General features: G+C 33.3%; 57 protein-coding genes, 1 pseudogene and 1 riboswitch (1 of these 59 running past the window's edge). Of the genes and pseudogenes, 48 read left to right on the top strand and 10 right to left on the bottom strand.

Features of this window, described 5'->3' with window-relative positions; genetic code table 11:
• The 5 genes from HZR23_RS01665 to HZR23_RS01645 form a co-directional block, all read left to right on the top strand.
• Positions 1–124, top strand: the 3' portion of a protein-coding gene (locus HZR23_RS01665; protein ID WP_132848350.1) for a L,D-transpeptidase family protein. Its footprint begins 719 nt before the window's first position; only the last 124 of its 843 coding nucleotides appear in the window; its start codon lies beyond the left edge, outside the window; it ends in the stop codon at positions 122–124.
• Positions 125–191: 67 nt separating this feature from the next.
• Positions 192–300: riboswitch (SAM riboswitch) on the top strand.
• Positions 301–407: 107 nt separating this feature from the next.
• On the top strand, positions 408–1,100 hold the full coding sequence (locus HZR23_RS01660) for a hypothetical protein (protein WP_132848349.1): 693 nt from the start codon (positions 408–410) through the stop codon (positions 1,098–1,100).
• 12 nt (positions 1,101–1,112) lie between these two features.
• Complete coding sequence (locus HZR23_RS01655) at positions 1,113–3,509, top strand: homocysteine S-methyltransferase family protein (protein WP_132848348.1); 2,397 nt, start codon at positions 1,113–1,115, stop codon at positions 3,507–3,509.
• 21 nt (positions 3,510–3,530) lie between these two features.
• On the top strand, positions 3,531–4,400 hold the full coding sequence (locus tag HZR23_RS01650; RefSeq protein WP_132848347.1) for a methylenetetrahydrofolate reductase: 870 nt from the start codon (positions 3,531–3,533) through the stop codon (positions 4,398–4,400).
• Positions 4,401–4,606: 206 nt separating this feature from the next.
• Positions 4,607–5,674, top strand: a complete 1,068-nt coding sequence (locus tag HZR23_RS01645; RefSeq protein ID WP_165913674.1) for a 4Fe-4S dicluster domain-containing protein — start codon at positions 4,607–4,609, stop codon at positions 5,672–5,674.
• 142 nt (positions 5,675–5,816) lie between these two features.
• Here the strand turns inward: HZR23_RS01645 and HZR23_RS01640 are convergent, their stop codons facing one another.
• Entirely contained in the window at positions 5,817–7,451 is a 1,635-nt protein-coding gene (locus HZR23_RS01640) for an MBL fold metallo-hydrolase RNA specificity domain-containing protein (protein ID WP_132848346.1), read from the bottom strand.
• A gap of 197 nt (positions 7,452–7,648) precedes the next feature.
• On the opposite strand from HZR23_RS01640, the gene HZR23_RS01635 reads away from it, so the two are divergent.
• From HZR23_RS01635 to carB, 11 genes are all read left to right on the top strand, one after another.
• Complete coding sequence (locus tag HZR23_RS01635; protein ID WP_207667869.1) at positions 7,649–8,359, top strand: MgtC/SapB family protein; 711 nt, start codon at positions 7,649–7,651, stop codon at positions 8,357–8,359.
• A gap of 344 nt (positions 8,360–8,703) precedes the next feature.
• On the top strand, positions 8,704–9,813 hold the full coding sequence (locus HZR23_RS01630; RefSeq protein WP_249536730.1) for a SpoIIE family protein phosphatase: 1,110 nt from the start codon (positions 8,704–8,706) through the stop codon (positions 9,811–9,813).
• Between the two features lie 464 nt (positions 9,814–10,277).
• A complete protein-coding gene (locus HZR23_RS01625) occupies positions 10,278–12,236 on the top strand; it encodes a type I glutamate--ammonia ligase (RefSeq protein ID WP_132848345.1) in 1,959 nt (652 codons plus the stop codon).
• 141 nt (positions 12,237–12,377) lie between these two features.
• Positions 12,378–12,770, top strand: a complete 393-nt coding sequence (locus HZR23_RS01620; protein WP_207667868.1) for a YtxH domain-containing protein — start codon at positions 12,378–12,380, stop codon at positions 12,768–12,770.
• Positions 12,771–12,798: 28 nt separating this feature from the next.
• Positions 12,799–13,200 carry a hypothetical protein gene (locus HZR23_RS01615; protein WP_132848344.1) on the top strand — a complete coding sequence of 134 codons (402 nt, stop codon included), beginning with the start codon at positions 12,799–12,801 and terminating at the stop codon, positions 13,198–13,200.
• Positions 13,201–13,363: 163 nt separating this feature from the next.
• On the top strand, positions 13,364–14,404 hold the full coding sequence (gene argC, locus HZR23_RS01610; protein WP_132848343.1) for an N-acetyl-gamma-glutamyl-phosphate reductase: 1,041 nt from the start codon (positions 13,364–13,366) through the stop codon (positions 14,402–14,404).
• A gap of 20 nt (positions 14,405–14,424) precedes the next feature.
• Positions 14,425–15,645 (top strand): bifunctional glutamate N-acetyltransferase/amino-acid acetyltransferase ArgJ, encoded by a 1,221-nt coding sequence (gene argJ, locus HZR23_RS01605; RefSeq protein ID WP_132848342.1) that lies wholly within the window; start codon positions 14,425–14,427, stop codon positions 15,643–15,645.
• 12 nt (positions 15,646–15,657) lie between these two features.
• Positions 15,658–16,512 carry an acetylglutamate kinase gene (gene argB, locus HZR23_RS01600; protein WP_132848341.1) on the top strand — a complete coding sequence of 285 codons (855 nt, stop codon included), beginning with the start codon at positions 15,658–15,660 and terminating at the stop codon, positions 16,510–16,512.
• A gap of 15 nt (positions 16,513–16,527) precedes the next feature.
• Positions 16,528–17,727 carry an aspartate aminotransferase family protein gene (locus HZR23_RS01595; RefSeq protein WP_132848340.1) on the top strand — a complete coding sequence of 400 codons (1,200 nt, stop codon included), beginning with the start codon at positions 16,528–16,530 and terminating at the stop codon, positions 17,725–17,727.
• Positions 17,727–18,809, top strand: coding sequence for a glutamine-hydrolyzing carbamoyl-phosphate synthase small subunit (carA, locus tag HZR23_RS01590; RefSeq protein ID WP_132848339.1), 1,083 nt, complete (start codon positions 17,727–17,729; stop codon positions 18,807–18,809). The genes HZR23_RS01595 and carA overlap by 1 nt, the downstream gene beginning before the upstream one ends.
• A 14-nt stretch (positions 18,810–18,823) precedes the next feature.
• Complete coding sequence (carB, locus tag HZR23_RS01585; protein ID WP_132848338.1) at positions 18,824–21,988, top strand: carbamoyl-phosphate synthase (glutamine-hydrolyzing) large subunit; 3,165 nt, start codon at positions 18,824–18,826, stop codon at positions 21,986–21,988.
• A 72-nt stretch (positions 21,989–22,060) separates the two neighbouring features.
• Here carB and HZR23_RS01580 read toward each other — a convergent pair whose 3' ends face one another.
• The gene (locus tag HZR23_RS01580) at positions 22,061–22,885 is read right to left on the bottom strand and encodes an ABC transporter permease (protein ID WP_132848337.1); all 825 of its coding nucleotides are present in this window, start codon (positions 22,883–22,885) and stop codon (positions 22,061–22,063) included.
• Positions 22,875–23,633: an ABC transporter ATP-binding protein gene (locus tag HZR23_RS01575; protein WP_132848336.1), complete on the bottom strand. Its 759-nt coding sequence runs from the start codon at positions 23,631–23,633 to the stop codon at positions 22,875–22,877. The genes HZR23_RS01580 and HZR23_RS01575 overlap by 11 nt, the downstream gene beginning before the upstream one ends.
• A gap of 214 nt (positions 23,634–23,847) precedes the next feature.
• Between HZR23_RS01575 and HZR23_RS01570 the strand changes: the two genes are divergently transcribed.
• Positions 23,848–24,597: an undecaprenyl phosphate translocase family protein gene (locus tag HZR23_RS01570; protein WP_132848335.1), complete on the top strand. Its 750-nt coding sequence runs from the start codon at positions 23,848–23,850 to the stop codon at positions 24,595–24,597.
• A gap of 25 nt (positions 24,598–24,622) precedes the next feature.
• Here the strand turns inward: HZR23_RS01570 and HZR23_RS01565 are convergent, their stop codons facing one another.
• Together HZR23_RS01565 and HZR23_RS01560 are read right to left on the bottom strand one after the other, a co-directional pair.
• Positions 24,623–25,231 (bottom strand): nitroreductase family protein, encoded by a 609-nt coding sequence (locus HZR23_RS01565; RefSeq protein WP_132848334.1) that lies wholly within the window; start codon positions 25,229–25,231, stop codon positions 24,623–24,625.
• Positions 25,232–25,357: 126 nt separating this feature from the next.
• The gene (locus HZR23_RS01560; protein ID WP_132848333.1) at positions 25,358–25,870 is read right to left on the bottom strand and encodes a hypothetical protein; all 513 of its coding nucleotides are present in this window, start codon (positions 25,868–25,870) and stop codon (positions 25,358–25,360) included.
• Positions 25,871–26,086: 216 nt separating this feature from the next.
• Between HZR23_RS01560 and HZR23_RS01555 the strand changes: the two genes are divergently transcribed.
• The 5 genes and pseudogenes from HZR23_RS01555 (at position 26,087) to HZR23_RS01540 (ending at position 33,221) form a co-directional block, all read left to right on the top strand.
• Positions 26,087–28,105, top strand: coding sequence for a methyl-accepting chemotaxis protein (locus tag HZR23_RS01555; protein ID WP_132848332.1), 2,019 nt, complete (start codon positions 26,087–26,089; stop codon positions 28,103–28,105).
• A 263-nt stretch (positions 28,106–28,368) separates the two neighbouring features.
• Positions 28,369–28,755, top strand: a complete 387-nt coding sequence (locus tag HZR23_RS01550) for a hypothetical protein (RefSeq protein WP_132848331.1) — start codon at positions 28,369–28,371, stop codon at positions 28,753–28,755.
• Positions 28,756–28,770: 15 nt separating this feature from the next.
• A pseudogene (locus tag HZR23_RS17960) lies at positions 28,771–29,181 on the top strand (cache domain-containing protein); the annotation flags it as partial.
• A 30-nt stretch (positions 29,182–29,211) separates the two neighbouring features.
• Positions 29,212–30,390, top strand: a complete 1,179-nt coding sequence (locus HZR23_RS17675; protein ID WP_408641302.1) for a methyl-accepting chemotaxis protein — start codon at positions 29,212–29,214, stop codon at positions 30,388–30,390.
• 809 nt (positions 30,391–31,199) lie between these two features.
• A complete protein-coding gene (locus HZR23_RS01540; RefSeq protein ID WP_132848328.1) occupies positions 31,200–33,221 on the top strand; it encodes a methyl-accepting chemotaxis protein in 2,022 nt (673 codons plus the stop codon).
• On the opposite strand, the gene HZR23_RS01535 is transcribed toward HZR23_RS01540, so the two are convergent.
• Positions 33,189–33,530 (bottom strand): L,D-transpeptidase, encoded by a 342-nt coding sequence (locus HZR23_RS01535; protein WP_330571411.1) that lies wholly within the window; start codon positions 33,528–33,530, stop codon positions 33,189–33,191. The genes HZR23_RS01540 and HZR23_RS01535 overlap by 33 nt on opposite strands.
• A 374-nt stretch (positions 33,531–33,904) precedes the next feature.
• Here HZR23_RS01535 and HZR23_RS01530 point away from each other — a divergent pair, with 374 nt between their 5' ends.
• Positions 33,905–34,819 (top strand): sulfurtransferase, encoded by a 915-nt coding sequence (locus HZR23_RS01530; RefSeq protein ID WP_132848326.1) that lies wholly within the window; start codon positions 33,905–33,907, stop codon positions 34,817–34,819.
• Between the two features lie 42 nt (positions 34,820–34,861).
• Here HZR23_RS01530 and HZR23_RS01525 read toward each other — a convergent pair whose 3' ends face one another.
• On the bottom strand, positions 34,862–35,731 hold the full coding sequence (locus tag HZR23_RS01525) for a nucleoside hydrolase (RefSeq protein ID WP_132848325.1): 870 nt from the start codon (positions 35,729–35,731) through the stop codon (positions 34,862–34,864).
• Between the two features lie 247 nt (positions 35,732–35,978).
• On the opposite strand from HZR23_RS01525, the gene HZR23_RS01520 reads away from it, so the two are divergent.
• From HZR23_RS01520 to HZR23_RS01470, 11 genes are all read left to right on the top strand, one after another.
• Positions 35,979–36,671, top strand: coding sequence for a YeeE/YedE thiosulfate transporter family protein (locus HZR23_RS01520; protein ID WP_207667867.1), 693 nt, complete (start codon positions 35,979–35,981; stop codon positions 36,669–36,671).
• Positions 36,672–36,691: 20 nt separating this feature from the next.
• Positions 36,692–36,919 (top strand): sulfurtransferase TusA family protein, encoded by a 228-nt coding sequence (locus HZR23_RS01515; protein ID WP_132848324.1) that lies wholly within the window; start codon positions 36,692–36,694, stop codon positions 36,917–36,919.
• A gap of 10 nt (positions 36,920–36,929) precedes the next feature.
• Positions 36,930–37,448, top strand: a complete 519-nt coding sequence (locus HZR23_RS01510; RefSeq protein ID WP_132848323.1) for a YeeE/YedE thiosulfate transporter family protein — start codon at positions 36,930–36,932, stop codon at positions 37,446–37,448.
• A 130-nt stretch (positions 37,449–37,578) separates the two neighbouring features.
• Positions 37,579–38,817 carry an ABC transporter substrate-binding protein gene (locus HZR23_RS01505; protein ID WP_330615937.1) on the top strand — a complete coding sequence of 413 codons (1,239 nt, stop codon included), beginning with the start codon at positions 37,579–37,581 and terminating at the stop codon, positions 38,815–38,817.
• Positions 38,817–38,978: an ADP-ribosylglycohydrolase family protein gene (locus HZR23_RS17955; protein WP_132848322.1), complete on the top strand. Its 162-nt coding sequence runs from the start codon at positions 38,817–38,819 to the stop codon at positions 38,976–38,978. The genes HZR23_RS01505 and HZR23_RS17955 overlap by 1 nt, the downstream gene beginning before the upstream one ends.
• Positions 38,975–39,850, top strand: coding sequence for an ABC transporter permease (locus HZR23_RS01495; RefSeq protein ID WP_330615936.1), 876 nt, complete (start codon positions 38,975–38,977; stop codon positions 39,848–39,850). The genes HZR23_RS17955 and HZR23_RS01495 overlap by 4 nt, the downstream gene beginning before the upstream one ends.
• Before the next feature lie 130 nt (positions 39,851–39,980).
• The gene (locus HZR23_RS01490) at positions 39,981–40,646 is read left to right on the top strand and encodes an ABC transporter permease (RefSeq protein ID WP_243098213.1); all 666 of its coding nucleotides are present in this window, start codon (positions 39,981–39,983) and stop codon (positions 40,644–40,646) included.
• Positions 40,647–40,659: 13 nt separating this feature from the next.
• Positions 40,660–41,676: an ABC transporter ATP-binding protein gene (locus HZR23_RS01485; protein WP_132848320.1), complete on the top strand. Its 1,017-nt coding sequence runs from the start codon at positions 40,660–40,662 to the stop codon at positions 41,674–41,676.
• A 174-nt stretch (positions 41,677–41,850) separates the two neighbouring features.
• Complete coding sequence (locus tag HZR23_RS01480) at positions 41,851–42,525, top strand: TIGR04283 family arsenosugar biosynthesis glycosyltransferase (RefSeq protein ID WP_132848319.1); 675 nt, start codon at positions 41,851–41,853, stop codon at positions 42,523–42,525.
• Positions 42,525–43,232 carry a TIGR04282 family arsenosugar biosynthesis glycosyltransferase gene (locus HZR23_RS01475; protein WP_132848318.1) on the top strand — a complete coding sequence of 236 codons (708 nt, stop codon included), beginning with the start codon at positions 42,525–42,527 and terminating at the stop codon, positions 43,230–43,232. Before HZR23_RS01480 ends, HZR23_RS01475 begins: the two co-directional genes overlap by 1 nt.
• Positions 43,207–44,220 (top strand): aminoglycoside phosphotransferase family protein, encoded by a 1,014-nt coding sequence (locus HZR23_RS01470; protein WP_132848317.1) that lies wholly within the window; start codon positions 43,207–43,209, stop codon positions 44,218–44,220. Before HZR23_RS01475 ends, HZR23_RS01470 begins: the two co-directional genes overlap by 26 nt.
• 77 nt (positions 44,221–44,297) lie before the next feature.
• Here the strand turns inward: HZR23_RS01470 and HZR23_RS01465 are convergent, their stop codons facing one another.
• The 3 genes from HZR23_RS01465 to HZR23_RS01455 form a co-directional block, all read right to left on the bottom strand.
• Complete coding sequence (locus HZR23_RS01465; RefSeq protein WP_249536763.1) at positions 44,298–45,197, bottom strand: IS3 family transposase; 900 nt, start codon at positions 45,195–45,197, stop codon at positions 44,298–44,300.
• A gap of 14 nt (positions 45,198–45,211) precedes the next feature.
• Entirely contained in the window at positions 45,212–45,499 is a 288-nt protein-coding gene (locus tag HZR23_RS01460; protein ID WP_213050260.1) for a transposase, read from the bottom strand.
• Between the two features lie 178 nt (positions 45,500–45,677).
• Positions 45,678–46,568, bottom strand: coding sequence for a LysR family transcriptional regulator (locus HZR23_RS01455; RefSeq protein ID WP_132849918.1), 891 nt, complete (start codon positions 46,566–46,568; stop codon positions 45,678–45,680).
• 253 nt (positions 46,569–46,821) lie between these two features.
• On the opposite strand from HZR23_RS01455, the gene HZR23_RS16780 reads away from it, so the two are divergent.
• The 14 genes from HZR23_RS16780 (at position 46,822) to HZR23_RS16745 (ending at position 56,893) form a co-directional block, all read left to right on the top strand.
• Complete coding sequence (locus tag HZR23_RS16780) at positions 46,822–47,550, top strand: hypothetical protein (protein WP_249536729.1); 729 nt, start codon at positions 46,822–46,824, stop codon at positions 47,548–47,550.
• The gene (locus tag HZR23_RS16775) at positions 47,510–48,205 is read left to right on the top strand and encodes a transposase (RefSeq protein ID WP_249536728.1); all 696 of its coding nucleotides are present in this window, start codon (positions 47,510–47,512) and stop codon (positions 48,203–48,205) included. The genes HZR23_RS16780 and HZR23_RS16775 overlap by 41 nt, the downstream gene beginning before the upstream one ends.
• On the top strand, positions 48,163–48,354 hold the full coding sequence (locus HZR23_RS16770; RefSeq protein ID WP_249536727.1) for a hypothetical protein: 192 nt from the start codon (positions 48,163–48,165) through the stop codon (positions 48,352–48,354). Before HZR23_RS16775 ends, HZR23_RS16770 begins: the two co-directional genes overlap by 43 nt.
• A gap of 294 nt (positions 48,355–48,648) precedes the next feature.
• Positions 48,649–50,475 (top strand): FAD-dependent oxidoreductase, encoded by a 1,827-nt coding sequence (locus HZR23_RS01445; RefSeq protein ID WP_207667952.1) that lies wholly within the window; start codon positions 48,649–48,651, stop codon positions 50,473–50,475.
• Positions 50,476–50,489: 14 nt separating this feature from the next.
• Complete coding sequence (locus HZR23_RS01440; RefSeq protein WP_132849852.1) at positions 50,490–51,257, top strand: (Fe-S)-binding protein; 768 nt, start codon at positions 50,490–50,492, stop codon at positions 51,255–51,257.
• A gap of 505 nt (positions 51,258–51,762) precedes the next feature.
• Positions 51,763–52,470, top strand: coding sequence for a TVP38/TMEM64 family protein (locus HZR23_RS01435; protein WP_132849853.1), 708 nt, complete (start codon positions 51,763–51,765; stop codon positions 52,468–52,470).
• A 411-nt stretch (positions 52,471–52,881) separates the two neighbouring features.
• Positions 52,882–53,379, top strand: coding sequence for a TVP38/TMEM64 family protein (locus tag HZR23_RS01430; protein ID WP_165913801.1), 498 nt, complete (start codon positions 52,882–52,884; stop codon positions 53,377–53,379).
• A gap of 865 nt (positions 53,380–54,244) precedes the next feature.
• Positions 54,245–54,760 (top strand): DUF6431 domain-containing protein, encoded by a 516-nt coding sequence (locus tag HZR23_RS17950; protein ID WP_408641295.1) that lies wholly within the window; start codon positions 54,245–54,247, stop codon positions 54,758–54,760.
• Between the two features lie 80 nt (positions 54,761–54,840).
• Complete coding sequence (locus HZR23_RS16765; RefSeq protein ID WP_249536726.1) at positions 54,841–55,167, top strand: hypothetical protein; 327 nt, start codon at positions 54,841–54,843, stop codon at positions 55,165–55,167.
• Between the two features lie 115 nt (positions 55,168–55,282).
• Positions 55,283–55,669, top strand: coding sequence for a DDE-type integrase/transposase/recombinase (locus HZR23_RS16760; protein ID WP_249536725.1), 387 nt, complete (start codon positions 55,283–55,285; stop codon positions 55,667–55,669).
• Positions 55,670–55,675: 6 nt separating this feature from the next.
• Complete coding sequence (locus tag HZR23_RS16755; protein ID WP_249536724.1) at positions 55,676–55,960, top strand: hypothetical protein; 285 nt, start codon at positions 55,676–55,678, stop codon at positions 55,958–55,960.
• Positions 55,961–56,085: 125 nt separating this feature from the next.
• Complete coding sequence (locus HZR23_RS01420) at positions 56,086–56,340, top strand: DEAD/DEAH box helicase family protein (protein WP_213050303.1); 255 nt, start codon at positions 56,086–56,088, stop codon at positions 56,338–56,340.
• On the top strand, positions 56,337–56,690 hold the full coding sequence (locus HZR23_RS16750) for an ATP-binding protein (protein WP_249536723.1): 354 nt from the start codon (positions 56,337–56,339) through the stop codon (positions 56,688–56,690). The genes HZR23_RS01420 and HZR23_RS16750 overlap by 4 nt, the downstream gene beginning before the upstream one ends.
• A 29-nt stretch (positions 56,691–56,719) precedes the next feature.
• Positions 56,720–56,893: a hypothetical protein gene (locus HZR23_RS16745; protein WP_249536722.1), complete on the top strand. Its 174-nt coding sequence runs from the start codon at positions 56,720–56,722 to the stop codon at positions 56,891–56,893.
• Positions 56,894–57,671: the final 778 nt, after the last annotated feature.

The following is a 57,671-nucleotide window of genomic DNA, read 5'->3' as shown; positions in this document are numbered from 1 at the left end:
TCAAGAGGCAGTTAGGAATTTCCAGAGAGATTTTAATTTAGTGGCTGATGGAATTACAGGAGTGGATACTTATGATGCCCTAATACTAGCCAGAGATCAATATTTTGATGTTAGAGAGCCTTAAAAAAAGATTTGACTAATATACGTTAATATATTAGAATATTATAAATAATCAAACAATTAGAATTTAATTCTTATCCAGAGAGGTGGAGGGACTGGCCCGACGAAACCCGGCAACCTACATTGATTTCAATGAAAGGTGCTAATTCCAGCAGAACTATAAGTTCTGGAAGATGAGGGAGGATATAAGCTCGAGCTACTTTTCCCTGGGAAAGGTAGCTTTATTATTTATATTAACAAGAGAAAAAATCAATAATACTTAATAGAACAAGTGTGGTGAATAAAAAGTGTCGCATAAATTTAATATTCAGCTTAATAAGGATGAGATATTAAGATATTTAGGTTACAAAAACGGAATGGACATTCCTATACATTTAGATGAGTTAATAGATAAATCTATCAGTAATTCATATGAGCTAATTGAGCCAGTCGGAGAATATAGGACGAGTAGGATTAAAGGGATTAAGGGAAGTAATATTTTGTTTGATGAATTTGATTTTAAAATACATTCGGAGGATATAGCTACACTTCTAAAGGGTTGTGACTATGCTTCAATTTTGGCAGTAACAATAGGTAATGATATACAAAACCATATTGATTTATGTTTCAGCCATGGTGAGTATACAGAGGCATTGATATTTGACGCTATTGGCTCTGATGCTGCGGAACAGGCTACTGAATATGTAAACCAACTCATTATATTAGAAGCTTCGGAACAAGAATATATACTGACAGATAGATTTAGCCCTGGTTATGGGGATTTTACTTTAGATTTTCAAAAACAGTTATTATTAAACCTTAAGGCAGATAACTTTGGGATACATGTAACAGAAACAAATATTATGATTCCAAGGAAGTCTGTTACAGCTATAGTTGGTTGGACAAAAGGTAATAAGATTATTAAAACTAATAATAAATGTAATACTTGTAATAAAAATGACTGTATATATAGGTATGAAAATAGCTGTCTTAAAAGATAAGAAGGATGTGAAATGGTGAAAAGACAAAAGTTGTACGATTTACTTAATGAAAAGATTTTAGTTTTCGACGGAGCGATGGGAACGATGCTTCAGAAGAACGGCTTAACAACAGGTTGCCCTGAAGAATTCAATTTAGATAAAAGGAAAGTTATTAAAAGAATACATAAGGAATATGTAAATGCTGGATGTAACATTATTCAAACAAATACCTTCGGAGCAAACAGAATTAAATTAGCAGAATATAATTTACAGTCCAAAGTAGAGGAAATTAACAGAGCAGCAGTTAAATTAGTCAAGGAAATGGCAGGAGAGGAAGTTTTAGTAGCCGGTGATATAGGGCCTACGGGTAAACTTATGTATCCAGTAGGCGATCTAAGTTTCGACGAGGCGTACGAAGTTTTTTATGAGCAGGCCAAAGTATTAATAGAATCTGGAGTTAATATAATTAATATAGAAACAATTTCAGATATACAGGAAGCTAGAGCAGCAATAATAGCAGTTAAGGATGCTGGGGATGTACCTATTATTTGTACTTTAACATTCAATACTGAGATGAGGACTTTAACTGGTTCTGATCCTGAAACTGTAGCAACAGTTTTAGAAGCGTTGGGAGTAGATATACTAGGTGTGAACTGTGGTTTTGGGCCGGATATGATGATAGACATAGTAAGAAGGATGAGTAGTGTAACGGATAAATATATTATTGCTCAACCTAATGCAGGATTACCTAAATATATAGATGGTATAACTTACTATGATTTGACTCCAGAAAAAATGGCTAGCTACGTTGAAGACTTAATTAATGCCGGCGCCAATATAATTGGTGGCTGTTGTGGTACCACTCCGGAACATATGAAGATAATAAAGGATAAAGTTAAAAATCTTAGACCTATAGTTAAAGAAGAAAAACAATTTACAAAGCTAGCAAGTGTAACGAAAACCTTAATTATTACAGAGGAACTTCCGACTAGAGTAATCGGTGAATGTATTAACCCCACTGCTAAAAAATATTTAGCACAGGCGATTAAAGATAATAACCTTAGCTTGCTATGTGAAGAGGCTATTAAACAGGTAGAGTCTAATGCAAATATAATTGATGTGAATGTAGGGGTAAATCTAACAGAGGAAAGTAGCGTAATGAGAAACGCAGTATATGAAATACAAAGAGTCATTGATGCACCCCTCTCAATAGATACTGTAAATTTCGAAGCGATGGAAGAAGGTCTAAAGGCATGTGCCGGTAAGCCATTGATAAACTCTACTAATGGAGAAGAAAGGCATTTAGATAAAGTGCTAAGACTAGCGAAGCGATATGGTGCAGCAATTTTAGGTCTAACTTTGGATGAAAAGGGTATTCCAAAAAAGGCAGAGGAAAGGTTTGTGATTGCAGAGCGTATAGTTAATAGGGCATTAGAGTATGGATTAAAAAGACAAGATATTTTTATTGATACTTTGGTATTAACAGCAGGGGCTCAACAACAGTACGCATTAGAGACAATAAAAGCTATACAATTAGTTAAGAAAGAGCTAGGGGTAAAAACGGTTTTAGGTATAAGTAATATATCCCATGGGTTGCCTAATAGAGCTATTTTAAATAGCACATTTTTAGGAATGGCATTAAATGCGGGACTTGATATGCCTATTATGAATCCATATATAGATAAAATGTGGGAAGTTATAAAAAGTGCTGATGTTTTAACTGGTAAGGACCTTAATGCAAAAATATTTGTTGAATCATTTAATGATGAAAAGGTTGTAGAAAAAACTATTGAAGTTAATGAAGTAAAGATCATTGATAAGTTAACAAAGGCAATTGTTTCTGGGGATAAAAATAGTGTTCCTTTATTTATAGATGAACTAAAGGCTAATGGATTTAGGGCTTTAGATTTAGTAAATAATTGTATAATTCCTGCTCTTGAAGATGTAGGAAATAAATATGAGAAACAGATATATTTTTTACCGCAGCTTTTACTTTCAGCTGAGGCAGCCCAAAAGGCTTTTAATGAACTTAAAGAGGAGTTAAATAGAAGTACAGTAAGCAATGTTGGAACAATAGTTCTAGCTACGGTAAAGGGCGACATTCATGATATAGGTAAAAATATTGTTTCAATAATGCTACAAAATCATGGGTTTAAGGTTATAGATTTAGGTAAAGATGTGGATTCAGACAGGATAATAGAATGTGCTTTAAAAGAAGAGGCTGATATTATAGGTCTAAGCGCACTTATGACAACCACTATGAATGAAATGAAAATAGTTACGGAAAGCTTAAAAAGTAAAGGACTATCTATTCCCGTTTTAATTGGAGGAGCAGTAGTAACAGAAGAATATGCTAATACAATTGGCGCCTTTTATTCTTCAGATGCAATAGGAGCTGTAAAACAAGCTAAATTAATTATTAACAAGTAAAAGAAAAATGGGGGAGTTTTAATGAATAGATTCAAAGAAAAATTATTATCAAAGCAGTTCTTAGTAACTGTAGAGCTAGAACCACCAAAGGGAATAAATACTGAAAAGCTAATTGAGTCAGTAAATCAATTAAAAGGTATTGTTGATGCAGTAAATATAACAGATGGACCAATGGCAAATATGAGAACAAGTGCAATTGCACTTAGCTATAAGATAAAAAAAGAAACAGATATAGACGCAATTTTTCATTTAACGTGTAGGGATAGAAATGTTATTGCTCTTCAATCAGAACTTTTAGGAGCAGGGGTTCTTGGTATTAACAATTTATTAATATTGACCGGGGACGAACCTAAAAGAGGTGATCATCCTAAGGCAACACCGGTATTTGAAGTGGATTCTGTAGGTTTAGTTGGAATAGTGAATACCCTTAATAAAGGTTATGATATGGCAGGAACTAGTTTGAATGAAAAAACAAATTTTGCTGTTGGGGTTGCAGCCAATCCTACTGCATTAAACTTAAACCTTGAAATTGAACGGCTTCATGAGAAAATAGAAAAGGGAGTAGACTTTATTCAAACCCAACCTGTTTATAATCCTGAAGATTTAGCGATTTTTATGGACAAAATTAAATACTTTAAAGTACCTGTACTAGCAGGAATTCTACCACTTAAAAGCTACAAAATGACTCAACATGTATCAAATAACATCCCAGGAATTAATATACCTGAGTGGACACAAAAAAGAATGGAGTCCGGTGGAAGAGCAGAAGGAGTTAAGATCGCTGCTGAATTGGTTAAAGATTTAAAAAATATATCCAAGGGTATTCACATAATGCCATTAGGGGATACAAATATGGTTATAGAAATAATTGAACAAAGCAAATTAAAATAAAATGGGGCTATTTCAAAACTATTTAATTAGTCGTTGGAAAAGGGTGCCCCCTTTTTATTTGCAAAAAACTGTCAGAATACTACGTAATTGTTACTATGGTAAATAGATAGTTGTTATTGGAATTAGTTTGGTTGTATAGTAAAATTTATGAGCTAGTAATAATTTACAAGATTGCATTTAGCTGTTAAATATAGGGGGTATATTGGATGAAAAGGATAGATGAGAGGGATGTAATTTTTTCTAGGATGAATTATGAAAAAGGCGCGCCAGAATATATTGACTACTACAATCGCAATCCGCATATGAAAGAAATCGATGATACTCTCCGATCTATGCCTCAGATGGGAAGTGAAGGAACAGCAACGTATAGCCCTATAAGTTCGCCTATTGTAGATGCTTGTTTTCGTTTTCTAGGTGATATAAAGAAGTATTCTGAAGGAGAAAAACAACAATGTAATAATACCCCTATTAATATTGAGGATATTACAGAACAAATTAAAGGGATTGGAAAGTTATATAATGCTAAACTTGTGGGAGTTACAGAAATGAAGGAATATCATTATTATTCTCATAGGGGTAGACATAAAGAAAACTATGGTGAAGTAATCGATAAAACCCATAAGTATGGAATTGTATTCGCAGTGGAAATGGATAAGGAAATGATCTATAGAGCCCCTCAACTTTCTGAAGCCATAGCAACGACAAAGGGTTATATTGACACAGCAATCATAGGTATGGTTTTATCTTATTACATTAGGGAGCTTGGATATGATGCAAGAAATCATATGGATGGTAATTATCTAGTAGTTGCACCACTAATTGCAAAGGATGCAGGCCTAGGTGAAATCGGAAGAAATGGATTGTTAATTACTAAAAAATATGGTCCTAGGGTAAGATTAGGAGTAGTTACAACAAATCTTCCCCTAGTTACAGATAGCCCAATAAATTTTGGTATCAGTCAGTTCTGCGTTGAATGTGAGAAGTGTGTAAAAACTTGTCCAGGTAAAGCTATACCTGCAGGTCTACAGGAAGATATTGAAGGAGAGAAGCGTTGGAAAATTAATTCTGAAGAATGCTATAGAAGATGGAGGATGCTAGGAACAGATTGTGGTATCTGTTTGGCTAGCTGTCCCTTGAGTGAAAATATACCAGAAGAAAATATTAATAAAATATTAGATTGTAAAAGTACAAGAGATGAAATATTGGAGACTCATGAGAAGAAACATGGGATTAGACCTTATATTAAAGAGAAGCCTAGTTGGTTAAAGTATTAGACTATCTGATTATACGGCTATGAAAAATTTATCTAGATAATTTGTAGTCAAAAGGGCTACTCAGCCTAGATTAATTTATCTATTTTGAGACGCCCATTGTAATTTTTAAAACATAGGGATAGCTTATACTTGTTAGAGTGAGTTATTCCCCTAAGTGTATATTTAGGTCTAATAACTCTTTTTGAAGCTGAAGCAACTTATTTTTTATACTATCATATTCTTTATTTAATATCTTTTCATCAATAATGCGATCGGTTTTATCTACTAAGCTTTCAAACTGGTCGTATACTTGCTGAAGTTCTTTTTTTATGTTTTCTTTTCTTTCTACAGGCTCTAAAAGTTCCCCAGAGTAAGATTTTAAGACCTCATCTTCTATTTGGAAGGTATAGCCCATATTTGGAATAATAGTCTTAGTTTTATATTTTTCTTCGATAAGCTTTGACAAAGTGGTTGTTGATTCTTCTTCACCATGAACTAAAAAAACTCTTGAAGGCATTTTCTTAAAACCACTTAGCCAATCTAAAAGCTCTTGTTGATCTGCGTGACCAGAGAAGCCCTCAATACTATAAATATTAGCTAGAACAGCTATTTCCTCGCCTAATAGTTTTACTTTTTTAGCACCATCCTTTAATATACGACCTAAAGTTCCATTTGCCTGATAACCAACGAATACTACACTATTATTCGCCTTCCATAGATTATGTTTAAGGTGGTGTCTAATTCTACCAGCAGTACACATACCACTAGCTGAAATTACAACCTTTGGAAAATTAACTTCATTTAAACGCATAGATTCTTCATGACTTCGTACATAATGAAGGTTTTCAAAAACTAGGGGATTGTCACCGCTTAGAATTAAGTTTTTAGTTTCTTCATTAAAGCAATAAGAATTGTTTTTAAATACTTCGGTGGCAGCGATTGCCATAGGGCTATCAATATAAATTGGAACTCTTAAAAACATTTCAATGTCCTGGTTATATTCATAATATTTATTTAGTTCATATATTAATTCCTGTGTCCTGCCTACGGCAAAGGATGGTATAATTACTGAGCCGCCCTTTAAAACGGTTTCGTTAATAATACTAATTAGTTTCTCTACTCTTTGTTCCTTGCTTTCATGTAATCTATTTCCGTATGTTGACTCCATTATAAGGTAATCCGCATCTTCAATATACTCAAAGTTTTTAATAATTGGCTTATCCTTACTGCCCAAATCCCCTGAGAATACTATTTTAACTGTTTGATTTTTGTTTTCTGTAATCCATATTTCAATGATTGATGATCCTAAAATATGTCCAGCATCTCTAAAGCGGATTGAAATGCTTGGATTAATGTATAACTTTTGATTATATAAGGCTGATTCAAAGTATCTTAAGCTATTTCTAGCATCTTCTACAGTATAAAGAGGCTCTAGGGGAGGCTTTCCGGATCTTTTTCGTTTACGGTTTTCCCATGTAACGTCAGATTCTTGTATATGGCCACTATCAACAAGCATTATTTCTGCAAGTTCCTTAGTAGCTTTTGTACAGTAGATTTTACCTTTAAACCCTTCTTTGACAAGTTTGGGAATACGTCCACTATGGTCTATATGGGCATGAGATAAAAATAAATAGTCTATTTCCTTTGGATCAAACTCAAAAGGCTCGTTGTTTAATTGTTCTAATTCCTCACTACCTTGAAACATACCACAATCAATCAGTATTTTATTATTTCCAGTAGTAATTAGTATGTTTGACCCTGTTACAATTTTAGAAGCACCTAGAAACTGAATTTTCATAATGTCACCCTCCATCTTTAACTGATTTATGTATATTAAAATTATATCACTTTATTCACAATTTAAATCAATAAAAATATAACTTATATTTAGTTATGTTATACTGCTAAAGTTTTAAAAAAAATATATAAAAAAAGCGTAATATGATATACTTTTTAATAAGAGAAAGTTTAAATTATTAATTAGGCGGGGATATTTTGATTTCGACAGGAGATTTATTATTAAGATTGTTAATGTCTACACTATTAGGTGGTTTAATTGGTTTTGAGAGGGAAGTAAATAATCGTCCAGCAGGATTTCGTACCCATATATTGGTTACATTAGGTGCATGTCTTATTATGATTTTATCTATATATGGATTTAGTGGTTTTGGCCCAGCGGGTAAGGGGAGTGATCCAGCAAGATTAGCAGCACAGGTTGTAAGCGGAATTGGTTTTCTTGGGGCAGGGACTATTATGAGAGAGGGAACTAATGTAAGAGGGCTTACTACGGCTGCTAGTATATGGATTTGTGGAGGAATTGGCTTAGCAATAGGAATGGGTTTTTATGAAGCGGCAGTAATGACAACATTACTTTCTATAGGTTCTCTTATGAGTGTTCAAATTATGGAGAAACGTTTTTCTAGGATGAGGCGTTATTCTGAAATTAAGATAAATGGTATTGGTCGTCCTGGTTTTGTTGGTGAGATAGGTACTGTTTTTGGTAAACACTATATTAGCATTAAAAATGTTCAAATCGATAACTATAACGATGATGATGATGTCTATGTTGGGGAAATTCAGCTCACTTTTTATATAAAGACTCCAGTAAAGTTAGATAGGTTTGCACTATACAATGACTTAAATAATGTTAGAGGAATTAGTACAGTCAAGTGGGATGATGTTGAAATAATTAATAATAAAAGTTAAATTAATAGTCTATAGGCATTTTTGCTTATAGACATTTTACTACCTATTTTAATAAAATAGTGTTATTATTTGAGAAAAGTTGTTTGTCTAAATAATATTAAAAATTAGTTAAGAATTAGGAATTTAAAGTAAAACTGTCGACTCATGAAGAAATATAGAATATATTGTAAAATTGTAATTGAAAATATTTACTTTAAAAGTTAAAATATTATTAAAGAGAAGAACGAAAGAAGGTGACGGTCATAATATCTAATAGAATTTTAATTCTGGAGCATGAAAAAAAGTCCTCTCGATTAATAATAGACATATTAAGAAAATGCGGCTTAGAGGTAAAAAAAGAGGTTGTGACCGATTGCTCTATTGATAAAATTACTGCTTTAATGCCTCATGTAATTATAGTCAATAGTTTTGATGATGAAAATATATCATTAAAAGTAGTTAAAGAATTAAAAAGTGATATACGACTGTCTACAGTCCCAATAATGGTACTACTATACGGACTCAATAATAATTATAAAAGTCAGTTTATAGATTTGGACATAGATGATTATTTAAGATTTCCATTCGAATCCAATGCTTTTGTACATAAGATTAATAAGCTTCTAAAGGTTGGAGAATTACAAAAACAGCTAAATCTTTCGATTCAGGCCCTAGAAGAAAGTCTACTCATCGTAAATAGTCAAAAAAAGGAGTTAGATGATAACTTAACTTTAGCCGCAAAAATACAAGAGGCTTTAATTCCTAAAACTATTGGAAATATACCTAATTGTTCATTTGAATGGAAATTTAAGCCTTCAGGCAAAGTAGGCGGAGATATATTTGATGTATTTATGCTAGATGAAGAATACATGGGTTTATATATGATAGACGTAATGGGACACGGAGTTGCTTCATCGATGCTTGCAGTCGCCTTATCAGAGTTTTTAATCACGGATGTAGATAGAGGTTCTCCACTAAAAAGAAAAACTAATACTCCCCCGTATTATGAGATTCTAACTCCAATTCAGGTGGTAGAATACTTAAATAAAAGATTCCCTTTCACAAAATATAATCATTATTTTACAATCTTCTATATGGTAATGAATGTAAAGACTGGTGTAATAAAATACGTGAGGGCTGCACATCCTGCACCAATATTATTTAGAATTAACGGGGAAATTTCTGAATTAGATGCCTATGGTACCCCAGTAGGGTTTGCCTTTAAGGAAGGATATGAAGAGGGAACAATAAATCTTGATTCTGGAGATAATCTTGTAATTTATACAGACGGATTATTAGAAATTGAAGACGAAAATGGAAAAATGATAAGCTTAAATGAAATTATAAAGTATTTAGAAACTGAGATGCAGCACAATAGCCACTTATTAACTTCTAATTTAATCAAGTGGATAAGTAACAAAAAAGTAAGAGATGATTTGACAGTACTCGAAATGAAGTGGGTAAAGTTTATTTAATATACTTTCTGGTGCTATAGTATTTTTAATATTATTGCACCATTTTTGTATGTATAAGCTAATAATATATAATTATACTAAAATTTTGTTATTAGCGTATAATTTAAGAATGGGGAGGTACAATAGTTCGGAAATGCTTGTAATAAAAATAAATATATTAAACTATTTATATTTAAGTATGTTTTGTTGATTTTTTTGATAACCTAAATAAAAGATACTTTTTATTTTAACTTAATTGCTATATAAGAACTAAGGTGTTAGAATATGTTATGTGCGAAAATACGTAGGTAGTTTTTAGAATTTTCTAACAAATTCGATAATATTTAATATTTTGTTATTTACATCAAATTATAATTCGTGTATAATCATTATAATATTAAAATATTCCACTATATAATTCGTGCTTGTACGAACTTTGCTAAAGAGAATATGGAAAAATACAGTTTATAAAAGGAGGATGTATTATGAAAAAGAGTCTTGAACAATTATTATCTGAACCAATGATTTACACTTTACCTGCATGGACACATGACAAAGAAACTTTAACTAAAATTTTAGAAGCTCATCCATGTATACAGTTTGTTTCTTTTGGAGCATTAGACTTAAGAGGAAACAATACTGATGAGAAAATTCCTATATCTTTATTTATAGAAGATATGGATAGTTTTTTAACTGCCGGAGTACAAACTGATGGTTCTAGCGTTATGTTACATGAGATTGCTACTTTAAACAATGCAAAAGTAGATTTAAGACCAGATTTAAGCGTAAATTGGTTTGTAGATTACAACTACGAACATTTACATGAAGATACTGGTTTACCAATAGGAACGTTAAGAATTCCTGCTTTCCTAGAGCATAATAGTAAAATGGTTGACTCTAGATCGGTTCTTAAAAGAACAGTAGAACATTTTGAAGCTGAAATTTTAGCGTTGTTCAAGAAACATCCTGAACTTTTAAATGAGTTTAATATAGCTTCATTTGATGATATTGAAAAAGTAAATTTAACTGCTGCTACTGAATTAGAGTTTTGGGTAAGAACTCCACAAGATAAAGCGAATGAAGAGAAACTTTCAACTTCACAAATTTTAAAAGAACAATATTGGAAAAGAACAAAAGGTACTGTAAGAACAGCATTAGAAGAAACGATTATCCTTATGGATAAATATGGTGTTGGTCCAGAGATGGGACATAAAGAAGTAGGTGGTATTACTGCTAAAGTTGGTCTATCAGGTAAACTAAACCATGTAATGGAGCAATTAGAAATTGACTGGAAGTATGATTCGGCTATGCAAAGTGCAGACAACGAATTATTTATGAGAGAATTAATTGATGAAGTATTTGAACTTCATGGCTTACAAGTAACATTCCAAGCAAAACCAATTGAAGGGGTAGCAGGAAGTGGAGAGCATACTCATATGGGAGTAAGCTTAACATTAAAGAATGGAAAACCTGTGAATATATTCGCACCTAAGGATATGAAAAAAGATTTCTTAAGCTCTGTAGGTTGGGGAGCTTTAATGGGAATACTTAAAAATTATGAGGTAGTTAATCCTTTTGTAACTTCCACTAATGATGCATTTAATAGATTAAAGCCAGGATTTGAGGCTCCAATTTGTATTGTTGGTTCTGTTGGACACACTACTGAGGTTCCTGCAAGAAACCGTACTGTATTAATTGGTTTAGTTAGAGATGAAAATCCTTTAGCTACTAGATTTGAATTAAGAGCACCAAACCCAACAACTAATACTTACCTATGTATAGCAGCTTCATACCAAGCTATGCTTGATGGTATAAAAGCTGCTGTAGAAAGTAAATTAGATAGCAAACAATTAGAAGCAGAATTTTCTAAAGAAGCAGGAGAAGAAAAATTCTATTTAGAAAAAGATAGACAATATAGAAGTGAGCATGACGTATTTGACGATTACTCAGAAGATGAAAGAAATAAATTATTTGGAATCCCACCAGCAACAGTTTGGGAAAATATTGTGAAATTTAACAATAGCGAAGATAAAAAAGAAATCCTAGTAGCAGGTGGAGTTTTCACAAAAGAAATTATTAATTCTTATGTACTAGCGACAGTTGATCAATGGGAAAAAGAATTATTAGGAAGAATTATAGTAAATAACATGAAGCTTGTAAGAAGCTACAAAAAACTTCATGATACAGAAAATGTTACTGATTTAGATGTAGTTACATGGGAGAAAGTAAATAGCTTAAGAAACCATCTAATGAAAGATAGTTTAGAAACTAAATCATTATTTACAAAAATTAGAGAAGCCGTAGAAGCAAAAGACTATAATTTAGCGTCTAAATTACAAGTAGAAATGTCTGGTAAGATTTCTACACTGAAGTCTTTATATGCAACCTATAGAAGAAATATGATTGAAGAAGAAAATGGTTATGATACTGTAAGATTAAGCTAAATATCTGAAGGCTAAGGATGAATTTTCATACCTTAGCTTTTTTTCTTAAAATCACCATTTTTTGAAATTGTTGATTTCATATAAAATATTAGGGTATAATTAGGCATATATGAAAATTATGGATATATAGGAGGGGATAATATGGATATAAGAAAATTACAAAGAAGGGCTGAAAACCTAAGGAATTTGTTAGATTATAACAGATATGATGAAATAAGAATGATTGAAAGAGAAAGAGAGAGAAGACGTGGTGTTAGAAATGGCCTTATTCTAGGGTCTATAATTGGTGGATTAGTTGGAGTATTATTTGCACCAGATACAGGGGCTAATACAAGAAAAAAGACTAAGGAAGAGCTGGACAGGCTAAAGGGGAATTTAGAGGTAGGTATTGAAGAGGGCAAAGAAAAGCTTTCGGAAATATATGAGGATAAAAAGGAAGTAATCGAGAATAAGATTATTGCGTTTAAAGATAAGGGAAATGCTGATACTTCATTTAGTGAAGTTTGTGTTGATGAGGAATTGGAAGACTTTTAATTAGATAACATATAAAGGGTGGGATAAGATGGAATTTACAATATCTTCTAGTGTAGTTTGGTTTCTATTTGCCTTAGTAAGTTTAGGTGCCTTAGTTTTAGTTATTATAGGTTTATTAAGAGTAAATGAAACATTGAATATTCTAAAGGGAATTTTGCATAGAAATGAAAGCAATATTGATGAGTCACTGAAAAGTATGCCTAAGATACTTAATAATGTTGAAGAAATAACTAAAGAAATTAATGGTGAAATGAAAAGCATTAAAGAGGCATTTAGAAATATAGATGAAACAACGGAATATACTGCTTCTGCTATGCAAATTGTTAGTGAGGATATTCTCGAACCAATTAAAGACGTACTAGATATTATATCTGTTGTGAAGGATGTAGTTGGCAGGCCTAAGAAAAAGGGTATATTTAAAAGCAAATAAAGTAGACTAAAAGTATGTGGGGATCTGTTAATTTACAGATCTTTTTTCTTTATAAAAATATTCAAAAAACTTCAAAAAAGGCATTGAGTTAATATAAAAAATAGTGTATTATAAATGAATAAATATTCATAGTATATTATAAATATAAATTGAGGTGAAGATTATGATTCGTGTAGGTATACTTGGAGCCACAGGTTTTGTTGGAGCTGAGCTTATAAGGTTATTAGTAAATCATCCGGGAGTTGAAATTACATTTTTAGATTCCAGGAGTTATAAAGATATAGATTATTCAACGGTTTATCCAAACCTGAGGACTTATATAAATGCCAAATGTATTTCAGTTGATTTAGATAGTGACTTAGACAACGTAGATTTGATATTTTGTGCCTTACCCCATGGTTTAAGCCAAGAACCAGTAAAAAAAGCACTGGAAAAAGGGATAAAGGTAATTGATTTATCTGCAGACTTTAGAATAAAGGATGCGGATGTATATGCGGATTGGTATGGAGTGGAACATAAGGCTAAGGATGATCTTGAGTCCGCTATATATGGTTTAAGTGAAATTTATTCGCAAGATATCAAAGAGGCAAATTTAATAGCTAATCCCGGTTGTTATCCTACTAGTATAATTATACCTTTATATCCACTCTTAAAGGAAAATGTTATAAAGGATGATGTAATAATAGTTGACTCAAAATCCGGGGTATCTGGAGCAGGTAGAACACCCTCAGAGGCAAATCTTTATGCATTATGTAATGAAAATATAAAAGCCTATAGTCTAGGGAAGCATAGACATACCCCAGAAATAGAACAGGAATTATCAGCAGCGGCTACGAGACAGGTAATGGTTCAGTTTACTCCGCATTTGACTCCAATGACTCGGGGTATCCTAAGTACTATATACATTAAGAATACAAAATACTTAGATTATGATGATATAAAGTCTATATATGAAGATTATTATAAAGATAAGTTTTTTATAAGAATGTTAAATAATAATGAATTTCCGCAAACCAAGGCAGTGTACGGATCAAACTTCTGTGACATTGGATTTACTATAGATAAAAGAACAAACACAATAATAATTGTAAGTGCTATAGACAATTTGGTTAAAGGTGCTGCAGGGCAGGCAATTCAAAATATGAATATTATGTTCGGGCTAAAAGAAAACGAGGGTTTAAATATAGTGCCAATTTGGCCTTAATAGAAAGGAAGGAGAAAAATATGCAGTTTAATATATTTAATGGAGATGTAACTTCACCTAAGGGCTTTAAAGCAAGTGGAGTATATGCGGGAATAAAAAAGAAAATAAAGAGTGATATGACTATTATATATAGTGATGTTTTAGCAAATGGGGCAGCAGTTTTTACTAAAAATAAAGTATGTGCAGCACCCGTAACAATTTCAAAGGAGCATATAAAAAACGGAAAAATTCAAGCAATCATAGTTAATAGTGGAAATGCAAATGCATGTACTGGTGATGTAGGGTTAAAGGATGCACTAAAAATGGTTGAAAAAACAGCTGAAGTACTTAATATATCTAAAGAGGATGTTATAGTTTCATCTACTGGAGTAATTGGTGTAGCTCTACCAATGGAGAATGTAATCAAAGGTATTGAGTTAGCAGCGGATGTTTTAAATTATGATGGTGGGCAAGATGCTGCTGAGGCCATATTAACAACTGATTTGTGTAAAAAGAATATAGCTGTTGAACTAGAGATAGATGGTAAGAAGGTAACTATTGGTGGTATCGCTAAGGGTTCTGGTATGATACATCCAAATATGGCAACAATGCTAGGATTTATAACTAGTGATGTAAAAATAGACGGGACATTTTTAAATGAACTGTTAAAAGAGATTACTAAGGACACATATAACATGATAACAGTAGATGGAGATACAAGTACAAACGATATGGTCTGTGTAATGGCTAATGGTGTTGCTGACAATAGTGAAATTAATAAAGATCATGCTGAGGTTGAAAAGTTTATTGACGCATTTAAATATGTTAATGCCTACTTAGCTAAATCTATTGTATATGACGGAGAAGGGGCAACTAAATTTATAGAAGTTGAAGTTGTAAATAGCCTAACTAAAGAAGATGCACGAATGGCTATCAAAAGTGTTCTAACTTCTAATTTGGTTAAAACCGCTTTCTTTGGGGAAGACGGAAATTGGGGAAGAATTGTAGCTGCTGTTGGTTATTCGGATGCCAACTTCGATGTTGATAAAACAGATGTTACATTAAAAAGTGAAGGTGGCACAGTGAAAATATTTGAGCAAGGTCAAGGAGCCGTGTATGAAGAAGAAGATGTAGCAAAGATACTTAAATTTAAGGAAATACAGGTTTTAATAGATTTTAATTTAGGGAATGAGAAGGCTATTGGTTGGGGATGTGATTTATCCTACGATTATGTAAAAATCAATGGTTCATATAGATCTTAAGGGGGATTTAGGTTGAATATAACGCCGTGTCAAAAAGCAGATGTATTAATAGAGGCATTACCATATATTAAATCCTTCTACAACCAAACAGTAGTTATTAAGTATGGTGGGAATGCAATGATAAATGAAGAGTTAAAAAGAACAGTAATACAAGATATTGTACTAATGAAATTTGTAGGAATGAATCCAGTTGTAGTCCATGGTGGGGGGCCTGAAATAACAGATTTGATGAAGGTTTTCGGTAAAGAACCTGAGTTTGTAGATGGCTTAAGGGTAACTGATAAAGAGACTATGGAAATTACAGAGATGGCATTGGTTGGTAAAGTAAGTCGTGAAATTGTTTCGTTAATAAACCTTAATGGAGTAAAGTGCATCGGTATTAGTGGTAAAGATGGGAACATGATAAAGGCTAAGCAGAAAGATCCTAAACTAGGCTTAGTAGGAGAGATAGATTTTATTGATACGGAAATTATCGAAACTGTTACTCAAAAAGGGTATATACCAGTAATATCACCAATCGGAGTAGGTGAAAACGGAGAGACATATAATATTAATGCTGATGAGGTAGCGGGAAATTTAGCTGCTGCACTTCAAGCAAAAAAGCTAGTTTTAATTACAGACGTTCAGGGAGTAATGATGGATTATAAAAATCCTGAGACGATTATTTCAAAAATTAAGTCCCATGAGATTAATGGTTATATAGAGAATGGAGTAATACAAGGCGGAATGATTCCTAAAATAAAATGTTGTTTAGAGGCTGTAAGTAAAGGCGTTGAAAGAGCCCATATTATAGATGGTAGAAAACCACATTCTATTCTTTTAGAGATATTTACAGATGATGGAATTGGAACGATGATTACAGAATAAGAGGAGGATAAAATTATGAGTATAAATGTAATTATAAAAGAAGGTAAAGAGTATTTAATGAATACTTACAAAAGAATTCCTATAGCATTTACAGAAGGAAAAGGTGCATATTTAACAGATACGGAGGGAAAAACCTATTTAGATATGGTGGGCGGATTAGCAGTTTCTGCTTTAGGTCATTCGCATCCAGCAGTTGTAAATGCAATAAAAGTTCAAGCAGAGAAGCTTTTACACACTTCAAACTTATATTGGATTGAAAATCAAGTAAAGTTAGGAAAAATTCTAGTGGAAAACTCTTTTGCAGATAAAGCCTTTTTCTGTAATAGTGGGGCCGAAGCTAATGAAGGCGCTATAAAGTTAGCAAGAAAATATTCATATAAAAATTATGGTGAGGGAAGAAATGAAATTATTTCTATGACTGGTTCTTTCCACGGAAGAACAATGGCAACCTTAAGTATAACTGCTAATAAAAAATATCAAGAGGGCTATGCTCCAATTCCTACAGGATTTAAGCAAGCAGTGTTCAACGACTTTGAAACTGTATTAGAGGCAGTTACTGAAAACACCTGCGCAATTATTATAGAGCCTGTTCAAGGTGAGGGTGGAGTAACTCCTGCGGATAAAGATTTTATGACTAATATAAAAAAATTATGCTCAGAAAAAGATATTTTACTAATTATGGATGAGGTGCAAGTTGGAATAGGTAGAACAGGTAAATTATTTGGCTATGAGAATTATGGAATTGAGCCAGACATTATGACCTTAGCAAAAGCTTTAGCTGGTGGTATTCCAGTAGGTGCGGTATTAGCAAAGGATGAGGTTGCTAAATCCTTCGAGCCTGGGGATCATGGCACTACTTTTGGCGGAAACCCATTTACATGTGCAGTTGGAATAGCTGCAATGGAGACTGTTATTAACGAGAAGCTATGGGAAAATGCTGAATTAATTGGAGGGTATCTTGCAGAAAAGCTAAGAGAGCTAGTGAATAAATATTCATTTGTAAAACAGGTTAAAGGAAAAGGCTTTATTGCTGGATTAGAGCTTGAAGTAGAAGGAGCTCCATATGTTGAAAAGGCCTTAGAAAAAGGAGTTTTAATCAATTGTACATCTTCAACGGTGCTAAGATTTTTACCACCTTTAACAATTAGTAAGGAGGAAGTAAATAAGTTAGTGGCGGTTTTAGATGAGATATTTAGTGAAATGGGGGGAGTATAGTGAATGCATATTTAATATTGGAAGACGGTTCAAAATTCCAAGGAAAAGCTTTCGGGAGTATAAAGGAAGAAAGTGGAGAAGTTGTGTTCAATACGTCAATGACGGGCTACCAGGAGATTTTCACTGATTACTCATATAATGGTCAAATATTAGTTATGACTTATCCGATGATAGGGAACTATGGCTTCAATAATTTAGATGTTGAATCAGCAAAGCCTTCAATAAATGGTTTAATCGTTAGGGAATATTGTAGAAAGCCGAGTAACTGGAAAAATGAAATGGATCTCGAAACATATTTTAAACGAAACGATATTATGGGTATTGAAGGTGTAGATACCCGTAAATTAGTTAAACATCTTAGAGATAAGGGTACTATGAACTCAGTAATAACTACGGATTTAAGTAGATATGATTTAATTTTAGAAAGATTAAAGACAGAAGATATCTCTAAGAAAAATTACACTATAGATGTATCAACTAAAGAAATTTATCGTCTTGAAGGTAATGGTCCTAGAATTGCAGTAATGGATTTTGGTCTAAAGCTTAATATATTAAGAATTTTAAAATCCTTTGATTGTGATATAACTGTTTTTCCTTATGATACAAAAGCGGATGAAATAATGAAAGGTAATTTTGATGGGGTATTTCTATCAAATGGCCCGGGAAATCCAGAAAACCTTACGGCTTCAGTAGACACTATAAAGAAATTAATTAACTATAAGCCTATGTTTGGAATTTGTATGGGACATCAATTATTGGCATTAGCCAATGGTGCAAAAACATATAAATTGAAGTTTGGTCATAGGGGAGGAAATCATCCAGTAAAAGATTTGTTAACTAATAAAGTGTATATAACTTCGCAAAATCATGGATATGCTGTGGATGAAAGTACAATTAATTATGATCAATTAATTGTAACACATAAAAATTTAAATGATGGAACAGTAGAAGGAATTAAACATAAATATCTACCTATATTCAGTGTTCAATTTCATCCAGAGGCTAGTCCTGGACCAATGCAATCAAAATATTTATTTGAACAATTTTTAAGCTATTTAAATGTAAAAGAAAAAGCAGTGTAGAGGGAGTGATATGGGTGGCAAAAGACACATCAATAAATAAAGTCTTAGTTATAGGTTCAGGGCCAATTATTATAGGTCAAGCGGCAGAATTCGATTATGCAGGAACTCAAGCATGTAAGTCCCTTAAAGAGGAAGGAATAGAAGTTGTTCTAGTAAACAGTAATCCAGCCACTATTATGACTGATAAAAACATTGCGGACCATGTATATATTGAGCCACTTAATACTAAAAGCTTAGAGAAAATAATAGAAATAGAAAGACCACAGGGTATTCTGCCAACTTTAGGTGGACAGACGGGATTAAATTTAGCAATAGAACTGTTTGAGCAAGGAATATTGGATAAATATAATGTTAAGCTTTTAGGCACCTCGGTAGAGGCTGTTAAAAGAGCAGAGGATAGAAAACTTTTTAAAGAAACTATGGAAAGTATAGGGCAACCTATTCCACCAAGTAGAATTGTAAGTACAATGGATGAAGGAATTAGTTTTGCTAGAGAGGTTGGTTATCCGTTAATTATTAGACCAGCATATACTTTAGGTGGAACTGGTGGGGGGTTTGTTGATAACGAAGAAGAGCTAAACATAGTTTTAGAAAAGGGCTTGCGCCTTAGTATGATAGGTCAGGCATTAATAGAGAGAAGTGTTCTAAACTGGAAAGAGATAGAGTATGAAGTAATGCGTGATAAAAACGATAACTGTATTACTATATGTAATATGGAAAATTTTGATCCCGTAGGAGTTCATACGGGGGATAGTATTGTTGTTGCACCTTCACAAACATTAAGAGATGTAGAGCATCAAATGCTAAGAAGTGCTTCTATAGATATAATAAGAGAACTTAAAATTGAAGGTGGATGTAATATTCAGTTTGCTTTAAATCCCTTTAGTATGGAGTATATAGTTATAGAAGTTAATCCGAGGGTAAGTAGATCCAGTGCCCTAGCCTCTAAAGCAACAGGTTACCCTATAGCTAAAATTGCTGCAAAAATAGCTATCGGCTTAACATTAGATGAAATTGTGAATCCTGTTACAGGTAAAACCTCAGCATTATTTGAGCCAAGTTTGGATTATATAGTTGTTAAAATACCACAATGGCCTTTTGATAAATTTTATACTGCGGATAGAAAGCTCGGTACACAAATGAAGGCTACTGGAGAAGTAATGGCTATTGATAGAGTATTTGAAGGGGCCTTATTAAAAGCGGTTAGAAGTTTGGAAGGTGTAAATAAAACCGCTTTATTTAGAGACGTTGATGATATAGAAAATAAGCTAAAGATTCCAAATGACCAAAGGTTATTTGCGATATTTAATGCTCTGAGAAAAGGATACTCTATAGATGAAATACATGATATGACTCGTATTGATAAATGGTTTTTGTCAAAAATAGAAAATATCGTAAATATGGAACAAGAGTTAAGAGAAAACCGGTTAGATATAAACACAATCAGCAATTGCAAAAAACTAGGCTTTAGTGATGTATATATATCTAATATATTAGGAATTACACCTGATGAAGTTTTAGATTTTAGAAAAGAAATTGATTTAAAACCAGTATACAAGCTTGTAGATACATGTGCCGGAGAATTTGAATCTTCAACCCCATATTTTTATTCAACCTATGAGGAAGATTGCGAAGTAGAGGTAACTGAAAAAAATAAAGTTGTTATTCTAGGCTCAGGCCCCATAAGAATAGGCCAAGGAATAGAGTTTGATTATTGTAGTGTCCACGGTGCATGGGCTCTTAAAAACATAGGGGTAGAGACTATTATAATAAATAATAATCCAGAGACTGTTAGTACAGATTTTGACACTTCAGATAAATTGTACTTTGAGCCTTTAACGAGCGAGGATGTAATTAATATAGTTGAAAAGGAAAAGGCAAATGGGGTTATTGTTCAATTTGGCGGTCAGACAGCGATAAATTTAGTTAAGCCTTTATATGAAAAAGGAATAAATATATTAGGTACTGCCCCAGAAGATATTGATAAGGCGGAAGATCGTAAAAAGTTTTCTGAGTTGCTTAATAGTTTAAATATTCCTCAGACTAAGGGTAGTACAATTAAAGGTATTACTGAAGCTAAAGAAGTAAGTAAAGTATTAGGCTTTCCATTAGTTGTTAGACCATCATATGTTATTGGTGGGCAATCTATGGAGATTGTTTGGAATGAAGAACAACTAGTTAATTATGTTGAGAACTTTCAAATATTTGGAGACGACTATCCTATTTTAGTAGATCAATATATAGAAGGAAAAGAAGTTGAAATAGATGGAATTAGTGATGGAAAAGATGTTTTTATACCTGCTATTATGGAACATATTGAAAGGGCAGGTGTGCACTCTGGGGATAGTATGAGCGTATATCCAATACAGGATGTTACGGATTCTATTAAAGAAAAGATTGTTGATTATACAATAAAAATTGCTAGGGCCTTGGATATCAAAGGACTAATAAATATTCAATTTGTAGTTAAGGGTGAAGATGTATTAGTGCTTGAGGCTAATCCTAGAGCATCAAGAACTGTGCCTATAGTATCTAAGGTTACTGGAGTGCCTATGGTTGCAGTTGCAACTGAAATAATGTTAGGCAAAACATTATTAGAATTAGGCTACAATACGGGTGTGGCAAACTATCCACCATATGTTATCGTTAAAGCTCCAGTTTTCTGTTTAGAGAAGCTTGCAGATGTGGATATCGTCTTAAGTCCGGAGATGAAATCCACAGGTGAAGTTATGGGTGTTGGGGAAAATTACTCTGAGGCAATGCTCAAAGCTTTTGAAGGAGTCGGCCTAAAAATTCCGAGTTCCGGTGGAGTACTACTATCCATATCAGATAGGGATAAGCATGAGTCATTACAAATAGCTAAGAAAATTATTGAGCTTGGCTTTAAAATAATAGCAACCGAGAAAACTGCAAATTTCTACTCGGAAAACAATATACCTATTACAAAAGTTTTATCTAGCGAAGATGACCTTGGAAAAATATTCAAGGAATATTCCATTGTTATGACTATTAATACTCCGACAAAGGGAAAATATTCTGATAGATACGGGTTTAAGCTAAGAAGAAAGTCTGTAGATTATAATATACCTTGCTTTACATCTATAGATACTGCACTACAATATGTATCTTGTATTGAGTATTTGAAAAACTATAATTATAAAGTAAAGAAAATATTTTAATATAGAATAAAACAAAAAGGCCTATTTATTTGGCCTTTTTGTTTTATAGATTGCTATAAATCAGTTAATTATTTATTGTCGCCATTTTAAAAACTTATTTTCTACATAAGCTATTAATTGGTACATAATGAATGTAGCAATTGCTAAAATTATTACCCCGGCCATTACAATATCTAGTCTAAAAACTTGCCCACCGTATACAATCAAATAGCCTAATCCAGCTTTGGATACCAAGAATTCTCCGACGATAACCCCTACCCAAGACATCCCTAGATTTATTTTCATTGTATTTACCATATTAGGCACATTAGAAGGAAATACAACCTTTTGGAGCACTTGAAATTTTGTGGCTCCAAAGGTCATTAACATCTTAATTTTTTCATTGTCTACTTCTTTAAAGCCATTATATGTTGCTAAAATAGTTACAATTAAAGATATAGCTAAGGCGGTTACAATTATACCTCTCATACCTGCACCTGCCCATATAATTATAATAGGTCCAAGTGCAATTTTAGGTAGAGCATTTAAAACAACTAAGTAAGGATCTAGCACTTTTGCTAAAAAGTCTGACCACCATAATATAATAGCTGCAATGGTTCCTATTATTGTACCTAAAACAAAACCTACAATAGTTTCAAAAACAGATATGGATGTATGCTTAATCAATGAACCATCTCTTGTAAGTCGAACAATTAAATGAAAAATTGATGATGGCTTACTAAAGAAAAATGGGTCAACCCATCTTAAGGTGGCAGCAACTTCCCAAATTAATAAGAAAACAACTAATAAACCAATTTGAGAGAGTCTTATTTTCAAAAAATGTTTTCTAACAGAATTTAAATATTCTAAGTGGCTTTTAGAATAAGCTGAATTTTCTATTTTTGATTTATTTAACATAAATATCAAGCTCCTTCCAAATCCGATTAAAATAGTCCTTAAATTCTGGAGCTTCTCTACATTTTATTGGGGATGTTCCTTCGTTACATGTAAGTTTTATATCATGGATACTTTTAATTTTAGCTGGCCTGTTAGATAGCACTATGACTCGACTGGACATGCTTATAGCTTCAGCAATGTCGTGAGTTACCATTATAGCTGTCTTTTTCTCCTGCCTAATAATTTTAGCAATATCATCACTAACCTTTAAACGGCTTTGATAATCTAAAGCAGAAAAAGGTTCGTCTAAGAGTAATAAATCTGGTTCTGTAGCTAGAGTTCTGATTAATGCTACCCTTTGTCTCATTCCCCCTGAAAGTTGATTCGGATAATGATTTTTAAAGTCCCCTAATCCATAAGTGTCTAATAGATTTGAGACTCGACTTTTACTCTCATCACTGACTTTTTTTTGTATTTCTAAACCAATCAAAACATTGTCCATAATAGTACGCCAATTAAACAAATGATCACTTTGAAACATATATCCTATGTCCTTGTTTTTATTATGAAATACTATTTCCCCTGTGGTTGGTTTTATAAGACCAGCGATTATAGATAATATAGTAGATTTTCCACAACCACTAGGACCCACTATCGATACTATTTCACCATGATTTACATTAAAGGATAAGTTATATAGTGCTTTCGTTTCACCATCTAAAGTGTGATAGGTCTTAGACATATTTCTAATTTCCAAAATAGCCTTCATTAGCATCCTCCCCTCGAAGACAGTATAAAATATTGAAAAATTAATTATATGATTATATTATGAGTTTTGGAGAATTGTGTGACTCATAGTGACTGCCTCATATAAAATCATTGCCCTTAACAAAGAATAGAAGTTAATATTTAGTTCATAAAGCTGAGTTATTATGTAGATTAGAGGAAAAATAATATAAAGTTAAACTTCTAAGGAGGAAAAAATGGCACTGTTTATAAAGGGAATTATATTGGGTTTTGTAATAGTTTTGCCTGGAATGAGTGGTGGAACGGTATTTCTTATATTCGGGATTTATGAAGATATAGTTAAAGATATATTAAAGCTAAACTTAAAACCTTATATACCCTTGATTATCGGAGTTATAATAGGGATATTTCTAAGTGCTTTTGCTTTTGCTATGTTTTTCGAGAATTACAGGGATTTTACTGTGGCATTTTTGTTAGGATGCTTATTAGCTTCCGTTAAGCCTGTTCTTAAAGAGTGCCCTGAAGTAACTAAAGGTAGAATAATTATGATATTTCTAGGCCTTTTAATCGGACTATTAATCGTAACAGAGCCACTGGGTGTATTAGTGGAAACTGAAGAAATAAGTTATTTAACATTGTTTATAGGTGGAATATTATCAAGTGCTGCTATGATAATACCAGGTATACCTGGGAGCTCTGTTCTAATTTTATTTGGAATATATGATGTAATAATATTTTCAATCAGCGATTTTAATATGCCTAATTTATTAGTTTTTGGACTTGGGAGTGTCATTGGGATATACTCTCTATTAAATATTTTAGGTAAGTTGTATGAGAAGTATAAAGCACTTATTTCATATTTTTTTGCAGGATTAATAGTTGGTTCCGCCCGAGGAATATTGCCGTCTCAAATGAATCTTCTAGTAATTATACTATTTTTGGTTGGATTTTCAACGGTTTGGATTTGGAGTGATAAGGAATTTTAAAAGCCGGTTAAAAAACCGGCTTTTATTAAACTTCATGTATTATTATTTCTTCTAAAGATAATCTAGGTCTCTGAATAGGTTGTTGATCTGCGTATCCGATCGGAATTAATGAGAAAGGTGTATATCTGTCCTCTATGTTGAAGGTCTGTTTTAACTTCCGTTGGCTAAACATCATAACCCAACAGGATCCTAGGCCTAAATCTGTAGCTTTGAGTAGAATATGCTCAATGGCAATAGCTGCATTCATATTCATATAGGCTTTTGCAGTGTCTTCATCCATCTGGCTTTGTTTTATATATTTAGTTGAATCTGTATTGTCTAGAGGGGTATCTACGAAAGCCCCAGATTCTTGGAGTTCTTGGACTCTGATACCTCTTTCGTTAAATGCCTCATGATCAATACAACAAATCAAAACTAAGGGTGCTTGGGTAACAAAGGGTAGTGGAGTACATTTTGATAATTTTTGTATGGCTTCCTCTGTTTTTACTACTATAAAGCGCCAGGGTTGAAGATTTGTTGCCGAAGGGGCTAGTCGAGCGGCATCTAATAATTCGTAAATATATGATTCGGGTATTGGATCTTTCTTAAACTTTCTTATGCTCCTTCTAAGTCTTATTGCATCGTTTAATTCCATAAAAAAACCTCCAAATAGAATTTATTGTTTTATTATATCATTGTTTCATATTGTATCCAAATATGGATTAATATAAAAATAACACCATCACATAATAGTAATGGTGTTATAGGTTGTATAAGTTTTTTAATAATATATTTTTGTGTCTCCTCTGTATGTATGCCTAATTATACTATTTTCTAAATTATCGATTTTTTCCGTAAGCTTTTCTATTTTTTCGATTAAGTTATGTTGATTGGATGTTATAGTAGTCAATTGGCTATTAATGTCTTCGTTAGGATTTAAGGTATTTAAATTTAAAGAACTTAAATTTAAAGCATCTAAATTTAAAAATTTATTCATTAAATTATTTAAATCAATATTACAAACTATTGTATCTGAATTTTCGAGGGCTTCTACATCTTCTTGTTCTAAAGTCACTTCCTCATCTAAATTATTATCTTGGGTTGTAGCTTCAGCTAAAACCTCATCAGTGGTATTATATTCAACATTATTATCTTGTAATTCTTTGACTTCAATACTTTCTACAGCTATATCCTGTTCAAGCCTAGGGTTTATTTCGAATTCCTTGTTACTAGGTTCTATTTGTGATTTAGTGGGTTCGATTTTAATGAAGTTTTTAATTTCAAATTTACTCATCTTAATTTCTCCTTCCTTAATAAAATAACAAACTATAGTACCATAATATGTATTTATAAAATTGTAGTTACAAATTACTTTATATATTTACTCTATACTTAGTATTTACTTGTTTTTAATGCTAAAAATTGGTTTTTACCCGAGAAGGAAAAATGTAGTTTTTTGTAGAAATATGTAGAAGACGTAAAAACTAATAAAATAAATGGGGGGAAGATAATGAATAGTATAAAACACAAGCTTCTTTATTTTTCAGTGTTAGTTTTAATAGTATCAATCATCTTTGGGCTTTTATCTATTAACACCACTAAAAGTGCAGTTACAGGTGAAGTTGAAAAGGCAATTGAACTGCTTGCTGGGGAAGGTAGTAGAATCATAAATGCAAGGATGGAAGTAGATTATACTTACCTGCAAGGCATTGCCAGTAGAGAAAGTATTAATAATCCATCAATTGATTTAAAAACAAAAATGACAATTTTATTAGACGAGGTAAGTAAATCAACTAACTATTTAAGAATTGGCGTTTCAGACTTAAATGGAAATCTATATTTATCCGACTCCTATGGCATGAGAGGATCTATTGTTGACGTCAGTCAAAGGGAGTATTATCATCAATCATTAGCAGGTAAAAGAGGACTACTTCCACCTGCAATAAGTGTAAATCCAGATGATAATGGGGCCTTAATTGTTGTTTACTCTGTACCAATAACCTATGAAAATCAAATTGTAGGAGTGCTTGTAGCCGTATCTGATGCACATTTCTTAAATCTATTGGCAGATGGAATGGGCTTTGGGGATATGGGCTACGCCTATATTATAAACGGCGAAGGAACGGTAATAGCACATCCTGATCGTAGTAGAGTTTTAAATCAGTTTAATCCAATTAAAGAGGCTGAAGGTGATTCACAGCTAAAAACAGTTGCAGAAGAGTTTACTAAAATGATTGATAATAAGAACGGTGTAAGCAATTATACTTTCGAAGGAAATGAAATTTATACAGGATATGCACCTATAGAAGGTACAGATTGGATAGTAGCAATTACTGCTAATGAAAATGAAGTTCTATCCTCCTTAACAAGTTTAAGAAAACGAATAATATGGACAAGTTTAATAATATTATTAATTAGTATATTAATTACATACTTGATAGGAACATCAATCTCAAAACCTATAAATGGTATTATTAAGCACTCTGATAAGCTTTCTAAACTAGATTTAACAGAGGATGTACCGGAAGAATACATTTCTAGAAGAGATGAGGTAGGTACTTTAGCAGGGGCGTTTCAAACGATTACAGTTAATTTAAGGGAGTTTGTAAAACAAGTATCGGATACTTCTAATCAAGTTGCTACCTCATCTGAAGAATTAACTTTAACTAGCCAACAGTCAGCATCTGCGGCTGATGAAGTTGCTAGGGCAATTGAAGAGATAGCAAAAAGTGCAAATGAGCAAGCAAAAGATATAGAAACAGGGGTTATAAAAACCGATGAGTTAAATCAAAACATTGAAGAAGACTTAAAGTATATGGAGCAAATTAACAAAGCCATGGAACAATTAACCTCCCTTAAGGATGATGGTGTGAAAATCATAAAGGGGCTTACAACTAGAACAAAGAATAGTGATCAAGCCATACAGACAATTTACGAAGGTACAATGGAAACTAACGAAAGCGCAAGAAAGATTGGGGAGGCAAGTCAACTTATTAGGGGAATAGCAGAACAAACTAATTTATTGGCTTTAAATGCTGCTATAGAGTCGGCTAGAGCAGGGGAAGCTGGTAGAGGTTTTGCTGTAGTAGCTGAGGAGATTAGAAAGTTAGCAGAACAATCAACTAATTCCGCTAAAGAGATAGATAATATGCTTAGTAGATTACAGGAGAACTCACAAAATGCAGTTAAAATTATGGAGGATGTTATAACTATAATTAGAGAGCAAGTTGAGAGTGTACAAATAACCGAGAGTAAATTTGATGGTATAGCAGATCAAGTAGAGTCCGTCAAAGTTATATTAAGTAAATCTATGGGGACTGTTAATACTATGTATAACAATAAGAATGAGCTTGCAGATATTATGCAAAACTTAGCTGCTATAGCTGAGGAAAATGCCGCTAGTACAGAGGAGACATCTGCGTCTGTAGAGGAACAAACAGCATCTATGATTGAAATAGCACAGGCGAGTGAAGTGTTGGCACAACTTGCTGAAAATATGAAACAGAATATTTCAAAGTTTAAATATTAAAGCATTAAAAGGCTAATTTGTTCATTGAGCATTTAGTCTTTTTTTTTATTGCAATATAAAAAATAGTATAAAAATAAAGAAAAATGTAAGGTGATGCAGAAATATGTTAAATATTTACTTAAGCCATGATATAATATATATGTGCATGAAAATATTTAAATAATTAAATTTGTATTTTTATGGGGGGAGCAGAAAGACAGTAATTCACGGAACTTCTAATGGCTATTCTGGTAACTACATTTTTATTAAACAGGGGGAGAAAAATGAAAAGTATTAAAACTAAACTTATGATTTATTTTTCTATTTTATTATTATTTGTATCAGCTACTTACGGTTTTTTATCAATAAACACATTAAAAAATGCAGTTACTAACGAGGTTAAACAAGCTCTAGAGCTCTTAGCGAGTGAAGGAAGTAAACAAGTAGAAGCTAAAATGGAAGTTGATTATACATATTTAGAAGGGTTAGCTAATAGAGAAATCATTAGTAACCCGGGAGTAGATTTACAGACTAAAATGAAGTATTTACTTGAGGAAGTTAATAAGTCAGAAAGTTATTTAAGAATTGGTGTAAGTGACCTGAATAGCAACCTGTATTTATCAGACTCCTATGGTATTAGAGGCTCAATTGTAAATGTATCAGCAAGATAGTATTACCATACATCCTTAGCCGGAAAGCGAGGTTTGTTACCACCGGCAATAAGTGTAAATGCTGATGATAACGGAGCGCTTATTGTAGTTTATTCTGTCCCTATTCGTTATGAAAATAGTATTGTAGGTGTTTTGGTTGCGGTTTCAGATGCAAATTTCCTAAGTACAATTTCTAAGGATATGGGTTTTGGTGACAGTGGCTATGCCTATATGATGAATGGAGAGGGCACAATTATTGCACATCCAGAAAGAGATAAGGTACTTAATCAGTTTAACCCTATTAAGGAAGTTGAAAATGATAATTCATTAAAGTCATTAGCAGAAAAATTTGAAAAAATGCTAAATAATAAAGAGGGTATAGACAATTATACTTTCCAAGGCAATACTATTTATTCAGGGTACGTACCTATTAAAGGAACAGACTGGATATTAGCAATTACAACTAATGAAAAAGAGATGCTTACGGCATTACCTGCCTTACAAAAACAAATTATTCTATATAGTATAATAGTACAGCTGGTAAGTATGGTTTTCTGTTATTTTGTTGGGAATTCAATTGCGAATCCCGTAACAGGAATTATTGGTTATTCTAAAAAAATAGCTAGTCTAGATATTAGAGAAAATGTACCTGAAGAATTCATTAGTAGAAAAGATGAGGTTGGATCCTTGGCTAAGGCATTTCAAAGTATTACAGATAATTTAAAGAAGTTTCTAAAGGAAGTAGAAGAAACTGCTGCACAGGTAGCATCTTCTTCAGAGGAGTTAACAGCTACTAGTCAGCAGTCGTCAACAGCAGCAGAAGAAGTAGCTAGGGCTATAGAGGAAATAGCGAAAAGTGCAAATGATCAAGCTAAGGATATTGAAATAGGTGTTGCTAAGACAGAAACATTAAGCAATATCATTGGAGAAGATCTAAAGGATATGGAATTAATAAATTCTGCAATGGAAACATTAACGGATCTTAAAAATGATGGGGTACAAATAATAAAAGGATTAACGAATAAGACAAAAAATAGTAACCAAGCAATACAAACTATTTATGAAGGTACAATGGAAACCAATGAAAGTGCTAGAAAAATTGGAGAAGCCAGCCAACTTATTAGGGATATTGCAGAGCAAACTAATCTATTAGCCCTAAATGCTGCTATAGAGTCGGCTAGGGCAGGAGAAGCTGGTAAGGGCTTTGCGGTAGTAGCAGATGAAATTCGTAAACTAGCTGAGCAATCAACTAATTCTGCTAGAGAGATAGATGATATGCTTAAAAGGTTACAGGACAACTCTCAAAATGCAGTGCAAATTATGGAAGGGGTTATATCAGTAATAAAGGAGCAGGTAGAAAGTGTAGTTATAACTGAGAGTAAATTTGATGGAATTGCTGAACAAATTGAGTCAGTAAAAGGAACTGTACTTAAGTCTATGAATTCTGTAGCCACTATGGAGAAGAATAAAAATGAGCTTGCTGGTATTATGCAAAATTTAGCAGCTATAGCGGAAGAAAATGCAGCTGGAACAGAGGAAGTTTCCGCATCCGTGGAAGAGCAAACCGCTTCAATGGAGGAAATAGCTCAATCTAGTGAGTTATTAGCTCAGCTAGCTGAGAATATGCAAAATAATATTTCTAAATTTAAATATTAATTAAGGTGTCAAAAGTTCAGGACACCCTAATTACAATTACTTTTCTTCAAATATAAAACACATCAAAATTTATTTGATCAATATCGCTAAAGGTTGCAACATATGGATTTCAATGTAATTATATGGTATAATAACACTATCTAGAGTGATTGCGAAAGGTAGGTTATTATGGCTTTTAAACCAAATGTAAATCAACAATTAAATATAAATGATAATTTTTTGATGTCAAATGATGGCACCAAGAAATTTGTCCTTAACTCTTGCGCGAAGGGGTTTTCAGAGGTTGTTTTTCCTGCAATCAATGAGAAAGATTTGCTGTATTGTACAGCGATTACAAAGCATCACGTCCTCTTAAAATACGTACTTTTGGCATCGAAATCAATATTAGTAAAATTCAAAAAGGTCTAGATGCACATGCATCTAGGCCTTTTTACTTATTTTTATAAAACTAACAGTAAGATAAAATAATATTAGCTAATTTATATAAGAAAATATAGCAAAAATATACATGTTGAAACATTTATTGACAATAAGTACGTATAGAAATATAATAGTAGAATACTGGGAATCAAGTGAGTAAGCACTTGCTTTTCTAAAATGTGTATTTAGATTTTCCGTATGAAATATATGGTTTAATATGAAACAATATATTAAAATTTTCAAAAGGGAGGCCTGTGTATTAGCAGAAGATATAGAATAAAATACTTATATCTTAGGTTGAATTTTTTTATTAATCGTAGCAAAATACCATTTTGCATGTACATATGACGAGTTTTAAATAAGTAAAATTTATAAGGGGAGTTAGTAAAATGAAAAGTATTAGAATTAAACTTATTATTTATTTCTGTATTGTAACTTTATTTGTGTCAATTACCTATGGAGTTATATCGATAAATACTACTAGTAAAGCAGTTACTGCAGAAGTCGATAAGGCTCTAGAGCTTTTAGCTGTAGAAGGAAGCAAGGTAATATATACTAGAATTGATTCAGAGTACATATTTCTAGAAGGAATTGCTAGTAGAGAACTAATTAGCAATGAAGATATTACACTTGAACAAAAACTTGAATACTTGAATCAAATAACAGATGGAAATAGTGATTTTATTAGGATGGGGATTGTAAATACAAGTGGTTATCTTCACTTTACAGATTCATTCAGAACAAATATAGAGGGTACTAATGTTAATTCGAGACAGTATTTCACCGACTCTATGGCAGGAAGAAGGGGCATGCTACCTCCAACTATAAGTGTGAATCCAGCTGATAATGGGTCTCTAGTTGTGGCATTATCAACACCAATATATCAAAATAGAAAAATTATTGGGGTATTAGTTGCAGTTAAAAATGCAGACTTCTTAAATGTACTATCTAGCGATATGGGTTTCGGTAATAGTGGATACGCATATATTTTAAATGGAGAAGGAACTCTAATAGCACATCGAGACACAGATAAAGTACTAAACCAATTTAATCCTATTAAAGAAGTGGAAAATGACCCGAGCTTAAAATCTCTTGCAGATGAGTTTCAAAATATGCTAAGTAACAAAAGAGGGTATAGTAATTACAAGTTTAACGGTAGAAAAATGTATGCAGGTTATGCACCTATAAAAGGAACGGACTGGATAATGTCGATAACTGCCGATGAAACAGAGGTTTTAAGTGCTCTGCCAGCATTACAAAGGAATATTCTTATCTATTCGATTATTGTACAGCTTGTAAGTATGATTGTCTGTTATTTTGTAGGGAATTCAATTGTAAAACCAATTATTAGCATAATAGGACACTCTAAAAAAATATCAGATTTAGATGTTACAGAGGATGTACCGAAAGACCTACTGGATAAAAAGGATGAAGTTGGTTCTTTAGCTATGGCTTTCCAAACAATTACAGTTAACTTAAGGGAATTTCTAAAACAAGTTGTAGATACATCAGCTCAAGTAGCTTCTTCTGCTGAACAATTGACTGCAACAAGTCAACAATCAGCAGTAGCTGCTGAAGAAGTGGCTAGATCTATTGAGGAAATTGCTAAGAGTACTAATGAACAAGCGAAAGACATTGAAACAGGTGTTCAAAAGACAGATGAGTTAAATCAAAATATAGAAGAAGATTTAAAATACATGAAACAGATTAATAAGGCAATGGAAGAATTGACAACACTTAAAGACGGCGGTGTGGAAATAATTAAAGGATTAACCCATAGAACAAAAAATAGTGATAAAGCAATTCAAACTATTTATGAAGGTACAATTGAAACTAATGAAAGCGCCCGTAAAATAGGGGAGGCAAGTCAATTAATTAGAGGTATTGCAGAGCAAACAAATCTATTAGCATTAAATGCGGCTATAGAATCAGCTAGGGCAGGTGAGGCCGGTAAAGGTTTTGCTGTAGTTGCGGATGAAATTAGAAAACTAGCTGAGCAATCAACTAATTCAGCAAAAGAAATCGATATGATGTTATCGAAACTACAAGACAATTCACAAAATGCTGTTACGATTATGGAAGACGTTATTACAATTATTAAAGAGCAAGTCCAAAGTGTTGGAATTACAGAAACAAAATTTGATGGTATAGCACGACAAATCGAATCTGTAAAAGAGATTTTAAGTAAATCTATGAATGCTGTAGATGCAATGTATTTAAACAAAAATGATCTTGCAGATATAATGCAAAATTTAGCAGCTATATCTGAGGAAAATGCAGCAGGTACTGAAGAAACTTCAGCATCAGTTGAAGAACAGACAGCTGCCATGGCTGAAATCGCCCAATCTAGTGAAATGTTAGCTGGATTAGCAGAAAGTCTACAAAAAAATATAGCTAAATTTAAGTTCTAAGACATATAAAAATAGCCTTAATATCAGATATGATATTAGGGCTATTTCTAAATTAAAATAAATGTTTACAATAGTTCCGATTGGTACAGTATTGTATAATTCAATTACATCATGATTATACATTCTAACGCATCCAGCAGAAGCAGCATGGCCTATGGAATTTGGGTTGTTTGTTCCATGTATACCGTAGCTACCCCCAGTTGCTGTTAATCCCATCCACCGAGCTCCAAAGGGTCCACCAGGATTTAGGGCTTTATTTTTAATTTTAAAAGAGCCCTTTGGTGTTGGAGTGGAAGGTTTACCGACCAACACGATACCCACATCATTATGACTTAGAATTTTATATAGTGACCATTGTCAGAAATGACAAAGATATTGAATTTAATACTTTTACATACTGGATTATTTTTTTAGTCTTGTATATCTGTTCTTATATATTATTGGGTATTTCACCACTACAACTATAATCATTGGTAATAATACAAATAAAAGATATTCTACTGTAATATAACAAGGCTTTATATATATAAATCTTTGTTATAAACGCCATTTCAGGGACAGAATTGAGTAATATGCTATTCCATTTTTTGGGCATTTAGAATATAATCGTAGTTAGATAAATTATTAACATAGAATTTGATGTTTTGTAATTTATCTATAATTTAGATAAAAGGGGGATTATAATGTTTAAGCCAAAGTTAATGTTAGTTTTTATTCTGGCAATTACCCTTATCTTCAGTGTAGTGGGCTGTTCAAACCAGACTACTACCAAGTCTGATTCAGAACCAGCACAAGCAAGTGAGAACGGGTATTCTAATCCAGGAAGTTTGGTTTCAGCTGAGGAATTAAAAGACCTAATTGATGATGGTAAAGTAAAGGTATTGGATGCACGAGATGGTAAAAACAAATTGTTAGGTGGATTTATACCAACAGCTATAGACATAGATAGAAATGCAACAAGTGTAGAAGTCAATGGTGTAAAGGGAATGTTACCTAATAAAGAAAACTTTGAAGAGCTAATGGGTTCTTTAGGTATAACTGAAAAAGATACAATTGTAGTCTATGACGAAGCCAATAATCTGTGGGCGTCACGTATCTGGTGGGCACTAAAGGTTTATGGTCATAAAGATGTAAAATTATTAAACGGTGGCCGAGATGCTTGGAAGGCTGCTGGATATGAAACAGGAAAAGCAGCAGAAGTTGCGACTAGTACTTATAAAGCTAAGGAAGCCAATGAAAATCTTTTTGCTACTTTAGATTCAGTGAAGGAAAGCTTTAATAATAAGAATTTATTAGTATTAGATACCCGAAGTGAAGATGAATGGAAGGAAGGTCGTATCCCAGGAGCAGTTTGGATTGAATGGACAAATACTATAAATCAAGATGGTACATTCAAATCTGTTGATGACCTAAAGACCATTTATGAGGAAAAGGGAGTCACATCTGATAAAGAAGCGATCATGCCATATTGTAAGAGTGCAGTACGCGCTGCTCATACACTATTTGTTCTTCAGGAGCTTTTAGGATATGACAGTATAAAGAACTATGATGGATCATGGCTTGAATACTCTGTGAGCGGAGAACAAATTGAAAAATAATAAAGTATATAATAATAAAGGGAAGCCCTAGGCTTCCCGTTACTATTTATATTTTATATTTGCCCATGTAGCAAATATAATCTCGTTAAACTTCTCCATATCTTTTATAGCAGTAGGTATATTAATGTGGTATCCTTTGTCAGATTGTTTAAGAAATCCTGTTTTTAAATCTTGAGGGGTGGGTGACAAATGAATGATGTTATTATTAAAAAGTTCCGGATTAGACAAATATACAGCAGCAACAATATCCCAATTATAAAAACCATCTATACCAAAATAATTCCTTATAAACTCAAACCAATGGATTGTTTTATTCCTAATATACTGATATATCTTTATGTCCTCGTTTTCAATCAACCTTTTATATTCCCGCTTTCCGAAAAGAGCTTGTAAGCATATATGACCTGTGATTACAGTAATTTTTGCACCAGAGGTGAGAACCTTGTAGGCAGCATAGGCATCGCAAGAAAAATTAAGCTCATCTAAATTTTTACCATTGATAATCAAAGGTTCTGTTATACCACCCATAAGAATAATCTCTTTGACGTTTTCAAAAAAATGAATATCCATTTCGTAGGCGCCTAAAAGGTTTGTAAGAGAGCCAGTAGCAACAATAGTAATTTCTTTTGGATGCGAAGCCACCTTCTCGCATAAGAACCTAGCAGCATCACTTTGTCTTTTCTCTGACGAAGGACCTCCCTTCAAAAGAGGAATATGATGAAGGTGAAGTTCTTTAATCATCTGTAAAGTGTTGGTATATACCACTTCTATAGTGCTGTTACCATAAGTAGTTGTTATTCCTAATATTTCTATATCTTCCCTTCCTAATAAATATAAAAGGGTTAGGCCATCATCCACATCCTTTTCTTTTACACCCATTGTGTTATCACAATCATAAATAATTCTATGCATGCCATAATCTCCCCATTTCACATTAAAAGTTAGCAAATAAATATAATGATCGCAATAAATTCAATTACCTATATATTAACAATTATACCACAAATTGTGTTATAATAGGAAGTAAAGCATATTATAATTAATTATTATCCTATATAAGTATCCTGTATATTTAAGGGATAAGTATTGTTGTATAATTATAATTAAAGGTTTGTTTATATTTTAACATATAATAGACCTTTATAAGGAGCTGAAGACATTGTCAAATAGCAAAATTGAAGAATTAAAGAAAAGTAGGCAGCAGAGAGAGAAAAATAAAAACAGTCAAGTAAAGTATGGCTGGTTAGTTCTACTGGTATGCTTAGTGATCTTTATATATTTTGCACTTACAAATAGGACATTTAGCTTACTCTGGATGGTGGGACTACTTATAGGGTTCACACTGCAAAGATCAAGATTCTGTTTTGTCGCAAGTTTTCGAGATCCTATTATGATTGGAAGTACATCCCTATTTAAAGCAATTATCATTGCGTTTATTATTTCAACCATAGGATTTGGAATCATTCAGCCACTTCATTTAAATGACGCTACATTAAGTCTAGATAATATACCCAGTCAGATAAAACCAGTGGGTATCCATACAATTGTAGGCGCAGTACTATTTGGTATCGGAATGGTAATAGCAGGTGGGTGTGCAAGTGGGACTCTTATTAGAATTGGAGAAGGTTTTTTACTTCAGGTAGTGGTCTTGATAGGATTTATTGGCGGAACTTTAATTGGAGCGAAGGATTTTGAATTTTGGGATAAAATGTGCATTTCGGAGTCACCAGTAGTTTATTTCCCAAAATATCTTGGACTACCTTTGTCAATGACAATACAGATTATCATTCTAATAGTTTTATATAAATTAGCCGATTGGTATGACAAAAAGAACAGCATAATGTCTGTTTAATGGGGTAAGGAGGAAGTCTTGTGGCTGTTGAAAGAATTGATTGCATGTATGAAGCATGCCCTATTCCTTTAATTAAAGCACTAAAAAAGCTTGAGAACATGGCTATAGGAGATGTTCTGATTATGGAAACAGATCACACATGCTCTATAATAAATGTTATAGATTGGGCAAAAAAACAGGGGCACGATGTGGACTATGCAGAGATTAGTGATGGGGAATGGGAGATATATATTGAGAAAAGTAGATAGGGGTGGGTCAATGAGCTTATATAAGAAGTTATTTAAGAAACCTTGGCCGTATATGGTTGGAGCACTGATATTAGCCTTTTCCAACATTATTATCTTAGCACTTACAGGCAATGCTTGGAAGGTCACCAATAGTTTTTTTTATTGGGGTGCCTATGCACTTGGAAAACTAGGTATTGATGTTTCAAACTGGTATTACTTCCGCGTTTATGATAATAGTCATCAGTCAGGAGAAACATTTTTAATAAATAATTATTCAGTGATTAATATAGCAGTTATACTAGGAGCGCTTATGGCTATACTCCTCGCATCTGAGTTTAAATTGAAAAAAATTAAAAATAAGAAACAGTTATTTTTTGGGCTCCTAGGAGGCCTTATGATGGGGTATGGAAGCAGACTAAGCTTTGGTTGTAATATTGGTTCCTATTTTAGTGCAATACCTTCATTTTCCCTTCATGGCTGGGTATTTGGAGCATTTATGTTCGTAGGAACCTATATAGGGACGAGAATACTATTTAGATATTTATTATAGCATCAAAAAAAGCTAAAGAATATATGCTTAATAACATAGGAAAGGAAACCTTTAAGAAGATAGAATTTACGCGCCCAATTTTTATAATCGTAATCATTTAATCAAGAAAGTAATAAGGAGGAAGCAATATATGATGAAGAAGGGAATTACTTTACTAATCATGCTAGTGGTGGTCTTATCTGGACTTCTAGGTTGTTCAAATGGGAGAAACAATGTGGTTGAAGTAAAATTTGATCACAATGCTAGTTTTGACACGATTATAGAACAAGCAAAAGGAACAAAGGTGAGATTTTATGGTTGGGGTGGAGATGAACAGAGAAACAAATGGCTTGATACTATAGTAGCCTCTGCTTTAAAAGAAAAGTATGATATTACCCTAGAGCGGGTACCTATGGATATAGATCAGATTTTAGCCAAACTTTCTGGTGAAAAACAAGCTGAACAAGATAGTGGCTCTATTGATATGATTTGGATCAACGGAGAAAACTTTTATTCTGCGAAAGAAAATGGGTTATTATTTGGGCCCTTTGCTGATAAACTACCTAATTTTCAGAAGAATATTGATATAAACTCTGAAGAAATTCAAAAAGATTTTGGATACCCTATTGAGGGGTACGAGGCACCGTATAGTAAAGCGCAGATGGTACTAATCAATGATAGTGCAGTAACATCTGAAACACCTAAAAATACAGCCGAGCTTTTGGCGTATGCAAAAAAACTCAAAGGAAAAGTAACTTATCCTGCACCTCCAGATTTTACTGGCAGTGCTTTTGTTCGAAATGTTATCTACGATATTGTTGGGCATAAGCAGTTTATTGATATGGAAGTGGATAAAGATAAGGTTAAAGCTGCCATCGAGCCTGCACTAGCTTACTTAAGAGAACTTAACCCTTATCTTTGGAACGAGGGGAAAACCTTTCCTGCCACTTCTTCGAAGGTAGAAAACATGTTTGTCGATGGTGAATTAGTAATGAGTATGAGCTATGAGTCTTATTCCGTAGCTGTTGATATTGAAAAGGGAATTGTTCCTGATACTGCCCGTACATTTATATTTGACAATGGTATGATAGGTAATACAAATTATATTGCCATTGCAGCAAACTCCCCGAATAAGGCAGCCGCTATGGTTGCGATTAACGAAATCATTTCAGTGGAACTGCAGGCAAGTCAATTCTCTGCCCTAAAGTCTTTACCTGTGGTGGAATATGATAAGCTGACGGATGACGAGAAAGCATTATTTGACAAGGTACATATTGGTAAAGGAACGATTCCTCAAGATGAATTGCTCTCTAAGCGATTACCAGAAATGCCTGCAAAGTTAGTCCCACTAATTGAGGAAATTTGGGCGGAAGAAGTTGTAGGTAAGTAATGGACCGTTTATATTATAAGGTTTATGGCTCGCTGATTGGTGCAGCTATTGGGGATGCCATGGGTCGACCAGTGGAGACGTACCATTACGAAGAAATTTCAAAGGAGTATGGGTGGATTGATAATTTGCTTCATGCTTCTGAAGGAGTGAACCATCTGTGAAAAATCAGACACCTTATTTTTTGCTCTTACCTATGATTTTGTTGGGGTTGCTTTTTCTTTTAGGAATTGGTAATGCATTGGTACAAAGTTTCGGATATATCCCCGCTTTTGATATGATGGATTTTACATTACGGTATTACGAAGAGATCCTTCAAAAACCAGTGTTTATAGACTCTATCCGAGTCAGTTTTGTAATAGCCCTGGTTTCATCAGTGCTTGCGATAGTTCTAGGGGTATTGCTTTGTGCTGTCCTAGTCTATACTGGTAATGTTAGGGGGAAAGTTTTGCAGATTATAAAGCTACCGATTCTTATTCCCCATACCATTGTGGCATTATTCATTATTACAATCTTGTCTCAAAACGGCTTGCTTGCTCGAATTATGTATGCACTAGGGCTATTAGATACACAGGGAGACTTTCCTACCTTATTATTTAGTACAAATAATGTAGGTATTATAATTGCTTATTTATGGAAAGAGATACCTTTTGTAGCGTATTTTGTACTTGCACTGATGGCCAGTATCAATACTACCTTGGGTGAAGCTGCAGAAAACCTAGGTGCTTCTAGATTAAAGACTTTCTTCTACATTACGCTACCATTATGTATGCCTGCTATAAAGAAAGCATTTCTAATTATTTTTGCTTTTTCCTTTGGAGCATATGAGATACCTTTTCTGCTGGGACCGACTTTGCCAAAGGCTCTGCCTGTGCAGGCCTATGTTGAGTACATGCATCCTGATTTGCGCCATAGACCCTATGCAATGGCTATGAATAGCATCATGCTACTAATTACACTGGCGATGGCAGTCTTTTATTACTGGATGGTGCGAAAAAATATCTTTCAGACCGGTGGTGACAAGGATGATATCTAGAAAGTATAGAATGTTCAAACTGTTTCTATATATATCGGTCTTCTCTATTTTAACACCCATTTTGATTCTGGTTGTATGGAGTTTTGTTAGTCGGTGGCATTGGCCTAGTCTTATACCAGAAGGGTTCTCTATGCGAGCTGTTGAAGAATTGTTCGGACCTCATTCTAGAGTGATGTCCGTACTGTTTTCAAGTATTGGACTTTCATTAGTTGTTGCAGTACTTGCGGCAGTAGTTGGTACAATGACTGCACGAGCGCTGGTATTTTATGACTTTATGGGTAAGAAATTTCTTTCTTTTGGTAGTGTTTTACCAATTATTGTGCCTGGAACGGTATTCGCCATGGGCATACACGTGGTATTCATTCGAATGGGAATTGCAGATAGTATAATTGGCGTTATCTTGGTACATATAATCTATGCATTGCCATATACAATTAATATTATGATTGACATCACCAGTTCTTTAGGAGATAGTCTAGAAGTTCAGGCCCATGTATTGGGTGTTGCACCAAGACAAGCTTTTTCTCATGTGACATTCCCCCTGCTTTTACCGGGGTTTATGGCCTCTATCAGTATCGGTTACATTATCTCATTCAGTCAGTATTTTTTAACGCTGATGATTGGAGGTGGCAGTGTCAAAACCTTCGCTGTCATGATGGTACCCTTTATCCAGAGTGGTGACCGCACAATCTCTTCTGCATATGCTTTACTATTTGTACTGTCTACTTTGGCAGTTTTCGTGGTGATAGAAGCCTGTATTAAGAAATTTGCCTTCTGGCATCATAAAAAGGAGTAAAGGAGGAAACATATTGGAACTTTCTTTGCAAAATATTTCTGTGTCTCTTTCCGGGAAGGAAATTTTAAAATCTATTAGCCTCACAGTGGAAGAAGGTATCTTTGTTTCTCTTTTAGGAGCATCAGGTTGTGGTAAAAGCACCCTCTTAAAAACAATTGCTGGGATCATACCACAAACGAGGGGATCTGTTATACTGGATGGAAAATCTGCAGATAAATTGCCGTGTCACAAGAGAGGCACCGTTATTGTATTTCAAGATTTCCGTCTATTCCCGCATATGACGGTAGTGGAAAATATAAGCTTCCCATTAAAAATGCGTGGGGTATCCAAAGAAGAATATCTGAAGATTGCATCGGAATTGTTGGAGAAAGTACAACTTACTGGTTTTGAAAATCGCAGATCCTATGAGATGTCAGGGGGGCAGATCCAAAGGGTAGCCCTTGCAAGAGCCCTGGCCGCAAAGCCAAATGTACTGTTATTAGACGAGCCTTTTTCTAGCCTAGATGTAAATCTTAGGAAAGAGATGCGCAGTCTTGTGTTAAAGCTACAGAAGGAGTTTAAAATCACCACAGTTTTGGTGACTCATGACCGACATGAAGCGCTAACCATGTCCGATAAAGTAGCACTGATGATGGACGGTAAAATTCTACAGTATGATACACCTGAGAAAATTTTTGAATCACCTGTCAGTCGTCAAGTGGCAGATTACTTCGGTGATGTAATTTATATAGATGGTATTGTGAAAGATCATATTTTCCAAAGTGAAATTATCTCATTTAGTGTGGATAAGCCAGACGGTTTATATGAGGTAATGTTTCGTCCTTCGGCAGTCCAAATAATGTCAAATGGTAATAAGAATTTTAGAATCTGCGACCTTAGCTATCAGGGAGAAAACTATAGCGCTAGACTAGAGCATAATGAAACCAAAATCAAGTTGAATACTACTATCCCTTTTCCTTCTCCATATCAAATAGGAGATGTGGTTACCGTACTATTCGATACGAATAGATCAGTCTTGTTCCCTGTTTAATAGATAAGGATTGGTGTTTAATCCTTTATTGAAAGTCTTTTAAAATCATATGAGTCATAAGACAAAGGGACCCATTCTCTTTATCTGGTATCATCTTATGTAAATGTTGATGGTGCATTTGTAATTTACAATAATATATACAGTAGTCACTTTTTTCTGAAACGAGGTATCACTATGGTTTCAATTATTATCCCAGTATTAAATGAAGAGAGAAAAGTTAGAGGAATACTAGAACAAGTCACCCTGTTAGGTGGGGAAAAGGAAATCATCATTGTAGATGGAGGGAGTACGGATAATACTGTAGCCATTGCGTCTAAATATGGAAGGGTCATTCATAGCGAAAAGGGTCGGTCTAAACAAATGAATAGTGGCGCAAAAGAATCAAATGGAGATATATTATGGTTTGTTCATTCAGATTCTATAATAAACGTAGAAGCATTAAGTGCTATTGAAGAATCTATAAAGAGTGGATATACAGGCGGAGGATTTTCTCTTTATTTTTATGACTATGATACTATATTTATGAAGTTTGTAGCAGCAACATCAAATATACGGGCAAAGTATCTCGGAATTTATTTTGGAGACCAAGGAATTTTTGTTAGAAAAGACGTATTTTTAGAACTAGGAGGATATCCAAACATAGAGTTAATGGAAGATTGGGAGCTATCCAAGAGACTATTTAAAAGTGGGAAAATTAAGATTCTGAGTATTCCAATTGGAACCTCTGCAAGAAGGTTTCAAAATGGAGGTCAACTACGAACCCTTTTATTTATGCATAAAATAAAGTTATTGTATGTTCTAGGTGTTCCTCCTTCAAAACTTAGCAAAATGTATAGGGAGGTGAGGTAGTGAAAGCATTAATACTCATGACAAGGGTACCGATTCCAGGGTGTACAAAAACTCGATTAATGGAGATCCTAACGGGAGACGAATGCGCTGAATTACACAAATGCTTTTTAATGGACTTATTTAAAATTTTTAGTTTTATAAATGATGATATTCAAATCTTCCTTACCTATACGCCAGAACAAGCTTTTGGATTAATTAAGGATATGGTGCCAGAAACTGTTCGGTGCTTTCCACAGGTAGGAGATGACCTGGGTAAAAAAATGTCTAATGCCTTTAGATATGTTTTTGAAAAAGGATATGAAAAAGTCTGCTTGATGGGAGCGGATATCCCGTATATACAACCCTATGAAATTAAGGACTCGTTTAATAAGCTAGAGAAAAGTGATGTAGTTCTAGGTCCAACATTGGATGGAGGCTACTACTTTATCGGCATAAAGAAATATAATGGGGGTATTTTTAGTAATAAACTTAAATGGGGAAATGAGTCTGTGTTAGAAGGAACCATCGATATTGTAAATAATTTGGATTTAAAGCTAGCTCTAACATATAAGCATAGAGACATAGACACAAAAGAGGATTTGTTTGACTTGAAGCAAAGGGCAGATGTTGGTTACTTCAAAGACAAGACATTACCAACTAATACCATAACTTTTATAAATAAATTATGGAGTGATAAATACAATGCTAATAAATACATTAGAGGTTAAAATAAGAGATTATGTGAAGGCAAATGATTTGCGAAAATATCTTACAATAGAGAATCATTTTAAAGTAAAGTTTTTGGCTCAAGGTGAGTATAATATAAATTTCACCTTAGAAGATAAAAATAATAAGTATGTTTTTAGGGTAAACACAGGAAGTCAGCTAGAATTGGAAAATCAAATAAAATATGAATATAATGCCCTTAAGTCATTGGAATCAAGCAGCGTGACCCCAAAGGTATTCTTTGTAGATGATACGAAATCCTACTTTGATTATGGGATATTGATTATGGAATATCTAGAAGGCAGACCTTTAGAATATGATAAAGATCTGAAGAAAGCAGCAAAGGTATTTTCAAGAATTCATTCGATAGATGTAAATAGTATAAAAAATAATTTCATAACAGAACATAACGTATTTACGGATAGAATTGATGAAGGAAGTAGACTACTAAGGGAATATTTAAAATCTCCAAAGCCAGATAAAAAATTAAAGATATTCTTTGAAATGTTTTTAGATTGGGCTCAACAAAATAAAGATAGAGAAAGATATTTTGCTGATAACAAATGGCTTGTTATTAACAATACAGAGGTTAATTCCCATAATTTTATCATAGGCCCTAAAAATAACTACTTGATAGACTGGGAAAAGCCTGTTATTAGTGACCCATGTCAAGACTTGTCACAATTTCTTGCACCTACCACTACTTTATGGAAAGCAAACTATTTATTAAGTGAAGAGGAAAAAAATACATTCTTCAGAACCTATATTGAAAATTTAGAGGGGAAGGACCGCCATATAAAAGAAAGGGTACGCCTTTATAACCCTTATCTCTACCTAAGGGCATTATCCTGGTGTGCCTATGCGTGGCTGGAATATCAAAAGCCTGATAAGGAAATAAAAAATATGGACACATTTAGAAAGATACAAGAGTATTTAGATATATACTTCATGAAGAATCTTTTGAAAGACTACTTCAAGGTAAATATTTAATAGCGACTGGTACTATGTCAAGAAAAAGTACAAGTTAAATTAGGATTTTCTTAATATTCTCATCATTCAACATTATGTCAACTCGCTTCTTGGTATAATTTGCTTAGCTCCTTGTTATATTCAGCTTCATACTGATTTGGAGATAAATATCCACAATGGCTATGTATTCTTACTGTATTATAAAATGCTTCTATATAGTTAAAAACCAATCGATATGCATGATTATAATCTAATATCTTGAATTTATTTATCCACTCTCTTTTAATTAATGCATGGAATGATTCTATACATGCATTATCCCATGGATTAGCTTTCCTAGAATAACTATTTATAAATTTTTCTGTAGATTTTTGATATGCTGTACATGTATATTGCACCCCGCGATCTGAATGCATAACTAATGGTTTACTTATATTCCGTGATGCCTTGGCTTTATTAATTGCTTCTATTACCCATTTTGCTTCTAGGGTAGTACTAAGCACCCAAGATATTATTTTTCTTGAATACAGGTCCATTATACTAGTTAAATATACAAACCCTTCATAGGTCCAAATATATGTAATATCAGAATACCATACTGCGTTTGGTTCGGATGGGTTAAATTCCTTATTCAATATATTAGTAAGTTCCTCACTAAAATTCGAATCTATTGTTGTAATCGTATATGGCTTTACATATTGGGCTTTTATTCCCATTTCTCTCATATAGTTACCTACTGTTTTTTCTGATATGGTTTCTCCATTTTGTTGTAAAAGCTGTGTTATTTTAGGAGCTCCATAGTTCTGATAAGACTCATCATGTATTTGCTTAATTTGAACCTTTATATATTCTTTTCTCTTATTCATATCTGAAGGAATCCTTTTCTTAAAAGAATTATAACCACTCCTAGAAACGCCTAGTATTTTAAGCACTCCGCTAACATTAAGCCGGCGTTTTCCCTCTCCATTTAATTCATCTTCCTTTTGGGATGTTTCTATAAAGAGAGCCTCTGTTAGTTTCCCAGAATGCTGATTGCCTTTTTTAGTATTTCTAATGCATCCTGCGCATCTCTTAACTCTTTACGTAGTCTTGCATTTTCTTTAGCTTCATCACTTTGGTAATTACCAGATCCTCTCGTAGGCACCTCACCATTATTTGACTTTGATTCTTTTACCCAAGCTGATAATGCTGTTCTACTTACCCCCAAATTCTTTGCACAAACCATTAATCCTAAGTCTTTATGCTCTAAATAGTACCTAGCTGCATCCTCTTTAAATTCTTTTGTATACTGTTTACTCATGTCTATTCCTCCATCTTTCACTAATTTCATTATAACTTTATTTTTGGAATTTTCCACTTTCTACTTGTACTATTTATATTCTAGCACCAGACACCTATGATATAGAAGATATCGTGGGTGTTGCTATTATTGTTTTTATCAATACTTGTAATTATGAATACAAAGGATAAGAGTTCTATTAGCAGAAACCCCGTTTTGAAGATTTGATGAAATGAATAAATTCCTGTTCATAGTTAATGATGTAATGGTCAGGATTATATGCTAAATAAAAATCGCTTATTAAATCTAGCTTATCAATTTTTATTTCTTTCAGGAGTCCATCCTTTAACTCTCTTTTTATAGTTAGCTCTGGGATAAAAGAGATTCCTTTTCCTGATAGAACAGATGTCTTAATAGCTTCCATAGAGTTTAGCTCATAAATAATATTAAGATCTTCATAGCCAATTTTAAATGGAGTTAAGGCATCTAAAATTGTTTTTCTTGTACCTGAACCATTTTCTCTAAAAATTAGTGGAAGGCGCTTAAAATCTTCTAAGCTAACTTCGTTCTTTACCAAAGGCAGTGATGTAACAAGAAGAAGTCTATCTGAGGTAATTTTTTCTATACATAGTCCCTTACTTTTCACAATGCCATGGAGTATACCTATGTTAATGGTCTTATTAATGATGTTCTCTGCAACATTTGCAGTATTGCTAATTTCAATATTAATATCTACATCCTTATGGTTGTGCTTAAAAACATAGATACTGCATGGCAGGGCATATTCTCCTAAGGCTTTACAAGAGCCAATGAGTAGGCTTTTCTTGTCAGTCTTTAAGCTTTCTAAATCCCGTTCAATATTATCTTTTAATGAAAGTATTGTTGTAGCATAATCAAAGACAACTTTCCCGGCGTCAGTTAGCTCTACTCCTTTGTTACTTCTGTTGAGCAAGCTTACCTGAAGCTCTTTTTCTAAAGCTTGGATTTGCATGCTTAAGCCAGGTTGAGTCAGGTGAAGAATTTTTGCAGCTTTTGAAATACTATTTACCTTTACGGTTACATAAAATGCTTTCATATACTGAAGATTCATATAATCACCCACCATGTCAGTTTTATCTGTAGACCGATGCTGGATATAAAGTAGCAGTAATTTATTATACCATACATTTTACAATAAATAACTATTATGTATTATAATCATGAGTTATGCAGTTCGTGTAAATAAATGTAAATAAGACTGATGTATCGTATATTATAATATACTAAAAAATATTTTTGTTTTATATGTCTTGAAATAGCAAAAAAGACTTGACTTTTTAAACCCGCCCCAATAATCAAAGTGAATGGTATTAATAGCCATTACTCTTGATGAATGGGTGATAAATATGACTCTTGGGAAACCGAAATATAGAAATTTACAACAAGGAAATGGGGGCGGAACGCCAGTTTTAAAAGCAATTTGGGATAAATTTGATTTTTCACTTCTGCTTACGCAATCGGGTATTGTAAAACGTAATGGTGTACCCACTTGGCTTATTGCTTTTGCTTATGTGGTAGGACTTATTGCTAATAAAAATTCTGTCTCACGTATTTCTGATTATGCTACTAAGGATAGCTTATTACAACCGATGTTTCGGAATCTTAAAATGGCTCAATATACCTTTAGCCGCTTTTTTACAACTGATTATAATTGGGGTTTATTTAGTTTTAAAAGAGTACAAAGACTACAACAAGAAGAAGAAACTGCATTTACTGAAGGAGATGTTATTGTACTTGATGATACAAAGGTGGCTCATGCCCATGGAAAGAAAATCCCTTTCCTTTGTTGGTTATATGATAGCTCCATTAAAATAAATATCTGGTGTATGAATATAGTTGCTACAACTGTTGTATTAAAGAACGGACTTAAATATCCATTGTTTTGGCGTATTTGGCGTAAGGTAGAAAATAGCGATGAAAAACAGACAAAAATAGATCTTTCAAAAGAAATGCTAATGGATATTCGCCGGATTTACACAGGGGTACTATGGGTTGCCATGGACCGCCGGGTTTTTATGCAAAGACTTTTTTAATTGGCTCACAGATCATCAATATGATTGGGTTACTAAGGCAAAACGTAATACTGACTTTTATCGAAAAGAAATTGAGAATATTACAGGCCGAGAACGCTTTATCCCTGTAAAGCCTTCAATGCTTATTAAAGAAGTTTTTTTCAAACTTCTTATTAGTGGTCTAAAAGATAAAGTAAGTGCTATATCCATACCTAATATTTATATCAAGTTACCCTACCGTTTAGTTGGAAAGCAGGGTAAAGTAGTAACTAAGTATCGTTATACGCCTATTGCGGCAGTTGTAGCTACAAGACTCAAAGAAGATACTGAAATGATGAAGGATGAATTTGAGAAAAACAAAGAGGTTGCGGCTACATATCGTGGGGCTTACCTTTTGATTAGTAATAGGGTCGATAATCCTGAAGAAGCTTTAGATGCATATATTAAGCGTTGGAGCATTGAGGTTTTTTTTAGAACTGCAAAACAAGAACTGGGGTTGAATTCTTGCCACTCAACGTCGGAAAGTCATCATTACGCCCATATTGAGCTCATTTTTACAAAGAAAACTTTACTTGTCTATGCAAGATGGGAACTCAATAATAAAGGCGTCAAGAAGGCTTCACCCACGGCGAAATGGTCCGAAACTTTTTCAACGCCACATACCGTATCGTTATAAAAGCACAGCAATGCTTTCAAACTATACAAGTACATTTTGACACAGAAGTTAGGCAATTTGCAAGACTTATTGATAAATTTTGGCCGAAGAATTTATTGTTAGGTTGGTTTACTGTGCAAAATTCCCAGTATATGGAGTCAACTGCATAACTCATGTTATAATGAACACTTATTAAACATTTAACAGGCTTTATATTATAATTAACATAGAAGTACTGTTTAATATTTAACAATAATAAATTTTAGTAATGGTTAACTCACCTTAACAAGTTTTAATTCTAACAATTCCATTATACCACATACACATTATTATATTCTATGAATGATATCTGTTAATGTTAATGCAAATATCTGTATTATAATAATATCCAATAAATTGAATAGCGTTAAATAAACGTAGTGATGCAATCGAAAATTTTAAATTGTGGAAAAGGGGGTATAGTTGTGAAGAAGTTTACATATCCAAAAGAAGTCTTAGATAAGATGAAAGATATTGTGGATGATTGCATGGGAGATGCACCCGCTTATTGTGAAGCTACTTGTCCTATGCATACAGATGTAAAAGGTTATGTAAATCTTATTTGTGAAGGCAAGCATGAAGAAGCAATTAGACGAATAAGAGAAAAGCTTTTTTTGCCCGGGTCTTTAGGAAGAATTTGTGCCCATCCGTGTGAAGAAAACTGTAAGAGAGGGGAGTTATTTAGACAGCCGATGTCCATCGCTGCCTTAAAGAGATTTGTTGCTGATAAGTATGACAACGAAAGTAATTGGGATCTTAGTAAAAATCCTGATAAGTCTAAGAAGGTCGCTATTATTGGAGCAGGTCCTGCAGGTGCTCAAGCTGCATTGGACTTAAGAAAGAAAGGTTATAATGTAACAATATTTGAAAAGCTTCAAGTAGTAGGGGGGATGATGAGAGTCGGTATTCCAGAATATAGATTACCTAGAAATATTATTGACTTTGAATATAGTTTTCTTACTAAACTAGGCGTAGAAATAAAACTAGGTATTGAAATAGGTAAGGACATTTCCTTTGAGGAATTAAGAAATAAGTTCGATGCAGTAATTATTGCTGTAGGCGCTCATAAAGGTGTGGTAATTCCCGTACAAGGACATGATCTTACGGGAGTTTCAAATGCAGTTGATTTTTTAAGAGAAGTTAGCTTAACGAGAAAGTTTAAAATAGGCAAGAAAATAGCCGTTATAGGTGGAGGTAACGTTGCAATAGACGTTGCAAGAAGTGCTAGAAGAGTTGGTGCAGAAGAAGTACATCTTGTATGCTTAGAGCCAAAGGAACAGATGCCTGCCCATGATTGGGAAATAGAAGAAGCTGAAGAAGAAGGTGTTATTATTCATGATAGCTTTGGACCAGAACAAATAATTGGAAAAGATGGTAAGGTTTTTGGCTTTGAAATTAAGAAATGCGTATCTATTATTGACAAAGAAGGTAAATTCAATCCTAAGTTTGATATGAACATGATGAAAACTTTAGATGTTGATAATGTAATATTTGCAGTTGGTCAGGAGGTAGACAATTCTTTTATTCCTCAAGGAATGCTTGAAACGATTAGAGGTGGAAGGTTTAATGCGGATCCTACTACACTTCAAACGAAACTGAAAAATGTTTGCATAGCTGGAGATGCCAGTGGCAGATCCGTTATCGTAATTGAAGCCATGGCTGAAGGTAGAAAAGCTGCCATATCAGTAGATAGATATTTAAATAATGTAGATATGATGGAGAACAGAGAATATGAGGGAGCATATAAAACTTGGTTAGAAACAGATATTAACTTAGATGTTGAAGATTTGCCAAGAGTAAAGACACAACAGCTTGCTCCCAAGGACAGAATAAAAAGTTTTGTAGAAGTTGATTTGGGTTTAACTGAGAAGCAGGCGATAGAAGAAGCATCAAGATGTTTAAAATGTGAATGTAAGCTGTGTATGAAAGAATGTTTAATGCTTAACGACTATTGTGAATGTCCAAAGGAATTATTTGCAAATATATTAAAGTCTGGGGAAGTAGACCCTATTATACCTTATTCATGTAATATGTGTAATCAATGTACAATAGCCTGTCCAAAAGACTTTGTAATGGCAGATCGATTCTTTGATGTTAGAAAGCTAATGATTAATGCAAACGGGGGTAAGTCACCGATGAAGGGACACGGTGCAATAGAAATGCATCAGACATTAGGTTTCTCAAAATTTTTCAATATTGCAAAACCAGCAAAAATTAGTGCCAAAACAAAAGCAACTGCTAAAAACGAGTAAGGGGGGATATGACAATGGCTGAAACAAAGAGAGTGTTCATACCAGGATGTAGTTTACCTTCATATAATCCTGAAGCTGTTAAAAGCGTAATTGAATATTTACAAGTAGAGCTACCAGGAACTGGCTCGATACTAAAATGTTGTGGGAAACCTACTAAGGCATTAGGTCAAATCAAAAAATTTCAGGAAAGATATGGAGAATTTCAAAAGGAAGTTGATAACTTAGGGGCTGAGGAAATAATAGTGGCATGCCAATCATGCTATAAGACGATGTCACAATATAGCTCGAATCAGAAAGTAATTTCATTATGGACATTATTACCTCAAATTGGCCTTCCTAAGGAAGCCATCGGTAAAGGGAAAAGCAGTGATGTCGTATTTTCAATTCACGACTCCTGTCCAACCAGAGATGAAAAAGAAATCCATGATGGAATTCGATGGATTATGAATGAACTAGGATATAAGGTTGAAGAACCACCTCATACCAGGGAGAATACAAGATGCTGTGGTTTTGGTGGAATGGTAGTGCCTGCTAACCCAGATTTGGCATTACGGGTTATGAAGAGAAGAACGGATGAAATGAAATCGGACCATGTTGTTGCTTATTGCGCTGCATGTAGGGAATCTATGGTTAAGGGAGACAAAAAAGCAGTTCATATATTAGATTTGATATTCGGGCCTGTATATACTTCAAAAACTGAATTCCCAGGAGTACCTTCAAGTCCAATAAAAAGCTGGATAAACAGATATAAGTCTAAACAAAACATCAATAAAGTACTGTAGTAAAAGTTAAATAGATAATAAAATTTCTGTATGGATAGAGTGGTTAAAAATTTAACAACTAGAAGATTGAAGAGTACATGAAAAGATTTTTATTAATTGTATTATCCCTAGCTTTAGTATGTGTTGGCAAATTGGTGGTTGAAAGCCGCCAGAGGTGAAACGGATACACAGCTTAGTAAATAAGAAATGAAGTATGACGCATATTCAAACAAAGTCTTCATTATAAGTGTAGTAAAAGGAAAGGCAATGACTGAATCAGAAAGTCAGCAGATTAATATTAGTACATAACCCAATGTACTAAAACGTCCGGCGAGAGATGATTATAGTGCTCTAAATCCCAGTACGGTTTAGAAAGTTTAGAATTGATTGTTCATGTATTGAGTGGAGTTTCCTAGTAAATTTGAATTATAAAGTGGAGCGATCAAGTCAAGTCATTATTAGTGGGAGGGTCTATAGGCCTCCCACTACCTGGATTAAATCTTATATTAAATAGGAGGTGCGGTTAATGGCAAAGGAAGTAGTCGAACAAGAAAAGAAGTCTAATACAGGTAAGCTCATTGCTGTAGTATTGCTGATAGCCACAGGATTTTTTATAGCGTGGAAGACTGGTGTTGTAAGTAAACTACAGGATGTAGAGGCAATGCAAGCATTCTTAAAATCATTTGGCATATGGGGTTACTTGGTATTCATATTTGTGTTTATTGTTGCTTGTGTATTTATGTTACCAGGGTCTATGCTTACAATTGTAGGTGGAATTGCCTTTGGACCGATCATAGGTGGAGTAGTTTCTCTTATCGGTGCAACCTTTGGTGCTACGGCGGCATTCTTAGTTGCGAAATATGTTGCGAGGGGAATGATCGAAGACAAGATTGGTCAAAATCAAATGTTCAAAAAAATAGATGATGGTGTAGAAAAGAACGGCACTAGTTTTTTAATATTAACTCGTTTGGTTCCTGTTTTCCCATTCTCATTTCAAAACTATGCTTATGGATTAACCAAAATAGACCTATCCACTTACTTTATCGTGTCGTTATTGTGTATGACACCTGGAGCATTCATCTATGCTTATATGGCTGGTGAAATAGTAACAAATGGTTTCTCAGCAGGATTACTTGTAAAATTTGCAATTGCAGGTATAATTCTATTCCTTATTTCACTGATACCTAAATATATTGCGAAGAAAAAAGGAATTGACATGAATGATTTAAAATAAGTTGTAAGGAAGAACCGTGACAAGTTAAAGAGTCACGGTTTTTTAGATGGTATGAAAAATTGTGTAAGATTAGGACAAAAGAATCATTTATGATTAAATAGCAAACCATAAGGTATAGGTAATATTTCTGATTAGCTGAAGGTACAGTGTATTTCATGTATGTTAATATAATAAAACACTAATAGATGAGGTATAAGTCGCAATAGTGAGAGGTGAAGAAGATGAAACAGAAGATAAAGAATAAAAAACTTGTAATCACGATTGTATTAACACTGTTGAGTATAGCAGTGATTCATTTATGGAAATGATTTGAAGAATTTTTACAATATACTTTCCTATGGTTCTTTAGACGATGTAGTTATAATAATTCGTAGATGGGGGGTAGCCGCACCGGTTGTCAGTATACTCTTGATGATATTACAAGCTTTTGTTGCACCAATACCTGCATTTTTAATTACTGGAGCAAATGGTGTTGTTTTTGGACTCGTTGGGGGAACCATAATTTCTTGGAGCGGTGCTATGCTTGGTGCTGCAGGTACATTTTACCTTGCTCGTAGTCTTGGTATGGGTTTTGTACAAAGGTGGTTCCAGAAAAATAATTCTATAATAGTTAAAGTCCAAGAAATCAGTACAGAACATGGCATGAAAGTAATCTTGATTGGTCGACTAATACCTTTTATTTCTTTTGATTTTTTAAGCTATGCTGCGGGCTTAAGTAATATACGGTTTTTAGATTTCTTAATAGCTACGGGAATTGGAATGCTGCCAGGGACGGTGCTGTATGTATTCTTAGGCGATCACATCTTCACACTTAGTAGATATTCAGATAGTTTAACTATTTTGATTACTGTCGGTATTGGGATATATATCATCTATCATTTCATGAAGAAAAATAGAATCAAGGGATGATTGTTGATCTAATGAGGTTGATTTATAACTCCTGCTGTATAATGAAGTACTTTGCATTTATCTCCTTAGGATGGCATTCTAGTCGAAGCCTTAATATTATTGGAAAAAAAATGATTTGCCAAACGATTAAATGAGTTATACGGAATTGGCTAAGGCAACATTCAACGAGATAAAGGGGGCCCTGGATTTAGGCGTTATTTTTTATTGTATAAGCTACTTTGAGGTTTAGGTTTGTTTGCTTAGTTATTGTATTTTGCTTTGAGATTATATTGGTCAAAAGTATATGTAGAAAGCTGTTTCTACTTAGCTAGGTTGTAGGTTAATATAACTCCAAATAAGAAAATCTCTATTAATAGCTCAAAAAAATGTTCAAATCTTACACTTGAAGGTATGAATTCATTTGGTGCAAATTGTGGAGTTGCTAGGAGATACTTAAAAGAAGTCCTACCAGTATATGTTTCTCTATATTATTCTTAACAGATAAACCTTTTAAAAGGGTATAGTCTATAATCGTTCATAAAAACCCTCTAAATACTTGGAATATAATCAATGAAGGTTCTTGTGTAAATTGATTTTTCGTATGTGTAAAAAATGGAAGTATTTCTTTTGCTGCCTGAGTAAACTCTCTAATTTCTGATTTCCGGGAACTGGCAAGCAATCTATAGAACGGCATTTTATGTGCAACTCAATTGACAAAATCTATTTGAAATAAATAAAGGATAAACATCAAGTAGTTGACTAAATTCTTGTCAACCTATTTAATGGTTATCCTTTTTATGTTATTATTACAGTCTATATTTATTTAGAAAGAAAGACAGAAGTCTCCTCTACCACAATTCAACTTCTGTCCCCATAAAACAATATTATGATAACTCTAATTACAGATAAAATCAATACATTTAATCAAATTTCATATAATAAATTTCTTGATACTATAAACCTCTACCAATTATCTTGCTCCTGTACCTTGTCTGGCTGCCTTATTAAACATGGTTACTATAACCGTTCTATTAAGACACCCGAAGGTTTCATTACACTGTCCATTTTGCGCATGAAATGTAAACGCTGTGGCAAGACGCATGCCATATTCCCTAAGTTTATCGTTCCTTACTCCCAAATACTTCTTAATGACCATATATCAATTATAAGAGCATATATTTCCAATGATTCATTTGAATCCATTATGACTACCAATGAATATATAGATGAAAGTAACATCAGATATGTTATCAGTATGTATTTAAGGTACTGGAAGGAAGCTCTTGCTGCTTTCGGATTTTCTATTGCCGATGATATCGTATCCATCATAAGACACTGTCTTTCTACATTCAAACGGCAGTTTATGCAGATTAAATGCATACCAAATATTATATTTACATAAAACCACATAAGCCTGTTTTACCATTTGTTTTTTATATTCTAAACTCTAAATATACTTTAAATAGAAGGAGGATTTTAAAGATGAATGATGAAGCAAGAAGAAATATTGCGCTTTTTAGATACGGGATCATCGCTCCAATAGTAAGTGGAACCTACGATGAAGATAAAAGTATAAAAGAGTTTTTTTCTGATACGGCTAAAAAAACCTATACCAATCCAAGAGGTGAAGATACAAAAATTTCTGCCTCAACTCTTGAACGGTGGTACTACAGTTATAGGCAAAGTGGCTTTGATGCCCTTATTCCACAACGAAGGCGTGACACCGGACAGCCCAGAAAAATTGACGAAGATATAATGGAGCAGGTTCGCTTTCTAAAAAGGAATACCCACGAATACCTGCAACTTTAATACATCAGAAGTTAATTGATAATGGCATATAAATAAAGGTGATATATCTCTCTCCACAATCAATAGATTTGTAAATCAAATTAAAATTGAAAATAAATATACAGGTAACAAAGATATGAGGCGATATGAAAGAGCCCACATAAATGAAGTATGGTGTGGCGACAGTAGTGTTGGTCCTTATATTAAAATAGATGGAACAAAAAAACGCACCTATATCATTGCACTACTTGATGATGCTTCAAGATATATTGTTGGAATTGATATCTTTTTTAATGATACCTTCATAAATCTTATGTCTATCATGAAAACAGCTGTCACAAGATTTGGAAGACCAAAGATTTTAAATTTTGATAATGGATCATGCTATAAAAATAAACAGATGGAACTTCTAGTTGCAAGGATAGGTTCAACCATAAATTACTGTGCTCCATACACTCCAACCAGTAAAGCGAAAGTAGAAAGGTGGTTTAAAACATTGAAAGATCAATGGATGTCTCACTAAACATGAGTGATTACTCATCTATTGCTTGAACTTCGTGAAGCCTTACTAAACTATGTTAATCATTATAATCAGAGCATACATAGTTCTCTTAACGGGTTGTGCCCCCAAGATAGGTTCTTTAATGAATCATATCTTATAAAAAGATTACCTGAAGAGTTGATTGAAACAACATTTCTTCTTGAGTACGAGAGGCGTGTATCTGCCGATAACGTAGTAATGATAGATGAAATTGAGTATGATAAGGCCTTATCGTTATTCAAAACAGAAAGTTACCTTAAGGTATTCACCTGACCTTAGTAAAATCTATGTAGTTGACAAGCATACCGGTGAACTTACGGCTATAAAACTGTTAAATAAGCAGGAAAATTCACTGATAAAAAGAGAAAAAGTAAAATTTACGGGAGGCAAATATTAAAATGATCGATTACATTAGCAGATATGGGCTTGACTTTAACCCATTCATAAAGAACACAAAAGATATCGTAGTGGAGACATCTGAATACAATGAAATAATCTACAGGCTTAATTATCTTTTAAACAATAAAGGTTTCGGAGTAATTACAGGTGGTCCAGGACGGGGTAAGACTACGGCAATTAGGAGTCAAGGGTTAATGGGCTTAATAACTCTTTATACAAGGTTATATATACTTCACTGTCAACACTTACAGTGAGTGAGTTCTACAAACATCTGTCATCAGAACTAGGCCTTGAGCCAATGCATAAAAAAACAGACAACTTTAAAAATATACAAGCAGAAATAAACAGGTATTCCATTGAGAAACGTATAACCCCAGTAATAATAATAGATGAAGCTAACTACATCAACAATGCTGTACTTAATGACCTTAAAATGCTTTTTAATTTTGATATGGATTCAAAAGATAGAGCCGTAGTTATTCTTGTAGGCTTGCCTCAGCTTAATAATACTTTAAGATTAGTTGCTAATGAACCATTAAGACAAAGAGTTACTATGAACTATAATCTCGATAGTCTCGGAGAGAAGAATCACTTTCTTATATAAAAGGAAAACTTTCGGGTGCAAAATCTACTTTGGAAATCTTTAACGCCAATGCACTAGAAGCTATAATAAATGCATCAAATGGTATACCAAGACTTATTAATAAGATATGCAATTCAAGTCTTATTATTGCTAATAGCAAAAATGCCAATATAGTAGATTCTGACATAGTAATGCTTGCAGTAAATGAAATTGAATTAGGATAATAATAAATCCATGGATGTCTTTAAAGATGTTCATGGATTTAAGCGAAATAACATATAACTTAACCTTATTTATTGTGATTATGTTCCATTAAGTACGTTGAATAATGTAAAGATTGGTCTTAAAGTAAACATTAAATAAAACGAAGAAGTTAACCGCATTTAATTTGAAGAACAACAGCAATCAAATATCCAAAAAAGAAATAAGAATCATATATATTATGGATATAAGTATAATTTTACGTATATTATCTTTTAAGGATATATCCTCATTATTATTTTGTAGAAGTACCTTTTAACTTTCTTTTTAAATTTACTGCAAACTATCCACTTACAATTTCCACTAAAGCTCCAACAAAAACAGTAATAGCTATCATAAGCATAGGCATTTTTATTGCATCATTAAAAAATACTGTTTCTATTTGTGTCATAAAGCTAATAACCCAAAAAAAAGAATGAAAATATTGAAAAACAGCTTTTTACCTATGTAAATAGATCTATTAGTATACCAAACTACCATTATGGAATTCCAAATACAAAGTTCGGATAGTGCAAGTAATGAAATTAAGCCTTCCTATGGCTTAGTTTGAGATGGATGAGTAAAACCAAAAGCCGAAATTAAAGCTCTTGTCAATATCACCCACATTATAGCTGTTATAACCGTCAATAAAAGTGTAGACTTAGTATTTTGTTTTAAATTATTTGTCGATACTGCGATGTGGTAAACCATACCATAAATGACTGGGGTTTTTGAGAGTGATATTAAAATGCATAACATTTA

This window comes from Serpentinicella alkaliphila (assembly GCF_018141405.1).
Taxonomy (GTDB): Bacteria; Bacillota; Clostridia; order Peptostreptococcales; family Natronincolaceae; genus Serpentinicella; species Serpentinicella alkaliphila.
Note: the sequence above shows the minus strand (reverse complement) of the source record. Positions and strands in the feature narration are given on the sequence as shown.

Excerpts from the sequence above, each read along its gene's own strand:
- HZR23_RS01595 (WP_132848340.1), top strand. The coding sequence starts at position 16,528 with ATGAGTATAAATGTAATTATAAAAGAAGGTAAAGAGTATTTAATGAAT.
- HZR23_RS01555 (WP_132848332.1), top strand. The coding sequence starts at position 26,087 with ATGAATAGTATAAAACACAAGCTTCTTTATTTTTCAGTGTTAGTTTTA.
- HZR23_RS17955 (WP_132848322.1), top strand. The coding sequence starts at position 38,817 with ATGGACCGTTTATATTATAAGGTTTATGGCTCGCTGATTGGTGCAGCT.
- HZR23_RS01550 (WP_132848331.1), top strand. The coding sequence starts at position 28,369 with ATGAAAAGTATTAAAACTAAACTTATGATTTATTTTTCTATTTTATTA.
- HZR23_RS01530 (WP_132848326.1), top strand. The coding sequence starts at position 33,905 with ATGTTTAAGCCAAAGTTAATGTTAGTTTTTATTCTGGCAATTACCCTT.
- HZR23_RS01430 (WP_165913801.1), top strand. The coding sequence starts at position 52,882 with ATGATATTACAAGCTTTTGTTGCACCAATACCTGCATTTTTAATTACT.
- HZR23_RS01640 (WP_132848346.1), bottom strand. The coding sequence starts at position 7,451 with ATGAAAATTCAGTTTCTAGGTGCTTCTAAAATTGTAACAGGGTCAAAC.
- HZR23_RS16765 (WP_249536726.1), top strand. The coding sequence starts at position 54,841 with ATGAATGATGAAGCAAGAAGAAATATTGCGCTTTTTAGATACGGGATC.
- HZR23_RS01565 (WP_132848334.1), bottom strand. The coding sequence starts at position 25,231 with ATGGAATTAAACGATGCAATAAGACTTAGAAGGAGCATAAGAAAGTTT.
- HZR23_RS17950 (WP_408641295.1), top strand. The coding sequence starts at position 54,245 with ATGATAACTCTAATTACAGATAAAATCAATACATTTAATCAAATTTCA.
- HZR23_RS16780 (WP_249536729.1), top strand. The coding sequence starts at position 46,822 with ATGGTATTAATAGCCATTACTCTTGATGAATGGGTGATAAATATGACT.
- HZR23_RS01540 (WP_132848328.1), top strand. The coding sequence starts at position 31,200 with ATGAAAAGTATTAGAATTAAACTTATTATTTATTTCTGTATTGTAACT.
- HZR23_RS01420 (WP_213050303.1), top strand. The coding sequence starts at position 56,086 with ATGATCGATTACATTAGCAGATATGGGCTTGACTTTAACCCATTCATA.
- HZR23_RS01575 (WP_132848336.1), bottom strand. The coding sequence starts at position 23,633 with ATGAAGGCTATTTTGGAAATTAGAAATATGTCTAAGACCTATCACACT.
- HZR23_RS01505 (WP_330615937.1), top strand. The coding sequence starts at position 37,579 with ATGATGAAGAAGGGAATTACTTTACTAATCATGCTAGTGGTGGTCTTA.
- HZR23_RS16760 (WP_249536725.1), top strand. The coding sequence starts at position 55,283 with ATGAGGCGATATGAAAGAGCCCACATAAATGAAGTATGGTGTGGCGAC.
- HZR23_RS01510 (WP_132848323.1), top strand. The coding sequence starts at position 36,930 with ATGAGCTTATATAAGAAGTTATTTAAGAAACCTTGGCCGTATATGGTT.
- HZR23_RS01460 (WP_213050260.1), bottom strand. The coding sequence starts at position 45,499 with ATGAGTAAACAGTATACAAAAGAATTTAAAGAGGATGCAGCTAGGTAC.
- HZR23_RS01645 (WP_165913674.1), top strand. The coding sequence starts at position 4,607 with ATGAAAAGGATAGATGAGAGGGATGTAATTTTTTCTAGGATGAATTAT.
- HZR23_RS01625 (WP_132848345.1), top strand. The coding sequence starts at position 10,278 with ATGAAAAAGAGTCTTGAACAATTATTATCTGAACCAATGATTTACACT.
- HZR23_RS01435 (WP_132849853.1), top strand. The coding sequence starts at position 51,763 with ATGGCAAAGGAAGTAGTCGAACAAGAAAAGAAGTCTAATACAGGTAAG.
- HZR23_RS01470 (WP_132848317.1), top strand. The coding sequence starts at position 43,207 with ATGCTAATAAATACATTAGAGGTTAAAATAAGAGATTATGTGAAGGCA.
- HZR23_RS01570 (WP_132848335.1), top strand. The coding sequence starts at position 23,848 with ATGGCACTGTTTATAAAGGGAATTATATTGGGTTTTGTAATAGTTTTG.
- HZR23_RS01525 (WP_132848325.1), bottom strand. The coding sequence starts at position 35,731 with ATGCATAGAATTATTTATGATTGTGATAACACAATGGGTGTAAAAGAA.
- HZR23_RS01440 (WP_132849852.1), top strand. The coding sequence starts at position 50,490 with ATGGCTGAAACAAAGAGAGTGTTCATACCAGGATGTAGTTTACCTTCA.
- HZR23_RS01455 (WP_132849918.1), bottom strand. The coding sequence starts at position 46,568 with ATGAATCTTCAGTATATGAAAGCATTTTATGTAACCGTAAAGGTAAAT.
- HZR23_RS01580 (WP_132848337.1), bottom strand. The coding sequence starts at position 22,885 with ATGTTAAATAAATCAAAAATAGAAAATTCAGCTTATTCTAAAAGCCAC.
- HZR23_RS16770 (WP_249536727.1), top strand. The coding sequence starts at position 48,163 with ATGGTCCGAAACTTTTTCAACGCCACATACCGTATCGTTATAAAAGCA.
- HZR23_RS01490 (WP_243098213.1), top strand. The coding sequence starts at position 39,981 with ATGCGAGCTGTTGAAGAATTGTTCGGACCTCATTCTAGAGTGATGTCC.
- HZR23_RS01650 (WP_132848347.1), top strand. The coding sequence starts at position 3,531 with ATGAATAGATTCAAAGAAAAATTATTATCAAAGCAGTTCTTAGTAACT.
- argJ (WP_132848342.1), top strand. The coding sequence starts at position 14,425 with ATGCAGTTTAATATATTTAATGGAGATGTAACTTCACCTAAGGGCTTT.
- HZR23_RS01655 (WP_132848348.1), top strand. The coding sequence starts at position 1,113 with ATGGTGAAAAGACAAAAGTTGTACGATTTACTTAATGAAAAGATTTTA.
- HZR23_RS01480 (WP_132848319.1), top strand. The coding sequence starts at position 41,851 with ATGGTTTCAATTATTATCCCAGTATTAAATGAAGAGAGAAAAGTTAGA.
- HZR23_RS01620 (WP_207667868.1), top strand. The coding sequence starts at position 12,378 with ATGGATATAAGAAAATTACAAAGAAGGGCTGAAAACCTAAGGAATTTG.
- HZR23_RS17675 (WP_408641302.1), top strand. The coding sequence starts at position 29,212 with ATGCTTACGGCATTACCTGCCTTACAAAAACAAATTATTCTATATAGT.
- HZR23_RS01615 (WP_132848344.1), top strand. The coding sequence starts at position 12,799 with ATGGAATTTACAATATCTTCTAGTGTAGTTTGGTTTCTATTTGCCTTA.
- HZR23_RS01560 (WP_132848333.1), bottom strand. The coding sequence starts at position 25,870 with ATGAGTAAATTTGAAATTAAAAACTTCATTAAAATCGAACCCACTAAA.
- argC (WP_132848343.1), top strand. The coding sequence starts at position 13,364 with ATGATTCGTGTAGGTATACTTGGAGCCACAGGTTTTGTTGGAGCTGAG.